This is a genomic window from Paenarthrobacter sp. Z7-10 (genome assembly GCF_026932795.1).
Taxonomy (GTDB): domain Bacteria; phylum Actinomycetota; class Actinomycetes; order Actinomycetales; family Micrococcaceae; genus Arthrobacter_M.
Genome location: NZ_JADPVH010000011.1, coordinates 1 through 55438, shown reverse-complemented (window position 1 = coordinate 55438; position 55438 = coordinate 1). Strand labels below are relative to the sequence as shown.

63 protein-coding genes and 1 riboswitch (1 of these 64 cut by a window edge) are annotated in these 55438 nt (G+C 64.0%); of the genes, 34 read left to right on the top strand and 29 right to left on the bottom strand.

All coding sequences use genetic code 11. From position 1 onward, the window contains the following. From IV498_RS05335 to IV498_RS05305, 7 genes are all read right to left on the bottom strand, one after another. On the bottom strand, positions 1 to 185 hold the 5' end (the start) of the coding sequence (locus tag IV498_RS05335) for a molybdopterin molybdotransferase MoeA (RefSeq protein WP_269045548.1). The gene continues 1021 nt to the left of window position 1, outside the view; the window shows 185 of its 1206 coding nt (coding positions 1-185); the start codon lies at positions 183 to 185; its stop codon lies beyond the left edge, outside the window. Between the two features lie 287 nt (positions 186 to 472). Next, on the bottom strand, positions 473 to 805 hold the full coding sequence (locus tag IV498_RS05330) for a DUF6457 domain-containing protein (RefSeq protein ID WP_269045526.1): 333 nt from the start codon (positions 803 to 805) through the stop codon (positions 473 to 475). Then, a complete protein-coding gene (gene mobA / locus IV498_RS05325) occupies positions 802 to 1506 on the bottom strand; it encodes a molybdenum cofactor guanylyltransferase (protein WP_269045525.1) in 705 nt (234 codons plus the stop codon). Before mobA ends, IV498_RS05330 begins: the two co-directional genes overlap by 4 nt. Before the next feature lie 33 nt (positions 1507 to 1539). Beyond that, on the bottom strand, positions 1540 to 2040 hold the full coding sequence (locus tag IV498_RS05320; protein WP_269045524.1) for an HNH endonuclease: 501 nt from the start codon (positions 2038 to 2040) through the stop codon (positions 1540 to 1542). A gap of 317 nt (positions 2041 to 2357) precedes the next feature. After that, complete coding sequence (locus tag IV498_RS05315) at positions 2358 to 3362, bottom strand: NlpC/P60 family protein (RefSeq protein ID WP_269045523.1); 1005 nt, start codon at positions 3360 to 3362, stop codon at positions 2358 to 2360. A gap of 101 nt (positions 3363 to 3463) precedes the next feature. Then, the gene (locus IV498_RS05310) at positions 3464 to 4207 is read right to left on the bottom strand and encodes a C40 family peptidase (RefSeq protein ID WP_269045522.1); all 744 of its coding nucleotides are present in this window, start codon (positions 4205 to 4207) and stop codon (positions 3464 to 3466) included. 103 nt (positions 4208 to 4310) lie between these two features. Then, positions 4311 to 4496, bottom strand: a riboswitch (cyclic di-AMP (ydaO/yuaA leader). 300 nt (positions 4497 to 4796) lie between these two features. Then, entirely contained in the window at positions 4797 to 5492 is a 696-nt protein-coding gene (locus IV498_RS05305) for a metal-dependent transcriptional regulator (protein ID WP_269045521.1), read from the bottom strand. Positions 5493 to 5772: 280 nt separating this feature from the next. Here IV498_RS05305 and serC point away from each other — a divergent pair, with 280 nt between their 5' ends. Beyond that, positions 5773 to 6900, top strand: a complete 1128-nt coding sequence (gene serC, locus IV498_RS05300) for a phosphoserine transaminase (RefSeq protein ID WP_269045520.1) — start codon at positions 5773 to 5775, stop codon at positions 6898 to 6900. A 57-nt stretch (positions 6901 to 6957) separates the two neighbouring features. Here serC and IV498_RS05295 read toward each other — a convergent pair whose 3' ends face one another. Next, positions 6958 to 7491, bottom strand: coding sequence for a DUF3027 domain-containing protein (locus IV498_RS05295; RefSeq protein ID WP_442951293.1), 534 nt, complete (start codon positions 7489 to 7491; stop codon positions 6958 to 6960). Further along, positions 7488 to 7868 carry a cold-shock protein gene (locus IV498_RS05290; RefSeq protein ID WP_269045519.1) on the bottom strand — a complete coding sequence of 127 codons (381 nt, stop codon included), beginning with the start codon at positions 7866 to 7868 and terminating at the stop codon, positions 7488 to 7490. The genes IV498_RS05295 and IV498_RS05290 overlap by 4 nt, the downstream gene beginning before the upstream one ends. Positions 7869 to 8042: 174 nt before the next feature. On the opposite strand from IV498_RS05290, the gene IV498_RS05285 reads away from it, so the two are divergent. The 8 genes from IV498_RS05285 to IV498_RS05250 all read left to right on the top strand — a co-directional run bounded on the left by IV498_RS05285 (position 8043) and on the right by IV498_RS05250 (position 16520). After that, positions 8043 to 8291: a hypothetical protein gene (locus tag IV498_RS05285; protein WP_269045518.1), complete on the top strand. Its 249-nt coding sequence runs from the start codon at positions 8043 to 8045 to the stop codon at positions 8289 to 8291. Positions 8292 to 8450: 159 nt separating this feature from the next. Then, on the top strand, positions 8451 to 10913 hold the full coding sequence (locus tag IV498_RS05280; protein ID WP_269045517.1) for a helicase-associated domain-containing protein: 2463 nt from the start codon (positions 8451 to 8453) through the stop codon (positions 10911 to 10913). A gap of 90 nt (positions 10914 to 11003) precedes the next feature. Continuing rightward, complete coding sequence (locus IV498_RS05275; RefSeq protein ID WP_269045516.1) at positions 11004 to 12662, top strand: DNA repair helicase XPB; 1659 nt, start codon at positions 11004 to 11006, stop codon at positions 12660 to 12662. A 23-nt stretch (positions 12663 to 12685) separates the two neighbouring features. Further along, complete coding sequence (locus IV498_RS05270) at positions 12686 to 13570, top strand: methyltransferase domain-containing protein (RefSeq protein ID WP_269045515.1); 885 nt, start codon at positions 12686 to 12688, stop codon at positions 13568 to 13570. Positions 13571 to 13631: 61 nt separating this feature from the next. After that, positions 13632 to 14342 (top strand): response regulator transcription factor, encoded by a 711-nt coding sequence (locus IV498_RS05265; RefSeq protein ID WP_269045514.1) that lies wholly within the window; start codon positions 13632 to 13634, stop codon positions 14340 to 14342. A 12-nt stretch (positions 14343 to 14354) separates the two neighbouring features. After that, a complete protein-coding gene (locus tag IV498_RS05260) occupies positions 14355 to 15854 on the top strand; it encodes a sensor histidine kinase (RefSeq protein WP_442951292.1) in 1500 nt (499 codons plus the stop codon). Between the two features lie 100 nt (positions 15855 to 15954). After that, positions 15955 to 16245, top strand: a complete 291-nt coding sequence (locus IV498_RS05255; protein ID WP_269045512.1) for a WXG100 family type VII secretion target — start codon at positions 15955 to 15957, stop codon at positions 16243 to 16245. 101 nt (positions 16246 to 16346) lie between these two features. Continuing rightward, on the top strand, positions 16347 to 16520 hold the full coding sequence (locus IV498_RS05250; protein WP_269045511.1) for a VOC family protein: 174 nt from the start codon (positions 16347 to 16349) through the stop codon (positions 16518 to 16520). 42 nt (positions 16521 to 16562) lie between these two features. Here IV498_RS05250 and IV498_RS05245 read toward each other — a convergent pair whose 3' ends face one another. Together IV498_RS05245 and groL are read right to left on the bottom strand one after the other, a co-directional pair. After that, positions 16563 to 17558 carry a ribonuclease HI family protein gene (locus IV498_RS05245; protein ID WP_269045510.1) on the bottom strand — a complete coding sequence of 332 codons (996 nt, stop codon included), beginning with the start codon at positions 17556 to 17558 and terminating at the stop codon, positions 16563 to 16565. A 240-nt stretch (positions 17559 to 17798) separates the two neighbouring features. Continuing rightward, a complete protein-coding gene (groL, locus tag IV498_RS05240; protein WP_269045509.1) occupies positions 17799 to 19436 on the bottom strand; it encodes a chaperonin GroEL in 1638 nt (545 codons plus the stop codon). Between the two features lie 383 nt (positions 19437 to 19819). On the opposite strand from groL, the gene IV498_RS05235 reads away from it, so the two are divergent. Next, positions 19820 to 20350: a TM2 domain-containing protein gene (locus IV498_RS05235; RefSeq protein ID WP_269045508.1), complete on the top strand. Its 531-nt coding sequence runs from the start codon at positions 19820 to 19822 to the stop codon at positions 20348 to 20350. 34 nt (positions 20351 to 20384) lie between these two features. Here IV498_RS05235 and IV498_RS05230 read toward each other — a convergent pair whose 3' ends face one another. Beyond that, complete coding sequence (locus IV498_RS05230) at positions 20385 to 20816, bottom strand: LapA family protein (RefSeq protein ID WP_269045507.1); 432 nt, start codon at positions 20814 to 20816, stop codon at positions 20385 to 20387. 195 nt (positions 20817 to 21011) lie between these two features. On the opposite strand from IV498_RS05230, the gene IV498_RS05225 reads away from it, so the two are divergent. The 3 genes from IV498_RS05225 to IV498_RS05215 are packed head-to-tail and all read left to right on the top strand — an operon-like array spanning position 21012 to position 23240. After that, on the top strand, positions 21012 to 22046 hold the full coding sequence (locus IV498_RS05225) for an NAD-dependent epimerase/dehydratase family protein (RefSeq protein WP_269045506.1): 1035 nt from the start codon (positions 21012 to 21014) through the stop codon (positions 22044 to 22046). A 7-nt stretch (positions 22047 to 22053) separates the two neighbouring features. Beyond that, on the top strand, positions 22054 to 22494 hold the full coding sequence (locus IV498_RS05220) for a pilus assembly protein CpaE (protein WP_269045505.1): 441 nt from the start codon (positions 22054 to 22056) through the stop codon (positions 22492 to 22494). Between the two features lie 53 nt (positions 22495 to 22547). After that, positions 22548 to 23240: an HAD family hydrolase gene (locus IV498_RS05215; protein ID WP_269045504.1), complete on the top strand. Its 693-nt coding sequence runs from the start codon at positions 22548 to 22550 to the stop codon at positions 23238 to 23240. 31 nt (positions 23241 to 23271) lie between these two features. Here IV498_RS05215 and IV498_RS05210 read toward each other — a convergent pair whose 3' ends face one another. Together IV498_RS05210 and IV498_RS05205 are read right to left on the bottom strand one after the other, a co-directional pair. Next, on the bottom strand, positions 23272 to 23931 hold the full coding sequence (locus IV498_RS05210; RefSeq protein ID WP_269045503.1) for a LytR C-terminal domain-containing protein: 660 nt from the start codon (positions 23929 to 23931) through the stop codon (positions 23272 to 23274). 79 nt (positions 23932 to 24010) lie between these two features. Further along, entirely contained in the window at positions 24011 to 24361 is a 351-nt protein-coding gene (locus tag IV498_RS05205; protein WP_269045546.1) for a DUF3263 domain-containing protein, read from the bottom strand. A 199-nt stretch (positions 24362 to 24560) separates the two neighbouring features. On the opposite strand from IV498_RS05205, the gene IV498_RS05200 reads away from it, so the two are divergent. The 3 genes from IV498_RS05200 to IV498_RS05190 all read left to right on the top strand — a co-directional run bounded on the left by IV498_RS05200 (position 24561) and on the right by IV498_RS05190 (position 27318). Further along, positions 24561 to 25331 (top strand): uracil-DNA glycosylase, encoded by a 771-nt coding sequence (locus IV498_RS05200; RefSeq protein ID WP_442951291.1) that lies wholly within the window; start codon positions 24561 to 24563, stop codon positions 25329 to 25331. Between the two features lie 120 nt (positions 25332 to 25451). Continuing rightward, entirely contained in the window at positions 25452 to 26279 is an 828-nt protein-coding gene (locus tag IV498_RS05195) for a siderophore-interacting protein (RefSeq protein WP_269045502.1), read from the top strand. Positions 26280 to 26391: 112 nt separating this feature from the next. Continuing rightward, the gene (locus tag IV498_RS05190; RefSeq protein WP_269045501.1) at positions 26392 to 27318 is read left to right on the top strand and encodes an Fpg/Nei family DNA glycosylase; all 927 of its coding nucleotides are present in this window, start codon (positions 26392 to 26394) and stop codon (positions 27316 to 27318) included. 61 nt (positions 27319 to 27379) lie between these two features. Here the strand turns inward: IV498_RS05190 and IV498_RS05185 are convergent, their stop codons facing one another. The 3 genes from IV498_RS05185 to IV498_RS05175 form a co-directional block, all read right to left on the bottom strand. After that, on the bottom strand, positions 27380 to 28855 hold the full coding sequence (locus IV498_RS05185) for a threonine/serine ThrE exporter family protein (RefSeq protein ID WP_442951290.1): 1476 nt from the start codon (positions 28853 to 28855) through the stop codon (positions 27380 to 27382). 91 nt (positions 28856 to 28946) lie between these two features. Further along, positions 28947 to 30020: a lipid II:glycine glycyltransferase FemX gene (locus tag IV498_RS05180; protein WP_269045500.1), complete on the bottom strand. Its 1074-nt coding sequence runs from the start codon at positions 30018 to 30020 to the stop codon at positions 28947 to 28949. A 159-nt stretch (positions 30021 to 30179) separates the two neighbouring features. Then, a complete protein-coding gene (locus IV498_RS05175; RefSeq protein ID WP_269045499.1) occupies positions 30180 to 30422 on the bottom strand; it encodes a DUF2630 family protein in 243 nt (80 codons plus the stop codon). Between the two features lie 335 nt (positions 30423 to 30757). Here IV498_RS05175 and IV498_RS05170 point away from each other — a divergent pair, with 335 nt between their 5' ends. From IV498_RS05170 to IV498_RS05130, 9 genes are all read left to right on the top strand, one after another. Continuing rightward, complete coding sequence (locus tag IV498_RS05170; protein WP_269045498.1) at positions 30758 to 30976, top strand: Flp family type IVb pilin; 219 nt, start codon at positions 30758 to 30760, stop codon at positions 30974 to 30976. Between the two features lie 94 nt (positions 30977 to 31070). Further along, complete coding sequence (locus IV498_RS05165) at positions 31071 to 31466, top strand: TadE/TadG family type IV pilus assembly protein (protein WP_269045497.1); 396 nt, start codon at positions 31071 to 31073, stop codon at positions 31464 to 31466. After that, the gene (locus IV498_RS05160) at positions 31454 to 32392 is read left to right on the top strand and encodes a pilus assembly protein TadG-related protein (RefSeq protein ID WP_269045496.1); all 939 of its coding nucleotides are present in this window, start codon (positions 31454 to 31456) and stop codon (positions 32390 to 32392) included. The genes IV498_RS05165 and IV498_RS05160 overlap by 13 nt, the downstream gene beginning before the upstream one ends. Before the next feature lie 12 nt (positions 32393 to 32404). Next, positions 32405 to 33184 (top strand): Flp pilus assembly protein CpaB, encoded by a 780-nt coding sequence (gene cpaB, locus IV498_RS05155; RefSeq protein ID WP_269045495.1) that lies wholly within the window; start codon positions 32405 to 32407, stop codon positions 33182 to 33184. Further along, positions 33181 to 34395 (top strand): AAA family ATPase, encoded by a 1215-nt coding sequence (locus tag IV498_RS05150; protein WP_269045494.1) that lies wholly within the window; start codon positions 33181 to 33183, stop codon positions 34393 to 34395. Before cpaB ends, IV498_RS05150 begins: the two co-directional genes overlap by 4 nt. Next, positions 34392 to 35963 carry a CpaF family protein gene (locus IV498_RS05145; protein WP_442951289.1) on the top strand — a complete coding sequence of 524 codons (1572 nt, stop codon included), beginning with the start codon at positions 34392 to 34394 and terminating at the stop codon, positions 35961 to 35963. The genes IV498_RS05150 and IV498_RS05145 overlap by 4 nt, the downstream gene beginning before the upstream one ends. Positions 35964 to 36054: 91 nt before the next feature. Continuing rightward, a complete protein-coding gene (locus IV498_RS05140; RefSeq protein ID WP_269045493.1) occupies positions 36055 to 36981 on the top strand; it encodes a type II secretion system F family protein in 927 nt (308 codons plus the stop codon). A gap of 15 nt (positions 36982 to 36996) precedes the next feature. Next, the gene (locus IV498_RS05135) at positions 36997 to 37878 is read left to right on the top strand and encodes a type II secretion system F family protein (protein WP_269045492.1); all 882 of its coding nucleotides are present in this window, start codon (positions 36997 to 36999) and stop codon (positions 37876 to 37878) included. A gap of 46 nt (positions 37879 to 37924) precedes the next feature. Then, on the top strand, positions 37925 to 38605 hold the full coding sequence (locus tag IV498_RS05130) for a prepilin peptidase (protein ID WP_269045491.1): 681 nt from the start codon (positions 37925 to 37927) through the stop codon (positions 38603 to 38605). A 515-nt stretch (positions 38606 to 39120) separates the two neighbouring features. Here IV498_RS05130 and IV498_RS05125 read toward each other — a convergent pair. From IV498_RS05125 to IV498_RS05095, 7 genes are all read right to left on the bottom strand, one after another. Next, the gene (locus tag IV498_RS05125; RefSeq protein ID WP_269045490.1) at positions 39121 to 39864 is read right to left on the bottom strand and encodes a hypothetical protein; all 744 of its coding nucleotides are present in this window, start codon (positions 39862 to 39864) and stop codon (positions 39121 to 39123) included. Beyond that, positions 39861 to 41141, bottom strand: coding sequence for a serine/threonine-protein kinase (locus IV498_RS05120; RefSeq protein WP_269045489.1), 1281 nt, complete (start codon positions 41139 to 41141; stop codon positions 39861 to 39863). The genes IV498_RS05125 and IV498_RS05120 overlap by 4 nt, the downstream gene beginning before the upstream one ends. Positions 41142 to 41341: 200 nt before the next feature. Further along, positions 41342 to 42034, bottom strand: coding sequence for a maleylpyruvate isomerase N-terminal domain-containing protein (locus IV498_RS05115; protein WP_269045488.1), 693 nt, complete (start codon positions 42032 to 42034; stop codon positions 41342 to 41344). A 41-nt stretch (positions 42035 to 42075) separates the two neighbouring features. Next, positions 42076 to 43122, bottom strand: a complete 1047-nt coding sequence (locus tag IV498_RS05110) for a kelch repeat-containing protein (RefSeq protein WP_269045487.1) — start codon at positions 43120 to 43122, stop codon at positions 42076 to 42078. A 10-nt stretch (positions 43123 to 43132) separates the two neighbouring features. Next, positions 43133 to 44440, bottom strand: coding sequence for a YncE family protein (locus tag IV498_RS05105; protein WP_269045486.1), 1308 nt, complete (start codon positions 44438 to 44440; stop codon positions 43133 to 43135). 110 nt (positions 44441 to 44550) lie between these two features. Next, positions 44551 to 45843 carry a CAP domain-containing protein gene (locus IV498_RS05100; RefSeq protein WP_269045485.1) on the bottom strand — a complete coding sequence of 431 codons (1293 nt, stop codon included), beginning with the start codon at positions 45841 to 45843 and terminating at the stop codon, positions 44551 to 44553. Positions 45844 to 46099: 256 nt separating this feature from the next. Further along, positions 46100 to 47014 (bottom strand): 5'-3' exonuclease, encoded by a 915-nt coding sequence (locus IV498_RS05095; protein ID WP_442951295.1) that lies wholly within the window; start codon positions 47012 to 47014, stop codon positions 46100 to 46102. Between the two features lie 126 nt (positions 47015 to 47140). Here IV498_RS05095 and IV498_RS05090 point away from each other — a divergent pair, with 126 nt between their 5' ends. Genes IV498_RS05090 through IV498_RS05070 form a run of 5 tightly spaced genes read left to right on the top strand, consistent with a single transcriptional unit; the run spans position 47141 to position 48975 of the window. After that, the gene (locus IV498_RS05090; RefSeq protein WP_269045483.1) at positions 47141 to 47458 is read left to right on the top strand and encodes an ArsR/SmtB family transcription factor; all 318 of its coding nucleotides are present in this window, start codon (positions 47141 to 47143) and stop codon (positions 47456 to 47458) included. Beyond that, entirely contained in the window at positions 47458 to 47661 is a 204-nt protein-coding gene (locus tag IV498_RS05085) for a hypothetical protein (RefSeq protein ID WP_269045482.1), read from the top strand. The genes IV498_RS05090 and IV498_RS05085 overlap by 1 nt, the downstream gene beginning before the upstream one ends. Continuing rightward, on the top strand, positions 47633 to 48139 hold the full coding sequence (locus IV498_RS05080; protein ID WP_269045481.1) for a TIGR03086 family metal-binding protein: 507 nt from the start codon (positions 47633 to 47635) through the stop codon (positions 48137 to 48139). The genes IV498_RS05085 and IV498_RS05080 overlap by 29 nt, the downstream gene beginning before the upstream one ends. 19 nt (positions 48140 to 48158) lie before the next feature. After that, positions 48159 to 48629: an SRPBCC family protein gene (locus tag IV498_RS05075; protein WP_269045480.1), complete on the top strand. Its 471-nt coding sequence runs from the start codon at positions 48159 to 48161 to the stop codon at positions 48627 to 48629. A gap of 16 nt (positions 48630 to 48645) precedes the next feature. After that, complete coding sequence (locus IV498_RS05070; RefSeq protein ID WP_269045479.1) at positions 48646 to 48975, top strand: YciI family protein; 330 nt, start codon at positions 48646 to 48648, stop codon at positions 48973 to 48975. 151 nt (positions 48976 to 49126) lie between these two features. Here IV498_RS05070 and IV498_RS05065 read toward each other — a convergent pair whose 3' ends face one another. After that, on the bottom strand, positions 49127 to 49813 hold the full coding sequence (locus IV498_RS05065) for a haloacid dehalogenase type II (RefSeq protein ID WP_269045478.1): 687 nt from the start codon (positions 49811 to 49813) through the stop codon (positions 49127 to 49129). A gap of 155 nt (positions 49814 to 49968) precedes the next feature. Here IV498_RS05065 and IV498_RS05060 point away from each other — a divergent pair, with 155 nt between their 5' ends. Further along, the gene (locus tag IV498_RS05060) at positions 49969 to 50550 is read left to right on the top strand and encodes a GNAT family N-acetyltransferase (protein WP_269045477.1); all 582 of its coding nucleotides are present in this window, start codon (positions 49969 to 49971) and stop codon (positions 50548 to 50550) included. A 135-nt stretch (positions 50551 to 50685) separates the two neighbouring features. Here the strand turns inward: IV498_RS05060 and IV498_RS05055 are convergent, their stop codons facing one another. After that, the gene (locus IV498_RS05055) at positions 50686 to 51372 is read right to left on the bottom strand and encodes a DNA alkylation repair protein (protein WP_269045476.1); all 687 of its coding nucleotides are present in this window, start codon (positions 51370 to 51372) and stop codon (positions 50686 to 50688) included. 346 nt (positions 51373 to 51718) lie between these two features. Between IV498_RS05055 and IV498_RS05050 the strand changes: the two genes are divergently transcribed. From IV498_RS05050 to IV498_RS05040, 3 genes are all read left to right on the top strand, one after another. After that, positions 51719 to 52792 carry a DNA polymerase IV gene (locus tag IV498_RS05050; protein ID WP_442951288.1) on the top strand — a complete coding sequence of 358 codons (1074 nt, stop codon included), beginning with the start codon at positions 51719 to 51721 and terminating at the stop codon, positions 52790 to 52792. Between the two features lie 376 nt (positions 52793 to 53168). Continuing rightward, positions 53169 to 53402, top strand: a complete 234-nt coding sequence (locus IV498_RS05045) for a hypothetical protein (protein WP_269045475.1) — start codon at positions 53169 to 53171, stop codon at positions 53400 to 53402. A gap of 333 nt (positions 53403 to 53735) precedes the next feature. After that, positions 53736 to 53936 (top strand): hypothetical protein, encoded by a 201-nt coding sequence (locus IV498_RS05040; RefSeq protein WP_269045474.1) that lies wholly within the window; start codon positions 53736 to 53738, stop codon positions 53934 to 53936. 145 nt (positions 53937 to 54081) lie between these two features. Here IV498_RS05040 and IV498_RS05035 read toward each other — a convergent pair whose 3' ends face one another. The 3 genes from IV498_RS05035 to IV498_RS05025 form a co-directional block, all read right to left on the bottom strand. After that, the gene (locus IV498_RS05035) at positions 54082 to 54336 is read right to left on the bottom strand and encodes a Txe/YoeB family addiction module toxin (RefSeq protein WP_269045473.1); all 255 of its coding nucleotides are present in this window, start codon (positions 54334 to 54336) and stop codon (positions 54082 to 54084) included. After that, positions 54333 to 54578: a type II toxin-antitoxin system Phd/YefM family antitoxin gene (locus IV498_RS05030; protein WP_269045472.1), complete on the bottom strand. Its 246-nt coding sequence runs from the start codon at positions 54576 to 54578 to the stop codon at positions 54333 to 54335. Before IV498_RS05030 ends, IV498_RS05035 begins: the two co-directional genes overlap by 4 nt. Positions 54579 to 54690: 112 nt before the next feature. Further along, entirely contained in the window at positions 54691 to 54903 is a 213-nt protein-coding gene (locus IV498_RS05025; RefSeq protein ID WP_269045471.1) for a hypothetical protein, read from the bottom strand. Positions 54904 to 55438 lie beyond the last annotated feature (535 nt).

Genomic DNA, 55438 nt, shown 5'->3' with positions numbered 1-55438 from the left:
GCGGATGAGGCATAGTGCGGCATGTCCTGCAGCGCGACTATGTCCTGCGCCAAGATCCGTCCGATGGCGCGCTCCAACGGCACCGGATGGGCAGGCAGCGCAGCCGCTGCCTCATAGGCACGTTCCCGGGCCTCGTCCCAGCTGTGCGGCAAGTGGACCAACGGGAACGCCAGTTGTGGCCGCACCGCCGGCTCCGTTCCGTCCTCGGTTTTGCCATCCGATCCGCCCGGCTCCGACGGTGACAGCGACCGTGTCCAGGGCTGGGGCAGCACTGGTTTGGGCTCGGTCGGCTCCTGTTGCGCGCCGGCTGCCTGCCGCGGCGCCGGCCAGTCCGGCCGCGGCTCGTGGCCCTGCGGGGCCGGGTTCGCCGGATCTTGGCGCGGGGCGAGCCAGTCCGGCAGCGGCTCGTGGCCCTGCGGGGCCGGGTTTGCCGGATCCTGGCGCGGGGCCAGCTGTTGCCCGGAACGGTCCACTAGCCCTGACCGCCGGCTTCGATTCCGGCTTTAGCTTCGGCTTCGGCGCCAGCTTCCTTATCTGAGGCACCCTCCGCCTTGGACAGCCGGCCGGCGAGTTCGAGTGCGGACGCCATTGCGGTCGCGTCGGCGGCCTGTCCGGAGCCGGCCGCGAGCCCTGCCGCGTAGCCGGCAATAAATGTGGTCAGCGGAGCCGCAGGGCGCACCACCGCGTGGGCCGCCAGGCCAGCAACTTTCAATACCGCATGAGAGTCGATGTCCACATCCGGGATTTCATAGGCCTCCAGCAACGCGTGGACCCAATCCTCGAGCACTTCTTCCTGGCTTTTCATGACTGCCTCTCTGCTTGACCGGACCCGGTGACGCCCAGCGCCTGCGCATCAGCCCAGGTGTCGACGTCAGCCGTACAGCCCGGCGGCACATTCAACCGGGTGATGTCCAGACTAGCAATCAGACGGAACACCGAGCCGTTATCGAGCACGCCCTGCCCGCGCGCCTTCTCCACCGCCCGCAGCAGCCGGCTCCTTCGATACAACGCCACCAGCGGCTGTTCGCGGCCATTATCCACCGCGAGGCATCCATCGCCGTCCCGCCGGGTTTCCGCAGCCCAGCCAAGCAGCGCCGTCACGGCAGTACGAACCAAAGGCATATCGCAGGCCAGTACCAGTATCAGGCCGCCACCGGCACTGCTGTCCGGGGCGCCCTCGGCTCTTTGCCCGGACGGGACCGCAGCCCCAGCGGGTATGGCATCCAAGCCGGCGGCAAGACCAGAGGCAGGGCCCGAAAAAGGGGGATCCTCGCCGACAATGACCACTTGCGGCACACCTCGCAGCATCCCGCTGAGCTCGAGGGGCGGACCGACGACGACGACGCTGCCGCCACCGACTGCCGCGCGGGCAGCGGCGACCGTGCTGCCCAGCAGCGTGTCGCCGTCGGCGATTAAAGCGGCCTTCGGAACCCCGCCCAGTCGGGATGAACGTCCGCCTGCCAGAATAACCGCGGCCTCGACGTGCCCGCCGGGGGCTGGCTGCATCACAATTCCCTTCCGGTCGAACGGAGCCCCAGCTTACGCCGCCGAGGCGGGCACCAGGAAAACGTCCCACTCGGGGGTGGGACTGTCCAACTCCTTGATCTGCCAGTGACCGCTGCGCGGTGGATGCAGCGGCACGCGGAGCTTCCATCCCATTTCCGCGGGGGTCCGGTCCCCTTTGATGTTGTTGCAGCGCAGGCAGCAGGCAACCATGTTTTCCCAGCTGTCACCGCCACCTCGCGACTTGGGCTGGACATGATCCACCGTGGCCGCGGTCTTGCCGCAATACCCGCACCGGTGATCGTCCCGGCGGAGCACCCCCCTGCGGCTGGCCGGCAGCGGTTCGTTGTAGGGCAACCGAATGTACCGGTTGAGCAGGATCACGGAGGGCCGCGCGAGGATCTCGGTCGGGCCAACCACCGGATCGTCGCCCTCAGCGATGACGCTGGCCTTCCCCGTGAGCACAAGCACCAGCGCCCGGCGGAAGGTGACCACCGCCAGCGGCTCGTATCCGGCATTCAGAACGAGAGTGCGCATGCGCAGACCTCTTCCGGCACAGGACCCGGTGCAGATGCCAGAGAGCCGGCTGCCCTCCGCGTGACCGGGCCGTGAATTCTCAGCACTAGCCTAAACATTCAGGGCCGTTTCAGCCAATCGACCACGCCCAGCATTTTTCTGAAGGCGTTTCGATGCTGCGTCGTCTGCCGCCGAACGCACAAGAACCCGCACCTAATGGTGCGGGTCCTTGTGCGCAGTGTACCCCGGTACGTGGCGTTTCGCGCCCCAGAGTGTTCGGTGCTGCCGATTGTTGTTGCAGCCCGCAGTTGTCACTGCCGGCAGTTAGTACTGACTCGCTAGTGCCCGATGGCGATGAAGACCGGGCCGGAGCCAAGGTAGGCCGTGAAGAGCTGGGTGTTTCCACCGTTAAAGCCGCCGTGGATGGCCATGCCGTTGCCAACGTAAACGGCGATGTGCGGCAGGCCGGCGCCGGCGTTGTCATAGTAGATCAGGTCGCCTGGCTGAGCCTGGGCGGCGGAAACCGTGCGGCCCAAGGACATGTAGCCGGCTGGCCAGCCGTGGTAGTGGATACCTGCGGCAGCCAGGGAATTGCTCACCAAGGCGGTGCAGTCCTGGTGCACACCAATCTGGGCGTATGCGGCCGCCGCAATCGTGGCGCCGACACCGCTGCGCACCGGCGGGGCGGGAGCGGGGGCAGGCTTCGGAGCGGGGGCAGGCTTCGGAGCGGGGGCAGGTGCCGGAGCGGGGGCAGGTGCCGGGGCAGGCGCCGGAGCAGGCGCCGGAGCAGGGGCAGGCGCCGGAGCAGGGGCAGGCGCCGGAGCAGGGGCAGGCGCCGGAGCAGGGGCAGGGGCAGGGGCAGGGGCAGGGACCGGCACCGGAGCTGCGACGTGCGCAGGCACCGGTGCTCCGACAGGCGCGGGCGTCGGCGCCTGCTCGACGACCGGGCCCGGAGTCTGGGTAACCGGCGCGACAGCAATCTTGCTGGCCTGTGCCCGCACCACCGGCTTGGGAGCTGCCACGGGTGCAGGAGTCGAGGTGACTTCCGACTTGGAGAAGGCCATCTTCACACTGGCAGCCGCGGTGACTCTGTGCGACGTTGCAGCTTTGATGTTCAGTGTCGTGGACGCATCCGAAACACGTGTCGTCACCGGCTCCGAGGCGTTGGCGGCGATTCCGGTGCTAAGAACCAGTCCGGAGGCGGCCGCAATAACCGCTGCCTGCCGACCGACGCCGCCGGCGTTGGAGCTTACGGCCTTGGCGATGACGGCAATCGAGTTGGTCTTCGGGGCATCGGCACGGTGCCGGGCAATCGTTGCACGAGTAGTCATGGTCTTGCTCACTTTCAATGTCCTGAGACTGATGGATTGCTCAGCATGTATGCGGGGATCGGCAGATTTTTTTGGGCGGGCCACCGGACCGCCTGGGATGAAAACTTCGTGGCCTAGCGCATGGTGTAGAAAACCGAAGTGCCGGTAGCCGTGGCAGGCAACAACAACGTGCCCACGCTCGGGTTCAAGGCGCTGATGACCATGCCGTTACCGACGTAGATGCCGACGTGAACGCCGCCGTTCTGGACCACCAGGTCACCCGGCTGTGGGTTACCGGTCTGAACCATGACACTCCACTGATTCGTCCGCGGAATGCTGATGCCGGCCTGGGCATAGGCCCACTGGACGAAGCCTGAGCAGTCCCAACCAGCAGGACTGGTACCGCCCCATACGTAGGGGTGGCCAATGCCGGCGTAGGCCGCAGCCGCCACACCGGCGTGGCCACTGCTGCTGATGGGGGCCGGAGCTGCCGGTGCCGGAGTCACTTTCGCTGCAGGTGCCGGGGCTGCCTTCGCTGCAGGTGCCGGAGCTGCGGGTGCAGGATCGGCGGCAGGCACGGCTACTGCAGCGGCGGGATCAACAGCAACTGCGGGCGCCGGCTCGGCTACCGGAACGGTGCGTGTGGCCGCTGGCGCAACGTGCCTGGTCCGAACGGGAGCCGGCGCGGGGGTGGAACTGACCGCGGGACGGGCGAAGCTCAAGGATGCGGTGGCCGGGACCGAGATGGGATGCGAAGCAACCGAGATCGGGGTGACCGAATCCGCCGTGATGCGGTTCGCCGGAGCCGCCTGGGCAGGCAGACCAATACTCAGAACCAAACCGGATGCCGCTGCGATCGCGGCAGCCTGGCGGCCCACCGTTCCGGCATTGGAAGTAACCGCCTTGGAGACAGCGGATAGCGGACTAACGCTAGCCGTGACCGCACGGTGGCGGGCACAAGTGTTGCTTGAAGACACGACGGAAGCCTCTCCCAATGCCTGCGAGGTAAGCTGTCGGATTCGGATGGGAGTCACCCGGCCGCAAAATATCCACCGGAGTTATTTCCGGTGGATCTGGTGCGACTTCACCCCTAGGGCTTCGTTCTGAAGCCCGATATTGGTTCCCCCGCCCCTGCCAGACGATTGTTGCGAACGGACCGTGAGCGGTGGCAGAGCTAGGCAATCCACTCAAGGGCGCCTACTTCTGTCAAAGTCGGCGCGTATGAAACGGTACATGAGAATCGGCCCAATGTCACATTCCGGTTACGGAAAGCCGCCACCAGGACACTCCTTCAGGTGACAAGGGTCACAGCAGCGCTAACCTGCACCATTTTCAGGCTGGGACTAATAACGCTTCAATACCACCAGCCCCGCCGCACTGTAGCCGTCTGACAGCGGCTTTAATCAGGCTGTAATGCCCGCTGTGCTTGTCCTCCAAAGGCCTTCCGGAACTGGACTGCCGCGGAAGCTAGCTGAGCGAGACGAAAACGTGTGCTGCAACCTCAGGGGGAAGCTCCAAGGCGCCTTCGATGTCCGGCACCCGAACGGAAATGTATTCTCCCACCTGTGTCAGTGAGATTCGGGCTCCGGGCCGCAGACCGCCTTCATCCAGCTGCGTCAACAGCTCCGGTTCCACCTGTATCCGCTCGGAGAGCCGGCGGATGACCACTTGCACGGACGAGGTGTAGAGGGGCATGGCCTGCAGCAGATTGACCACGCCGTCCGTAAACTCCTCCGCTGGTGCACCGCCAAGGGCGGCAAGGCCGGGAATCGGATTTCCGTAAGGCGATTCAACCGGATGGCCCAGCAGCTCATACAGCCGTTTTTCAACCCGCTCGCTCATGACGTGTTCCCAGCGGCACGCCTCGTCATGAACGTAGGCCCAGTCCAGGCCGATGACATCGGAAAGCAGGCGCTCGGCCAACCGGTGCTTGCGCATCACTCCGGTGGCCTTTGCGCGGCCCAGGTCGGTCAACTCCAGATGCCGGTCCCCGGAGAGCAGCACCAGTCCGTCCCGCTCCATCCGTCCGATAGTTTGTGACACCGTAGGTCCCGAATGATGCAGGCGCTCCGCGATGCGCGCCCGCAGGGCCACAATGTTTTCCTCTTCCAGCTCCAGAATGGTCCGCAGATACATTTCGGTGGTGTCGATCAGATCCGTCACACCCACATTCCTTTCCGCGGTCAACTTCAGCCAGCACCCGAGCGTTGACATTCGCGCACTGGGGTGTGCACACGCCATCGGCCTACGTGCTCTAGGTTAGCCTGCCTTCCGAAGAGCGAATAACGCGTCCTCCGCTAATGGCTCGGAGCGCCGCCGCCCCTGCGGCAAGCGTTTCGTTACGCCATCTCTGCGCCTGGGTTCGTTCCGAATGCCCGGTCTGCGGCAGAATAAAGCCAAGCCAATGACGCCTCCGCCGCCCGCACTAAACCTGGAGCCATCCATGAGCGAATCCGCTGCCCTGACCATTCCGGAAAATCTGCTGCCCAAGGACGGACGCTTCGGCGCGGGCCCTTCCAAGGTGCGGCCCGAGCAGCTTCAGGCCCTGGGCCAGGCCAACGGGAACCTGCTGGGCACCTCACACCGACAGGCACCCGTCAGGACCCTTGTCGGAGATATTCGCTCCGGGCTCGCCGAGTTCTTCCGGGCACCCGCCGGTTATGAAGTGATCCTTGGCGTAGGCGGCTCCACTGCTTTCTGGGATGTCGCCACGTTCGGTCTCGTGGAGCACAAGGCCCAGCATTTGAGCTTCGGTGAGTTTGGATCTAAATTTGCGGCCGCCACCAACAATGCACCCTTTTTGGAGCCCTCCTCCATTCTCGAATCCAGCCCCGGTACCCGTCCCACCGCTCGTGCGGAAGCCGGCGTCGACCTCTACGCCTGGCCACAGAATGAAACCTCCACCGGCGTGGCCGCGCCGGTGCAGCGGGTCCCCGGTGCCGATGCCGGCTCGCTGGTCACCATCGACGCGACGTCAGCTGCCGGTGGTCTGCATGTGGACCTTGAGCAGGCGGACGTCTACTACTTTGCGCCGCAGAAGAACTTCGCCTCCGACGGCGGCCTGTGGCTTGGTCTCTTTTCCCCGCCGGCCCTGGAGCGCGCGGCCAGGATCCAGGCAAGCGGGCGCTGGATTCCGGACTTCCTGAATCTGCAGACGGCCATCGACAACTCGCGGCTGAACCAGACTTACAACACACCGTCGCTGTCGACGCTTGTCACGCTTGAGGCTCAGATTGCATGGCTTAACGCCAGTGGCGGGCTGGACTTTGCAGCGGCCCGGACGGCCGACTCCGCAGCCCGCCTGTACTCCTGGGCAGAGCATTCGGCCGTTGCCGTCCCGTTCGTATCGGATCCGGCCGACCGGTCCAACGTGATCGTCACCATCGACTTTGATCCCTCGGTCGATGCAGCTGCGCTGGCCAAGACGCTGCGGGCCAATGGGATAGTCGACGTCGAACCGTACCGGAAGCTGGGCCGCAATCAGTTGCGGATTGCCACCTTTGTCTCCATTGAGCCGGACGACGTCAGCGCGCTGACGCAATGCATTGACTACGTCCTCGAGCACGGCTGACGGTTTTCGTAAAAACCGGTGGAGCCCGCGTCGGCGGGCTTCGCCGGTCCCGCAGGCCTAATCCTGCCCGGCGTCCCGGTCCCGGTTGTGGTCCTCGTCCCGGTCGTCGTCGTCGATCTCCTGTTGGCCGTCGGTCAGCAGGCCCTCGACCGTGGTGTCTGATGAGGCGCCCCGCACCGAGCTAAGGCCGGCCAGTTCGGCCGCAGCCTCGGCGTCCTCCGGCCGGACCCGGGCGGCCCACGGTACCCACTCGGGCGCCAGCACCGACCTTTCGGTGGGCAGCAGGCCTACCTCATTCACCGACGCCGTTTTGGAGCGGGAGACGCGCGCGAGCACGGCGAACCACTGCCAGCCCTCGTAGCCCGGCATCGTGCATTCGAAGAGGTGGGTGGCAACGCGCTCCCCCTCACTGCGTACTGCCAGGTGCGCGCCGATCTGGTCTTCCGAAGCGATGCTGCGGATGCCTTCACGCGCAACGCCGACGGCGGCAGCCAGCACCGTGTCCGGCTTGCCGGTGCGCCACACAGGCACTCCGACGGATTTCCCCGCAGGTTTGGCGGGCGGACGATCGCCTTCGGTGTCGGTCATCATGCGTCGAAGTTTTCGGCAACCTTGCGCAGGACGGCCGCGATCCTGGCGGCATCCCCATCGGGATATTTGCCGTTGTTCAAAGTTCCGACGGACCTTTCGAGCAGACTCACGAGGTCCTGGACAATCGGGGCCAGATCCTTGGCCGGCATCCGCTTGGCCTTCGCCACGGACGGCGCCGCATCGAGGATCCGCGCTGCCATCGCCTGGGCGCCCTTGCGGCCATCGGCGACTCCGAACTCCATCCGGGTGCCGACCTTTACCTCCGTCACGCCTTCGGGGAGGGCATTGGCGTGCAGGAAGACTTCCTTGCCGTCATCGGTGGTCAGAAAGCCGAAGCCTTTGTCATTGTCGTACCACTTCACTTTGCCGGTTGGCACTGGAGCTACCTCGTTCGTCTGGCTTGGTCGCGACGCGGCGCGCTTCCCCGGACGGGGCACGCCAACATCGGGGCGTGTTGGTCTACTGCCTCTAGATTAGCGTGTCGGCCTCGCGGCCGCGGCTTTGCCCGGTTGCCGTCCGCTGTTAGCGTTATTGCATGACTGGCCTACCGCATGACTGAGCGCAGCGCCTCGTTGAGCGAGCCGGCAGCGGCTGATCCACATCGGCCAGGACTGCCCCTCATTACGGCCGTACTGGCGCTGATCTGCGTCGGATCGCTGGCCGCCGTACTGCTGATCAAGCTCACGGGTGGTCAGCCGTGGGTTGGGCTGGACTGGATCGCGATGCTCGGCCTCCCGCTGGCATTCGTCCTGATGTGCATCGGCGTGCTGCAGGCAATAGCCCGCCGCCGCCGGGCCTAACCCGGCTACCACCGGCACCGCCGGGTCTACCCCGGCTATCGCCGAGCACCGCCGGAAGTGACCCGGGATAACTAGAAATCGCCCAACCCGCCAGGTATCGCCGGGGCAGCCACTCCGACGCGCTGCGCCAATTAGGAGCACCGCGGTAGCGTTAGAGGGATGTCCTCCATCCGGGCTTTAGCGGCAGAACTGGCGGCGCGCAGCGACAAGTCCCTGCGCTCGCTCTTCGACGCCCGCCCGGACTTAATCACTCCACCGGTGCCCGATTTTGCGGCGCTTGCGGCCAGGGCTTGTGCCCGGGTCAGTGTCTCCAGGGCCTTGGACAAGTTGACCCAGCCGCAGACTCAGGTGCTGGAAGTGCTGCACTTGAGCACGAACGAAGATCTCGGCCACGGCGCCACTGCGGGCAGTCTCAAACCCCAGATCTTCGGCAGCACCATTGGGGTGTTGGAGAGCCTTCTTAAGGACCTGCATGCCATGGCCTTGGTATACCGCGTTCCCGGGAGCACCGGGGGCAAGACGTACCTTCCCGTCAGCAGCCTCAAGGAAGTCATTGGTCTGCATCCGGCCGGATTGGGCCGCAGTTACCTGGACCTCGTTCGCACCCAGCCCGCCATCGGTGCGCGGCTGCTGCAATGTGTGCGGGCGCTGCACCGCTCCGGCGCTGGCATCCGCGATGCCGACAACGAGGTTGACGCGGCGCAGGCCATGCACAGCTGGGTGGCTGCGCCGGGAGCCTTGCAGGAGCTCCTGCGGACCGCCCCGGAAAATACCGAGGTGCTGCTGGCCAGGTTCAGTGGTGGAGCGATGGGCGCGGTTCCGAACGCGCAGCGCAGTTGCCCGCTGGAGCATGGCGGGACGAATCCCGTTGACTGGCTCCTTGCCCGCGGACTGCTGATCCCCCTCGACGACGCACATGTGGAGCTGCCCTCGGATGTTGCTTTGGTGCTGCGCGGCGGCGTTCTTATCCCCAACTTTTCCCCGCAGCCCCCGACAGCTCTGCTCAGCTCGACCAGTGCAGCCCTGCGCTCCAACGCGGCGCTCGGCTCCGTGGCGGAAGTCCTTCGGCTGGAAACGGAGCTGCTGTCCCAGGTCCGGGCGCAGCCGCTGGTGACCCTGCGCACCGGCGGGGTGGGTGTCCGGGAGGTCAGGCGGCTGGCCGAAGCCCTGCGCATCGACCAGGACAGAACCACCTTGCTGCTGGAGTTGGCCGCCGCGGCCTCGCTGCTGCAGTTGGACGTTGACACCAGCCGCTGGTTGCCGGCCGACGACGACTGGTTGCGGTTACCCCGCGAGGAACAGTGGTTGCGGATCGCCACCTCTTGGCTGCATGCGGAGCGCGTCCTGTCGCTGGCCGGCCAGCCATTGCCCCGCGGGGCGGGAGTCATCAATGCCCTCGCCGCGGAAGCCCACCGGCCGGACGCCCCGCTGCTGCGCGGGCAGACCTTGGCCATTCTGGCGGAGCTCAGCGAGGAAGCCGGCTGCGTCACAGATGCCGGCCAGAGAGCAACAGCGTCCCAGACCGCTGGCCGGGTCGACGCTCCGCACCTGCGCCCCGACAACTCCACTGTGCCAGTGCTCGACGCCGGGGCGGTGCTGCAGCGTTTTTCCTGGCGCCGGCCCCGGCTGGCCCGGCGATTGCGGCGCGTTCTGCCTGGTTTCCTGGCCGAGGCCGAGCTGCTGGGGCTGACGGGTTCGGGCGCCCTGACGCCGGAGGGCCTTGCGCTGGCCCACGGCCAGCCCGAGGACGCACTGGTGCTGCTGAGAACCTCACTGCCCCGCCCGCTGGCTCACGTGCTGCTGCAGGCAGACCTGACAGCCATCGCCCCCGGCTATCTCACCCCCGAACTGAGCGCCGAGCTGGCGCTGCTGGCCCAAGCCGAAGGACAGGGGCCGGCCACCATCTACCGCTTCAGCGCCGCTTCGCTCCGGCGGGCGCTGGACGCCGGTCGGAATGGTGCACAGATCCTGGAGTTCCTTGCCAACCACTCAGCCACCGGGATCCCGCAGCCGCTTAGCTACCTGGTGGAGGACACCGCCGCGCGTCACGGCCGGTTGCGGGTTGGAAGCGCGGCCAGTTATCTGCAGAGCGACGACGACGCCATGCTCGCTGAGCTGCTGCAGGCTCCCATGCTGGCGCACCTGGGCTTGTCTCTGCTGGCACCGACTGTGCTGGTCGCCAAGGCTGAAAGCCGTGAAGTGGCGGTGGCGCTGCGGGAGATGGGCCTGGCACCGGCCATGGCGGATGCGGCGGAAGCAATCGTGCGCATCAGTGCCCCGGCGCCGTCGTCGGCCCTTCCGCTGGTTCCGCGGCAGGCCTTGGCCGAGGCGGACGTGGAGGCTCAGCTGGCCGCCTTGCGCAGCAAACCATCGCAGGCTCCGGCAAGCACGGAAGCGGCTCCACAATTGGGCATGGAAGTTCTGCGCAAGGCCATCCGACTCAAGAAACTGGTCAGTATCTCCATTGTGGACGGCAGCGGGAATCAGGAGCACCAGGTCCTTGTTCCCCTCTCCGTCAGCGGCGGACGGGTTCGGGTGTACGACCCACACCGGGAAATGGAGCGCGTGGTGTCGATCCACCGCGTGATGGACGTGGAAATGGTGGATGCCGGTGCCGACTGAGCGTCAGCATGCCAGCCGCGGCACCATGGGTTGGACCAGCCGCCGCGGGACGCAGGCGAACCGATTTAACCGGGCGAAAGGGCGAAGTGCATGACTGATGGACCGCTGATCGTGCAGAGCGATAAGACCATCCTGCTGGAAGTGGATCACCCGCTGGCCACCGAGGCGCGGCATGCCATCGCGGCCTTCGCGGAACTGGAGCGGGCACCCGAACACATGCACAGTTACCGGCTCACGCCGTTGGGATTGTGGAATGCCCGTGCCGCCGGGCTCGATGCCGAACAGGTGCTGGACACACTGCTGAAATATTCGCGGTTCCCGGTCCCCCACGCGCTGCTGATCGACGTCGAAGAAACGATGTCCCGCTATGGCCGGCTGCGGCTGGAAAAGGATCCACAGCACGGGCTGGTGCTGCGCACCGATGATTTCCTAGTGCTCGAGGAGGTGGTCCACGCCCGCAAAGTCGAGCCGCTGCTGGGCCCGCGGATCGACCCGCTGACCGTCGTCGTGCATTCCTCCCAGCGGGGAGCGCTCAAGCAGCAGCTGCTGAAAATCGGCTGGCCGGCCGAGGACCTGGCAGGCTATGTCGACGGCCGTCCACATCCGATTGCCCTCAACGAGGACGGCTGGAAACTGCGGCCCTACCAGCAGCTGGCGGTGGAAAACTTTTGGGCCGGTGGCTCCGGCGTCGTCGTGCTTCCCTGCGGGGCGGGCAAAACACTGGTGGGTGCCGGCGCGATGGCCACCAGCGGGACCACGACTTTGATCCTGGTCACGAACACCGTCTCCGCGCGGCAATGGAAGGATGAGCTGCTCAAGCGCACGTCACTGACCGAGGCGGAGATCGGCGAGTACTCCGGCGCGGTGAAGGAAGTCCGCCCCGTCACCATTGCCACCTACCAGATCCTGACCATGAAGCGTGGTGGCCTCTATCCGCACTTGGAGCTGCTCGACGCCAACGACTGGGGGCTGATCGTTTATGACGAGGTGCATCTGCTGCCGGCACCTATTTTCCGGATGACGGCGGATCTGCAGGCCCGGCGGAGACTGGGTCTGACCGCAACTTTGGTCCGCGAAGACGGCCGGGAGGGCGAGGTCTTTTCGCTGATCGGCCCCAAACGCTACGACGCGCCTTGGAAGGACATCGAGGCGCAGGGGTACATTGCGCCGGCGGACTGCGTCGAGGTGCGGGTGGACCTGCCACGCGACGAACGGATGGCCTACGCCATGGCCGAGGATGCGGACAAGTACCGGCTCTGTGCCACCAGCGAAACCAAGACCGCCGTCGTCGAAGCGCTGGTGCGGGCGCATCAGGGCGAGCAACTGCTGGTGATCGGTCAGTACATCGACCAGCTGGACGAAATCGCGCAGCGGCTGGATGTGCCCGTGATCAAGGGGCAGACTTCCATCAAGGAGCGGCAGCGGCTTTTCAATGAGTTCCGCGCCGGAACGCTGCACACACTGGTGATGTCCAAGGTAGCCAATTTCTCCATCGATCTGCCCGAGGCTGCGGTGGCCATCCAGGTGTCCGGCTCGTTCGGCTCCCGCCAGGAAGAGGCGCAACGCCTCGGCAGGCTGCTGCGGCCGAAGGCGGACGGCCGGTCCGCCCGGTTTTACACACTAGTGGCCCGGGAGACACTGGACCAGGACTTCGCCGCCAAGCGCCAACGCTTTCTGGCCGAGCAGGGCTACGCCTACCGAATCCTCGACGCCAAGGACATTGAGGGCGTTCCGGGCCCTCCCGCCTGAGGCTCTGTCCGGCGGGAGTGCGGTTGGCGTATGATCTGCCCATCAGCTATCCGTGGGAGGTTGGCATGAACGCCGACGACGACGTAACCCAGCACTACACCCGGGGGAACCTTGAAGAGCAGATTCTCTCTGCGCTGCGCGCTACCGGCGTGGACCCGGAACATTTCTCCACAACGGATCTGCGCGGCGCGGACGAGCTGCACATTGGCGGCGTCGAGGCTGCCGAGGACCTAGCCCGGGGAGCAGGAATCACCGGCGGGATGCGGGTACTGGACGTGGGCTGTGGTCTTGGCGGTCCGGCCCGGCTTTTCGCGGAACGGTTCTCCGCAACGGTTGTCGGGGTGGACCTGACCCCGGAATTCATCGAGGTGGCCCGTTCCCTGACCGAGCGCACTTCTTTGATGGACCGCGTGACTTTCCTCTGCGGCAGGGCCCTCGAGCTTCCTTTCGAAGCCGCGGAGTTCGACGTTGCCACCATGCTGCACGTGGGCATGAACATTGCAGACAAGGCCGCCGTTTTCGCCCAGGTCGCCCGGGTGCTGAAGCCGGGTGGTGTTTTCGCCATCTATGACGTGATGCAGCTTGGGACGGGGGATCCTGATTTCCCACTTCCTTGGACCACCGATCCCCGATCATCCTTTGTGGTCTCCCCGTTGGCCTACTCGGATGCGTTGGAGGCCGCAGGCTTCGAGGTGGAATCGGAACGCAACCGCCGCACGTTTGGTGTTGAGTTCCTGGAAAGGGCCGCGGTGCGTGCCGCAGGGGCCGGTCCCGCGGCGCTGGGACTGCCTCTGGTGCTCGGATCGAACGCGGGCCCGCGGATGGCAAATCTGCTGGCTGCCTTCCGCGCCGGCCTGCTGGCGCCGGTGGAAATCTTTGCCCGCCGCAGCGCAACCGCCCCGGCCTGACCCATGCAACGCACAAACAACATTCAGCTAATTCCCAGACACTGGGAGGACGATATGAAGTGTGAAAAAGACCGGACCCGAAGCCAAGCTACTTGTTGTCGATGACGAGCCAAATATCCGCGAGCTGCTCTCCACCTCGCTGCGATTTGCCGGCTTCGAGGTGGTGGCCGCCGGAAACGGCCGCGAAGCCTTGGCCGCGGCGGAGGAGCATAATCCGGATCTCGCAGTACTGGACGTGATGCTGCCGGACATGGATGGCTTCACCGTCACCCGCCGGCTGCGCGCCGCCGGCCGGCACTTCCCCGTGTTGTTCCTAACGGCACGCGACGACACCGAGGACAAGGTCACTGGCCTGACCGTCGGCGGTGACGATTACGTCACCAAACCGTTCAGCCTCGACGAGGTGGTGGCTCGAATCCGGGCCGTGCTGCGGCGCACGCAGCCGATGGACGACGACGACGCCGTCATTCGGGTGGATGATCTGGAGCTCGACGACGACGCGCACGAGGTCCGCCGCGGCGGCCGGTCCATTGAGCTGTCCCCGACCGAATTCAAGCTGCTGCGCTACCTGATGCTCAACCCCAACCGGGTACTCTCCAAGGCACAGATCCTCGACCACGTGTGGGAATACGATTTCAACGGCGACGCCTCGATCGTGGAATCCTACATCTCCTACCTCCGGCGCAAAGTGGACACGGATCCGGACGCCACCGCGCTGATCCAGACCAAACGCGGAGTGGGCTATGTTCTCCGGACGGCCGAAAAACGCTAGCGGCGGCAGGTTTTGATTTCCACCTGGAAGAATGCCCCGCTCAGGACGCAGCTGGTGGCCATCATCAGCGCCTTGCTCACGGCGTCCCTGCTGGCTTTGGGCGGGACCACCTATCTGCTGCTGCATGCCTTCCTGCTGCAGCAAATGGACAGCCAGCTCAACACTTATAAGCAGTCCATCATCCATGCCGGCGTCACCACGGCAGATACCGCAGGAACACGGGCCGTCCCGTTCCAGTACTACGTCCGTTTTTGCGACAGCGATGGAAACGTGTCCGCCGAAAACAGGGACGGACAGGATCGCCCCGTCCTGAGCAATTACACCCTCAAGCAGGCCACCGCACTGGCCAACCGCCCGTTCACCGTGCCCAGCAGCGACGGACAGGACTCCTGGCGGGTCTACATCGTCTCCCCGGTTCCGATTCAAACCAACACCCCGGGCGGATTTCCCGTCAACAACTTCACCGGCTACGTCGTCGTCGGCCTTCCGTATGAATCCCTCAACGCCGCCATGGAACGGCTGGGCGCTGTCGTTGCAGGCGTTGGGCTGCTCACCGTGGCACTGGGCACCATGATCGCTTACCTGACCGTCTCGCGCTCCTTCCGGCCGCTGGCCCGGGTGGAAAAGACGGCGGCGGCCATCGCAGCCGGGGACTTGTCCCGCCGGCTGGCCATCGATAATGCGGGCACCGAAGTGGGCCGGCTGTCCGGCTCGCTCAACGCCATGCTCGCGCACATTGAGACGGCGTTTGCTGCCCGAACCGCCTCCGAGCAACAGATGCGCCGGTTCGTCGCGGACGCGTCGCACGAGCTGCGCACGCCGCTGGTCACCATTCGTGGGTTTTCCGAACTTTACCGGCATGGCGCGCTGCCCACCGCGCAGGACGTCACGACGGCGATGGGCCGGATCGAGAGCGAGGCCAAAAGGATGGGCACGCTGGTGGAAGACCTGCTGATGCTGGCCCGCATCGACGAGCAGCGCCCGCTGCAGCGCAAGCCGGTGGATCTGCTGCTGCTCGGACATGATGCCGCCCTAGACGCGCGGGCCGCGGCACCACAGCGGAAGATTACGGTGGTGGGGCTCGACGGCGGTCCCGGCAGGAATGCGCCGATCAGCGGCGACGAAGCCAAGCTTCGCCAGGTGGTGGCCAATCTGTTGGGAAATTGCCTGCGCTACACCCCGGAAGGATCCCCGATCGAGATAGCCGTGGGAACCACCAGGGCAGGGGAAGCACACGAGTCGGTGCTGGAAGTCCGCGACCATGGACCCGGTATTTCCGAAGATGAGGGACCGCGCATCTTCGAGCGGTTCTACCGCGCGGATTCGTCCCGAAACCGCGATACTGGAGGCAGTGGGCTGGGTCTGGCCATCGTCTCGGCCATTGTGGCCTCACATGAAGGCATTGTCCGGCTGAGCGAGACCGCGGGCGGCGGGGCAACACTGACTATTCGGCTGCCATTCGATCAAGGAAGCCCCGGGGCCGAGGCGTCCCGTCCTGCACACGAGTCTTAAAGCATGTCCCCCTCCACATTCCGCTATTTCGGACTAGTCAGCTCCCACTCGTGGACATAGCCTCATGGGATCGATCCATTTCCCAGCGGAGGCACATCCCATGCCGCAGTTCAATGTCAATAGTGACGAGTTGGCCAGCAAGAGCCAAGCCGTCAGAGGTTCCATCGACCAGCTCCGGGCGGAGGTGGACAGAATGCAGCGAAACCTGCTCGATCTGCAGAGCAGCTGGACCGGCAGTGCTGCCAACAACTTCCAGTCCCTGATCAGCGACTGGCGCAGCACCCAGGTGCGGGTCGAGGTATCGCTGGAAAGCATCAATACGGCCTTGGCGACCGCGGCCACCCAATACGCCCAGGCCGAGGAGGCGAACACGCGGATGTTCATGGCCTGACGGCAAACCGCTGCGGAGGAATCAGTAGTGGACAGCAGAGAGTCTTGGTGTGGGAAGGCACATCGATTGACAGGAGACACGCGCAGACCTAACGTCGCAGCATGGTTGAGGTCAATGCTGGTAACTTGCGGCTCGCTGGTTTGTCCCTCGACTGTGCCGAACCGGTGGTCCTGGCGACCTTCTACGCACAGCTGCTCGGCGGCGAGCTGCGATGGCACAATGACGACAGCGCCGGTGTACAGGTCGACGGGCTGCTTCTCGTCGCAGGCGAATAATACAGCCGCCGCCGTGCCGACGGGGTGCTGATTTTCGCACTGTCAGGATTCCGGGGTGCCCTGGTGGAAACGCAGCTTCCACTGGCTCCCGGAAAGCCGCCACAGCGACGTACGCAGAGCGCTCCCCCTGCGGCCGGCACTTCGATAGGTCAGCAGCGCGGTGGAGCCGTCCAAGACATCCACGTTGAGCACCTCCATCGTGGCCTCGGCTGCGGATTCGTCCTCAAGTGCCGCCAGCATGGCGTCCCGGGTCCACATCCTCCCGGATTGACCAATCTCCTCGAAATCCGGATGCAGCAGCACCGCGAGCCGACTGGCGTCCGCCCGCGTTGAGGGAGCCAGCAATTCCCGTTCCAGCGCAACCACGGCCTCCCGGGGGGAGATCTCCAACGGCGCAATATCCTCATCCGCCAGGCTGGAGAACAGATCCGGTTCAGCGTCAGCTGCGGCCCCGGAATAGGATCCTGAAGGGAACTGCTGCCCCGATTTCAAACCTTCCGAATTCGGCGCTTCATCGGATCCCGGGGACTCAACCCCCGGGCCGTTGTCCACGTCCGTCTCCGTGTCCAGTGCGCCCGGAAACCCGGGGCCCCGGGGCACCGGAGATTGGCTCTGGTACGCCGTTGCGACGGCGCGGGCGCGTACGTCAGCAGCCTCATTGAGATCATGGCCGGCATGCCCCTTCACCCATTCAAAGCTGTAGTTCCGGCCCGAAATGGCGGCATCGATGTCTTTCAGCAGGTCCACGTTGAGCACCGGCTTACCGTCCGCCTTGCGCCAGCCCTTCCGCTTCCAGCCAGGCGTCCATTTTGAGACACAGTTGATCACGTACTGGCTGTCGCACAGGATCCTCAGATGTTCCTGCGGCAGATGGGCTGTCGAGCGCAGCAAGTCAAGCACTGCCATCAGCTCGCCCTGATTGTTGGTCCCATGCGGCCAGCCCCCAGCGCGCCAGCAGGAATCGTTCACATACCAGGCCCAGCCGGCCGGACCAGGATTCCCCAGCGCGGACCCGTCAGCAGCAGCAACAATCGTCATAAATTCATACTTTCATGGCCCGGCCAACAGCCCGCACTCGGGTTAAACGCCAAAGGCGCCCCTGCCGAAAGCGAGGATGGATTCCGCGCTCTTTTTGCGGAATCTTACTGCTCGCGTGGCAGGAGCACCCTTGGCGCTCGCCCTACTTAGAGCGAGGAGGGATTCCGCGCTCTTTTTGCGGAGTCCATCCTCGCTTGGCAGAAGCGCGCCTTAGCGCTATCTCAGGCAGGGGTGGGTGGCTTAGAAGCCGCCCATGCCGCCCATTCCACCCATGTCGTCGCCGCCACCGCCGGCCGGAGCTGCCTTCTGCGGCTTGTCAGCCACAACAGCTTCGGTGGTCAGGAACAGACCGGCAATGGAAGCCGCGTTCTGCAGTGCAGAACGGGTTACCTTTACCGGATCGTTGACGCCGGCTGCAAGCAGGTCCTCGTATACGCCAGTTGCGGCGTTGAGGCCGTGGCCCACGGGCAGGCCGCGGACCTTGTCGACAACGACGCCGGGCTCCATGCCTGCGTTGAAGGCGATCTGCTTCAGCGGAGCGTCAATGGCAACGCGGACAATGTTTGCGCCCGTTGCTTCGTCGCCGGTCAGGTTCAGGTTAGCGAACGCTTTCACGCCAGCCTGGATCAGAGCGACGCCACCGCCGGGGACGATGCCTTCTTCCACAGCAGCCTTGGCGTTGCGGACGGCGTCCTCAATGCGGTGCTTGCGCTCCTTGAGCTCAACTTCGGTTGCGGCTCCGGCCTTGATGACTGCAACGCCGCCGGCCAGCTTGGCCAGGCGTTCCTGCAGCTTCTCGCGGTCGTAGTCCGAATCGGAGTTTTCGATCTCCGCGCGGATCTGGGAGACCCGACCGGCGATCTGGTCGGGATCGCCCGCACCCTCAACAATGGTGGTCTCGTCCTTGGTGACAACAACCTTGCGTGCCTTACCCAGCAGCTCAAGGGTGGTGTTTTCCAGCTTGAGGCCGACTTCCTCGGCGATGACCTGGCCACCGGTGAGGATGGCGATGTCTGCAAGCTGGGCCTTGCGGCGGTCGCCGAAGCCCGGAGCCTTGACGGCGACAGACTTGAACGTGCCGCGGATCTTGTTCACGATCAGCGTGGCCAGAGCCTCGCCCTCGATGTCCTCGGCGATGATCAGCAGCGGCTTGCCGGACTGCATGATCTTCTCCAGAACGGCGACAAGGTCCTTGACGTTGGAGATCTTGGAGTTGACGATCAGGATGTACGGGTCTTCGAGAACCGTTTCCTGGCGCTCCGCGTCCGTCACAAAGTAAGCGGAAATGTAGCCCTTATCGAAGCGCATACCTTCGGTGAGCTCCAGCTCCAGCCCAAAGGTGTTCGACTCCTCGACGGTGATGACGCCTTCCTTGCCGACCTTATCCAAGGCCTCAGCAATGAGTGCACCAATTTCCGGATCCCCGGCGGAGATGGAAGCCGTGGCAGCAATCTCTTCCTTGGTCTCGATTTCCTTGGCGGATTCCAGCAGCTGAGCGATAACCGCTTCGACCGCCTTCTCGATGCCGCGCTTGAGGCTCAGGGGGTCAGCTCCGGCTGCAACGTTGCGCAGGCCTTCCTTCACCAGGGCCTGGGCCAGCACTGTGGCCGTCGTGGTACCGTCGCCGGCAACGTCGTCCGTCTTCTTGGCAACTTCCTTGACCAGCTCGGCGCCGATCTTTTCGAAAGGATCGTCCAGCTCGATCTCCTTGGCGATGGAAACACCATCGTTGGTGATCGTGGGGGCGCCCCACTTCTTCTCAAGGACAACATTGCGGCCGCGCGGGCCCAATGTGACCTTGACTGCGTCAGCGAGGATGTTCAACCCACGCTCGAGGCCGCGGCGGGCCTCTTCATCGAATGCAATGATCTTGGCCATGTAGGCTTCAGTCCTTTCGGGACAGTCATTTCGGATCCTGGGCCAGGCTGTGGTGCCCGCGACGGACGAGCTGTGGGCACGGCGATCTCTTTACACCGGCCTTCTGGCTCTCACCACACTGGCTGTTCACTTCCTCCGCCGATGGCTCTTTGTTAGCAGTCAACGGTGGAGAGTGCTAACTCAATAATTAGCACTCACCCGATGAGAGTGCAAGCGCTCACCACCCTTATGCCGAAGGCGAAGCGGTGGGTTAAGAGTTGGGTGCCAACGAACCGAGCCGAAGCGGCACCGCTATAGCTTCCTGAACAGCTATGAAATAGCGTTAAGCTCAGGCAAGCTCCGTCGCCGCGCCTTTCACGGCAGGCACCATATGAGGAGAGAAAATGAGCGAACATCCCACCGCAGGAGATCCCGACGATTCGCCCGATCGGGCCGCGTCCGGCGGGCAGCCGCCGTCGCTGGATAAGCCGGACCCACGGGACCTGCCCCAGCCAAATCAGCAGCAATACGGGCAGCCCGATCCCAACGCCCCCGCCTACGGCCAGCAGCAATACGGCCAAACCGGGCAATATGGCCAACCGGGCCCCGCAGTCCCTCAGTATGGCCAACAGCAATATGGCCAAACCGGACAATATGGTCAGCCCTATGGACAGCCGCAGTACACTCCACAGGGGTACCAAATGGTCAGCGAGCAAAAGTCCAAACTGGTGGGCGGATTGCTCGGCATCTTCCTCGGCAGTCTGGGCATCCACCGTTTCTACTTGGGTTACACCACCATAGGAGTCGTTCAGATCCTGGTGACGATCTTCACCTTTGGCATCGGCGGCATCTGGGGCTTCATCGAAGGGATCATGATCCTGGTGGGAGCAGATCCCTTCAAGCGTGACGCCAACGGCATTCCGCTCAAGGATTAGTGCGTTCAACCCCGCAGATCTGGTGCGGAGCAGCTTAGCGCCGGCTGCGTTTCCGGTTACGCCTTTCTTGGATCCGCAACTGGACAATCCTGGCTCCGCCAGCAAAGGCAACCAGGATACCTCCTCCCACGGCGGCAATAAATAGAGCTATGCCCAAGGCCAAGGAGCCTTCAAAACCGAGGAAGTACACCTTCACCTGATCCTGGTTCTGGATGAAGAAAATGATCAGCAGGACCAGAATCACCAGCGCCACGGCTACGGCTACCCAGACAACCGCTGCCCGGGTGACAGGTGCCTTGGCTGGTACGGCGGCTCTGGACGCGTCGTCGGCTTTGGTCCGTCCCGTCGGCGCCCCTGTTGGCGTCTCGGTTGGCGTCCCTGCTGGCGTCCCCGATGCTGCCGAGGGTCGCTGCGACCCCTGCGGAACATCCGACGACGACGGCTGCTTGGTAGGTTCGGTGGTCATGGTGCGTCTCCTGTCCGTCGTTTAGCAGACGCGGCCACAGCTTCAGGCCACGCTGCACAAACACTCATCCTAGGTCCAGTCGCGGCGCTGACGGGCAACTGCGGCCTTGTTCAGGACGTTACTCGATAATAAGCTGGCTTATCTTCAATGGAAATCATTTCACCGGCGCGTTGAGGAAGACCAGAAGGAGGTTCCATGCGGATTGCAGTCATCGGAGCAACAGGAAATGTGGGCACGGCCCTCCTGCGCCGCCTTCAGCGGGCTCGGGGAGTGGAGTCACTGCTGGGCATTGCCCGCCGTATTCCGGACACTAACCGGCAACCCTACGCGGGAGTGCAGTGGCATCAGCTGGACATCGGCGCCGCAGGGGCCGGACCGCTCCTGAGCGAGGCCCTCTCCGGGGTCGATGTGGTGGTCAACCTCGCTTGGGCCATCCAGCCCAATCACGACGAGAGAGCCATGTTCCGCACCAATGTCACAGGTCTGGAAAACATCCTGTTGGCCTGTGTCAAGGCCAAGGTCAAGCACGTGGTGTATGCCTCGTCCATCGGCGCCTACAGCCCCGGGCCCAAGGAGCGGATGGTGGACGAAACCTGGCCCACCGGAGGAATACACACCTCGCATTACAGCCGGCACAAGGCGGCCAATGAACGGCTGCTGGATGCCTTTGAAGCCGCACACCCCCAGATTCCGGTCAGCCGGCTGCGGCCGGGACTGATCTTCCAGCGTGGTGCAGGCAGCGAGGTCGGCCGGCTGTTCCTGGGACCGCTGGTGCCCAAATTCCTGCTGTACAAGCTGACAACGCCGCTGCTGCCGCTGCCCCGGGAGCTAACTTTCCAGACCGTGCACGCGGACGACGTTGCCGACGCTTATTGGCGCGTGATCGAGAAACGGGCGGCCGGGGCCTTCAATGTGGCCGGAGACCCGGTGATCACGCCGCCGATTCTGGGCTGGATTCTGGGCTCGCGGCGCATTATCCGGCTGCCGTTGTCCGTGCTGCGTTCCCTCGCCGCAATCAGCTGGCATCTGCGCCTGCAGCGCAGCGATCCGGGCTGGGTGGACATGGCATCCCAAACACCGATCATCAGCTCGGACAAGATCCGGCGCGAGCTTGGCTGGGCTCCCAAGACCAGTTCCGTGGCCGCCATGGTGGAAGCCATCCAGGGCATGGGCTACGGCTCCGGAGTGCCCGGCTCTCCCAAGCTCAAGCCGCGCGGGGCGGGAGGATAATACAGAAATGATCTCCACTGAGCTGGCACGGGCCCTGAGACGGTCCGGGCTGATATGGTCCCCCGCCTCTGGGGATAATTTCTGCATCGAGCGGCTGGTCAACAGTGCCGACCCCCTGGATGCCAACGAGGTGTTTGTGGTCAGCGATATGACCATCGAGGCGCATTCATATCCCACCGGGACCGTGTTGGGCATGAATGGCACCACCGAGTGGGCCTTGGATTCGGTGGATCTTGAGGACTCCTTGTGGCTCCCGCGGGAAGACCAGCTGAGGGACCTGCTGGCCGGCACATTCAGATCCCTGCGCCGGGAAAGTGCCCCAGATGGATCAACGCAGTTCCTGGTGGAATTGGAAATTGCCGGGAGAACCATGGTGTACGAGGATCCGGACGCGGCGGAAGCCTACGGGAATGCCCTTTTCGCCCTTCTGTCCGCCAGCGCCAGCTAGCGCAAGTTCCACAAACGTAAATACGGCTCGACAATGATTTATCGAGAGGCAGCATGACTCTGCACGGCAGCAAGGAACTCGGCGTCCTCTTCGATGTGGACGGCACCCTGATCGACTCCAACTATCTCCACACGATCTCATGGTGGCAGGCCTTCCGCAGGGTCGGGCAGGACGTTCCAATGGCATCGATCCATCGCGCCATTGGCATGGGCGGAGACAAGCTGATTACTCACTTGCTCGGCGAGGAGCGGAACAAGAACGACGACGACGTTCTCCAGGCGTCGCACGACGCCGTCTTTTCGACTCACTGGCCAGCGCTGCGCCCCTTTGCGGGGGCCAAAGACCTGCTGGTGCAGTGCGGGGAGGTGGGACTCGCCGTCGTGCTTGCTTCCTCAGCCCGACAGGACGAACTGACGGTCCTGAGAACGGCGTTGGACGCCGATTCCTGCATCGATGCCGCCACCAGCTCCAGTGATGCCGCCGAAAGCAAGCCCGCACCGGATATCGTCGCCGCCGCGCTGGAGTCCTGCCGCCTGCAAGCGGGCCACACCGTCTTCGTGGGCGACTCCGTGTGGGACGTCTATGCCGCTTCCAAGTTGAACATACCGACCATCGGCCTGACCTGCGGGGGGACCAGCGACGCGGAGCTGCGGGAAGCCGGCGCCGTCGAGGTTTTTGCCCATCCGCAGGCTCTTCTTCAGGATCTGGCCAACAGCGCCATCGGCCGGCTGCTGGTGCGGAAATAGCAGAGCTCCGACTGCCTTGCCGGTCCGGCGGCTACTGAGCGTCCGGACCCAGGACCACGGCGAGGGGCACCAGCAGTTCGTTGGAGTCGACCAGTTGCGCAATGCCGAGCAGCGCTCCGAGCGCTTCGGCGTTGCCCCGCTGGCCCGGACCGCTGTAGAAGATGACGGAACTGGACTGCGGAGCACCGCCCCACTCGGCCATCTCACCGACGGTCCACCCATCGGCGGTAATCGCACCGGCATACTTGGCCACCATGCCGCCGGGGGCAAAGGAGCTAAGTACACTCACCGGAGTGCTCTTGTCCGTTGCGGGCGCGGAAGTGGTTTCCGGTGCCGGAGTGGCGGGGATGGAGTTCGTCTCCGCCGCTGCGGAGGTCGACGAGGCAGCACTCCCGGTCGTCTCTTCCCCGGCCGCGGCGCTGGCCGCGTTGGCGGTGCCGGACGACGGAGACTGGCTGGCTGATGGGCTTGCGGAGGAAGCACCGGCCACCGGTGCAGACGAATCCGCGCCGCTGCCGCCCAGCTTAGGGATCAGGAAAAAGGCCGCCAGACCGATAATCAGAGCGGCAACCGCGAACAGTACCAGCGGCGTTAGGCCACGCACTGGAGTTTCGAGGGAACTGCGGTGGACGCCCAGGCGGGACGAATTTTCCGGGACCGTATCGAATTCGTCCGAAGGATAGTTGCTCATATGACTGCGGCGTCCTTGTGGTTTGTTGCCGGCGACTGGACGTCAGACTCCCCAATCAGTTCCCCAATCAGTTCCCCAATCAGTTCCCCAAGCGGCGGGCCGTCCTGGCCCTCTGACGTGACGTTCGTAGTCTACGCAGTCTCTTCACCAGCATCGGGTCATGCGCCAGCGCGTCCTGAGTATCGATCAGCGCATTGAGGATCTGGTAATAATGCGTAGCGGACAAATCAAAAATTTCCCGGATAGCCTGCTCCTTGGCTCCGGCATATTTCCACCACTGCCGCTCCAGCGCAAGCACTTGCCGATCCCGCTCGCTCAGCGCCGACGGGCTTGGATTCTGCGGGCCGGACTCCGGCTGGGAAGATGCCTGTTCGCCAGGAGCAGTCACGAGTTCGGCCTCAGCGCCGGCAGGGTCCAGTGCTTCGCCCATATCCGTTGTGGCCTGCGCACTGGTTGGCGTGCGCAATCGGCTGTTTTCGTTGAGCTGGGCTGCTTCGGCCACGACACACTCCATTCCAGGTTCCCCAAAAGGCCAATTCCACCATGGTATAGGCGAATCACACACATGTCATTCGCCGCGAACGGCCACGGCAACGGCAACGGCAACGGCAACGATGCAGAATGGAACAGTGGAAAACTCTGATGCATTGTTTCCGTTGGCGCCGGCAGGAACCCCGGTGGACACCGGCCAGGAAGAGGAGGCGGCCGCGCTGCAGCGGCTGGCGGACGCACCGCTGAGCCGGATGGCCCCGGACTGGGCGGAGGCACTGCAGCCCGTCGAACAGGACTTACGGCGCCTCGGTGCCTTCCTGCGGACGGAGCATGTCAGCGGCAGAGGCTTCCTACCGGCTGCGGCCCGGGTGTTGCGCGCCTTCGAGCAGCCGTTGGCCGGGGTTAAGGTACTCATTGCCGGACAGGATCCATATCCGACTCCCGGCCACTCCGTGGGACTTGCCTTCTGCACCGATAAAAAGACCAGGCCGCTGCCGCGCAGCTTGGCCAACATCTATAAGGAACTCTCCACCGACCTGGGCATCCCCCCGGTTCCGCATGGAGACCTGAGTCCGTGGACCGAGCGCGGCGTGCTGCTGCTGAACCGCGTGATGACCGTGACACCGGGCGTCACAGGCTCGCACCGGGGCAAAGGCTGGGAAACCGTCACAGATGCGGCCATCACCGCCCTCACAGCTCGGGGAACGCCGCTGGTGGCCATCCTGTGGGGCAAGGACGCCCTCCGGCTCCGTCCGCTGCTGGGGCCCACCGATATCATTTTCTCGGCCCATCCCAGTCCACTGTCCGCGTCCCGCGGATTCTTCGGCTCACGGCCCTTCAGCAGGGCAAATCAGCTTCTGCACCAGCAGGGCGCGGACCCGGTCGACTGGGCGTTACCGCCGCTATAGGCTGATAAGGCTGCCCTCACCTACCCGTCGGCCCGCCCTTGCATGTGGCAGCCGCCGGCCGCTGCACCGGGAAAGGCCAGCCGCCGCTGCACCGTTCACCGCGATCCCCCAGGAGCTCCCATGACCACGGCACCCGCTGTCAAACCGCGTCCGCAGGCCACTCTGACCGTCCTGCGCACCGAACGCCTGTCCAAGAACATGGTGCGCGTGATTGCCGGCGGCCCGGGATTTGCGGCCTTTGCGCCAAATACCTTCACCGACATGTACGTGAAGATCCACTTCCTGCGTCCGGATGTGTCCTACCGCGAACCGGTGGACGTGTTTGCGCTGCGGAACTACATGCACCGCGAGGATTGGCCCGCCACCCGCACCTACACCATCCGCTGGGTCAACCCCGCGAAGGGCGAGCTGGCCATAGATTTTGTCGTGCACGGGGACGAAGGGCTCGCCGGGCCCTGGGCCGCCGCCGCCCGGCCCGGCGACCGGCTGATTATCTCCGGTCCGGGTGGCGCTTACCGGCCCAATCCTGACGCTGACTGGTACCTGATGGCCGGCGACGAATCCGCGCTTCCGGCGATAGCTGCGGCCGTGGAGTCGCTGCCCACTTCCGCCGTGGGCCACGTTTTTCTGGAGGTCGACGGCGATGCTGATGTGCAGAGCATCGCCGCACCGGAAGCGGTGGAGATTTCCTGGCTGCTGCGCTCAGGTGCGCCCGCGGGAACGGGCACCCTGATCGTCGACGCGCTCGAGCAAACCATCTGGCGCCCCGGGCTGGTTGACGTTTTTGCGCACGGCGAGCGCGGTTACATGAAAGCGCTGCGGGACGTCCTCTTCGTGCGGCATGGCCTTGAGAGGTCTCAGGTCTCCCTCTCCGGCTATTGGGCCAGTGGCCGGAATGAAGACGGCTTCCAGGCCGAGAAAAAGCAGCCGGTGGGCCAGATCCTCTAGGCCGTTTCCGGTTGGGGAACCCAGCCGTCAATACGACACCCCGAACGGGGGCCGGGTTCGCATAAACCGCTGTTCGTTGCCCGCAGCGCAGTTTCCAGAGCACAATATAGGCATGCCAGAACTTCCGGAGGTTGCCGGCCTGGGCAGCTTCCTTGCGGAAGAGCTGCAAGGGGCCGTGCTGGAGAAGATCCAGATCACCTCATTTTCGGTGCTCAAGACCGCCGATCCTCCGTACGCTGCCTTGGAGGGCCGGACCTTGTCCGCCGCTCGCCGGCATGGCAAGTTTCTTGACCTGGAGTTGACCGCCGAGGCTGGTGGGGTCCCAGTTCAAAACGGCGCGGCCGGGGGCACCGGTCCCCCACCGCTGCACCTGATTTTCCACCTGGCCAAGGCGGGATGGGTGCGCTACTCCACATCGCCGTCGACCGCTGTCCTCAAAGCCGGCAGCGGATTGATAGCAGCGAGGCTGCGTTTCACCCAGCAGGGCCAGGCGCGGGGGCTGGACCTGACCGAAGCGGGCACCCGGAAAAGCCTCGCCCTTTATGTGGTGCGCCAGCCCTCGGACGTGCCTGGCATCGCGTCGCTCGGACCGGATCCGTTGGCGGCCGATTTCGGATATCCGGAGCTGGCGCGGTTGTTGGCCACGGGCTCAGGGCAGATCAAGGGGCTGCTGCGCAATCAGAGCGTGTTGGCCGGAATTGGCAATGCCTACAGCGACGAGATCCTGCACGCCGCCCGGATCTCACCCTTCGCGATCGCCAAGTCGCTCGATGTCCGGCACGTCCAGGACCTTTACCAAGCCATCGAATCGGTTCTCGGCGAAGCGGTCAGCTCGGCGGTGGGTAAAGCGGCCAGCGAGCTCAAGGATGCCAAGCGGTCGAGCATGCGGGTCCACGGCCGCGCGGGTCAGGCGTGTCCGGTCTGCGGCGACACCGTGCGCGAGGTGTCCTTCGCGGACCGCGCGCTGCAGTACTGCCCGCACTGCCAGACCGAAGGGAAGATCCTGGCGGACCGCCGGACCTCAAAATTCCTCAAATAATGCCCGGGCGGCATCCAAACCTGGCAATCCCGACTCAGCCATCCGAGCCGGCGATCCAGACTTAGCGCCGGCGGTTCCGGCGCTTTTCGTTGCTGCCCTGGCCGCGTGTGAGCGGGCGGGCAAGGTTGTCCCCCAGGACCACGCCGGCCGCCACGGCCATGATGATGATCAGTGCATTGAACAGCCCCACGGCACCCTCCACCGAGGCGCTCGGGGTGATGGTCATCACGAACATAGCCCGGAAAATGGACAACCCCACTAGCAGGAACAGAATGGACGGTACCGCGACCACCAGCTGCGGTGCTCCCATCCGCAGCGCCACCATTCGTGCTGCCATGCCGACGACGACGGCGGCGAGCGCGGGGGCGAATCTGTCTCCCAGGTTGGCGGCGGTGCCCAGCAGGAGGACGCAGTAGCCAATCAGTCCGACCACCCCGGTGGGCAGCAGCAACTTCATTCGGGTCTGCTCGGCGATGCTGATGGCGATGGTGGCCAGGACCACCAGCGGGAGCGTGGCCCACAGCGGCAGCGCGCCGGAGAGCGGATCCGTCACGTCGAAGCGCTGCGAGCCAAACAGCGCACCGAAGACCAGCGCGACCGCGATGCCCGAGACGATGGCGCCGAAGATCAGGAACGCGGAAAGGAATCGGCCGGCCGCCGTGACGGGGAAGCCGTTGATGGCATCCTGCACGGCGGAGACGAGACGGCCGGAGGGCAGCAGCAGCAGGATGCCACCTGTCACCACGACCGCCGGTGAGAGCGGAACATTAACCAGCACACACCCCAGCGCTATCGCCGTCACCACGAACGAGCTGGTGGCAGTGACGAAGAAGTCCGGCACCCGCCAACGCCCGAGGACGCGCGCCAGCAAACCCACCAAGAGGTTACTGAGCAGCGCCACCAGCGAACCGAATCCTGTGCCGCCGATCACGGAAACCACGATGGCCGCAAAAAGTGCTTCGGCCACGGTAACCATCCAGCGCGGAAAGGGCTTGGGGTTGCGGATGATGACGTCCAGCCGGCGCCCGCATTCATCCCGTCCCACGCCGCCGGAGACGATGTCTGTCACCAGCTCATGGATATTGGCCAGACCGGCATAGTTGTTCGTCCAGGATCGGACCACCCGCAGCAAGGTGATGGGTGTCGCGTCTTTTTTGGCGTAGTTGATGATGACGGACTGGTTGGTGATGTCCACCTCGATATTGCGCAGTCCCAGCGCGGCGGTGACGGCAATGATGCTCGTTTCCACCTCCAGCGCACCCGCGCCGTATCGGAACATGGTCTCGGCCAGGTGCAGGGCAAAATCGATGGTCTTGCGGGCGGAGGCATCCACGCCGCCTACTTGGATCGTCGGGTTGGCGTAGGGGCTGCCCGCCAGTCGGTCCACAATGCTCAGCGGAGCCGTGGGCGGAGCCTCGCCCTGCACCAGCTTGCGCAGCACCCGCCGGGCGGCATAGCTCTGCCTGGCCGCAGGCACCACCGGAATCATGCCCGGATGCGGCACCGGATGGTTCTTTTCCGGGGACTGCTCGCTCATCTGTCCTTTCCTCCGGCGGCCGCCAGCCGTCGTCGTCGTCGTACTTGTAGTGGCGCCGCCAAGCGCCCGTCGCTGCCGGCTGCGCCCGTTGCTAGTAGAACTGCTGGCCCGTCCGGCGGGTGTAGAGCTGGCGGAAGATCCGCTCCCCCACCGTCGTCCACAGCTTGTACCGCAGCCGGCCCAGGACCAAGTCATAGCAGCCCACGAAATCCGTCACGGTTTTCGAGAAGCTGGTCTTGAACAATCCCAGACCGTGATGCGGGTGCGTGGGATCCTTGAGCCGGTCCGATGGCGGGGTCCCACAGAAGTCGTATTCGGTCGCCCCCAGTGCCTTGACCGCATTGATGGCGGTCCACTGGACCAGATGCGAGTCGCCATACTGGGAGCGCTTCTGCAGCGAGCCACCGTCCTTGTAGGTACCCTTGCGGCCATAGTTGATCACGAACGCGCCAACGCTGGCCTGACCGTCCTCGTATACGAAGTACAGCCGGCCCTGGCCGCGGGCCGTGAAGCCAGCCCAAAACTTGCTGTAGTAGCCGTAGTCGCGGATCTGCGTGGTGCCCTTTTCCGCAATCGTTCCGGACATCAGAGCGTACATGGTGCGAAAATTTGCCTCGGTGGGCTCGGCGGCCACCACCTGCACACCCTCGCGCAGGGCACGGCGGACAGCATTGCGGCCCCGCGAGTGCAGATTGCGCAGCAGCTGGTTTTCCTCCGGGGAGATGTCCAGGATGGCGGTGCTGTCATTAGGCTGCAGATTGAAGGTTTTGACAAGGCCAGCGCCGCCGAGGATGGCACGGGCCTGCTCGCTGTCGACGATGTCCGGCTCGATTTTGACCGCAAAAACGTTCAGCCGCGCACTCCGGACAAAGTCCGTGACGGCGTCCAGCATGGCCGGAACGTCTTCGACACCTGCCGCGTCCGGACCCTTGATCAGGTACCAGAGCTTGCCCAGCAGTGGAAAGGACTTCTCCAGCACCAGGTTGTAGCTGGAGTAGGTGGCCGATTCGCAGACCAGATACAGCGGCTTCCAGCCGTAGTTTTTCTTGACGGCCGCAAACGCCTCGGACTGAAGCAGATTGCCGCCGTGCGGGTTGGCGGTGACATGTTCGTCCCAGCTGGCAATCTCGGCTGCGGAGGCGAATCGGGCACTGAAATCTGGCAAGAGACCTCGATTATTGGAGCGTTAAACGGCTCCAATCAGTCTAACGGGCGCGCCGGACAAGCCGCGGCCAGGTGCGATCCAGTCCCCAGCCCGCGGCAGGGGCCGGATCAGAACCCGCGCGCAGCCCGGACATTCCTGCCGGGGTCTGTGCCGACGCCGCTACTGGCGGTAGCCCTCGACCTCTTCGGCGGGACGAACCTTGGCATCGTTGGGATTCCCGCCGGCATCCAGTTTCGCCCGGCGCTGGCGCAGCAGGTCCCAGCACTGATCCAGCTGGACCTCAATGTTCCGCAACCGTTCACTGCGGGAGGCCGCTTCGCCCTCCGACGGCGGGGAATCCCGCAAGCCCTGCTCCTGCTCCACGAGTTCTTGGATTCTTGAATGTATCTCTGCACCATCCATGGCGTGCCCCCTCGATTCAGCTTTGTTAATATTTCGCTTCCGCACCTCACGCTACGCAGAACGCGCCCTCCGCGCCATACCCGCTAAAGATACCTCTCGGTGCAGAGAAAAGTGGCAAGATCCGGACTTCGAGTCCTCCGGTTCTTAGCAAACAAACCGGCAGATGCGAAACCCCAAAATCCCCGTTTTGACTTTGGGCTTTACTCTGATATCTTTCTCTTACACACCGACGGGCGCTCACCCGCCGATGATTTAAACCCAGTAATAGCTGGGAAATTAATGTCGCGGAATCACTCAGGATTGCCGGGCATCATCACAGTAAAGGTCTCTCAGCCATGGTCTCTCTTTTTGCATCCCTTCATTGTCTCGGTCTCAACCTGCAGGCACGCCTGCGCCGCGAACAAACCGGTGCTACCGCCGTTGAATACGCGCTCCTCGTTGGCCTCATCGCCGTCGTCCTTATTGCTGGAGTCGGCCTTTTCGGCAAAGACCTCACCGCCTTCTTCTCGGGTCTGGCCTCTAAGACCTTCAACGCTACTCCGACTGCAGGCTAACCACCGCGGCGCCGACAGCTGTGGTCCACTCGATGTCGCCTTCCTTGCGCAGGGCAAACCGGGGAACCTATCCCGATCCAACGCCACGGCCGTTGTGAAACGCTTTGGCTCGGAACGCGGGGCAGCGGCAGTGGAATTTGCCCTCATTGTGCCGATTCTGCTGCTGCTGCTGTTCGGGATCATCGAATTTGGACGGGTATATAACGCCCAAATCGAATTAAGCGGTGCGGCCCGCGAGGGTGTGCGGGCCATGGCCATCCACAACGATCCGGCCGACTCCCGGCTGGCCACGCGGCTGGCCGCACCGTCCCTCAGCCCCGCGTTGACGGATGCGCAGATTGCCATTTCATCCACCGGGGCCAATCCCGCATCATGTGCTCCCAATGCCCTGGTTACTGTGACCGCCACCTACCCGATGGCGTTCCTGACCGGGATGTTCGGCACCAGCATCACCATCACCGGAAAGAGCGTCATGAAATGCGGCGGCTAGGACTCCTGCTGCGGCGGCGGCTCCAACAGGAGCACGGAGCGGTAGCCATCATTATGGCTCTGTCCATGGTGATGCTGCTCGGCTTCACAGCCATTGTGATCGACGTTGGGGCCATCTACTTTGAACGCACCCAATTGCAGTCCGGGGCGGACGCCGCCGCATTGGCGATCGCCCAGGACTGCGCCAAGGGCAGCTGCGGGGACATTTCGACCACCGCTGCGTCCCTGGCGGGCAAGAACGCCCATGACAATCTTTCCGCTGCCACGGCTACGGTGGACGCCACTGCGAATTTGGTCACCGTGGACACTGGAACGCTGACCAGCACCGGTCAACACGCACTGGCCAACGCGTTCGCCCCGATCCTGGGCATTCCAACCAGCACCGTCAGTGCCCAATCCAAGGCGACTTGGGGAAGCCCGGCCGCCGCCACAGTTTTTCCTTTCACCACACCGCGCTGCCTCTACAACCAAACACCGCCCGGACAGGTGCTCTGGATCAAAACCAGCACCTCCTGCACCGATGCTCACGGCAATGTGGTCCCGGGCGGGTTCGGCTGGCTCGATGAAACGAGCCCGTGCGCGGCGGTGGTGGATGTCAGCGCACAGGTCGGAAGCCAGCCGGGCAAAAGCGGACCGCCATGCACCATGTCCAGCATCATCAACACCACCATCCTGCTTCCCGTTTACTCGGTGGCTTCCGGCCAGGGGCAAAACGCAACCTATGCCATTTCCGGCTTCGCGGCTTTTCACCTCACGGACTGGAGCTGGCCCGGCGCTTCGGGCAAATCGCCCACTGCGGACTGCGGCTGCACCGGCATCAAGGGTTATTTCACCCAGCTCGTGTCCCTCGATGATGCCAAGAACTGGTCGGTCACCCGGCTGGGTGGACCTGCCCTGAATGCCTTCTTTATTTCCCTGAGCCAGTAGGAGCCACCTTTCTTGAAAGCCCGAATCCTGGCTGCCGTTGCCGCTGTGGTGCTCGCCGTCCTTGGAACCATGGTCCTGGCCAATTACGTCAGCGCTGCGGACCAGCGGGCACTGCGTGGGGCAGAAGCGGAACAGGTCTACGTGGTCGCCGCTCCGATTGCCTCCGGAACCGCCGCGGACAAGCTGCTGCCACTGATTACACTGCAAAGCCTGCCGGCCAAAGCCGTGGCCAACGGCGCCGTGACGAACCTGACCCAATTGGCCGGCAAGGTTTCCACCGTGGATTTGGTTCCCGGCGAGCAGCTGATTGAAGGCCGTTTCGCTGACCCGGCAACGCTCAAAGCCAAGGACGCCGAAACCGGATCCGTTCCGCTGCCGCCAGGGATGCAGGAAGTGACGATCCAGTTGGACCCGCAGCGTGTGGTTGGTGGCCAGCTGGTTGCCGGGGACACCGTTGGTGTCCTTTTCTCCTTCGGCGGCGGTTCGACCGGCACCTCGACGGGTGCTGCCGCGGAAGCTGTGACCCATCTGAGCATGCAAAAGGTCCTGGTCACCGCCGTTCAGGGCGTTGCGGCGAAGCCAAAGCCTGCCACTGGCAGCACCGATCAGTCCGGCTCAGTTCCAGCTGCCATCCCCGCCGGCGCAGTCCTGATTACTTTGGCAAGGACAGCGCCGGACGTGGAAAAGCTTGTCTTTGCATCCGAAAACGGAAAGATCTGGCTGTCCAAGGAGCCGTCGTCGGCCTCCGAAACAGGCACCCGCGAACTGACCAGGGATGGGATCTTCAAATGAGCCGCTATGTTTTGGTCAGTCCGGACCAGACCTACGTCCATCGGCTTGCGGCAGCGGCCACCGGTCAACTGGCTGGCGAGATCCGCGAATGGAATGCTGCTGTGTTGCCCCGGGGCGCCGCGGAGCTGTTCGCCCGGCACCCTGCTGACCAGCTTCCGGAGGTCGTTGTCGTGGGTCCCGGTGTTCCGGCGGACCATGCTTTGGCGCTGGCCTCGGACATTGACCGGTGGCACCCCGATGTGAGCGTTCTGCTGGTTCACTCCGGGCCGGCGGACGTTGCCGTCGCTGCGATGCGCGCGGGCATCCGCGATGTCCTGGACCCGGAAGCCGACCAGGTGGATATTAACGCCCTGCTGCATCGGGCCGTTCAGTCGTCTGCAAACCGCCGCCAGGCTTTCACGCCGTTGCCGCCCGCGTCGGATGCCTCTCCCAAGGGGCGGGTCATTGCCGTTATTTCCCCCAAAGGCGGCGCCGGTAAGACCACCATCGCCACCAACTTAGCCGTAGGCCTTGCCGCCTCTGCTCCGCACGAAACGGTGCTGGTGGATTTGGATCTGCAGTTTGGCGACGTTGCAAATGCGCTCCAAATTGCGCCCGAGCAGTCGCTGGCCGAGGCGGTCCGGGGCGCGGCCCCGCAGGACACCATGGTGCTGAAATCGTATTTAAGTCCGCACCCCAGCGGGCTGTACGCCCTCTGCGCTCCGGACTCGCCCGCCGACGAAGCCCACATCTCGGCGGCGGACATTACGCACCTGCTGGAGCAATTGGCTGGTCAATACCGCTACGTCGTGATTGACACCGGCGCCGGGCTGTCCGATCACACCCTCGCGGCGCTCGACAGCGCCACGGATTTTATCTTCGTCGCCGGCATGGATGTACCAAGTATCCGTGGGCTGCGCAAGGAATTAGACGTACTCAAGGCTCTCGGCATGGTTCCCGCAGCGACGCATGTTGTGCTCAACGGCGCCGATCCCCGGGATGGACTGTCCCTGCACAATGTGGAAACCACTCTGGGCAGGAAAACCGACGTGGTCATCCCCTTCAGCAGGGCCGTCCGGCTGTCCACCAATCAGGGCACCCCCCTGCTGCAGGGCAGCAAAAAGGACAAAGCCAGCAAAGAACTCCGGCGCTTGGTCAATCGCTTCACGCCTGGTCCCGTCCCAGCACCCAAACGGCAAAGCAAGGCACGACACCGCAGGGGAACACTGTGAATCTCGCCGAACGCCTGGCCGCAGTCAATGGCGGTCCCGCGGCCGGCGGGCCGCTGACCGCGCCGCCGCTGCCGGCAGTCTCGGCGGCAGCACCGTCGTCGTCGTCCGGCGTGATTCCGTCGCCGCCATTGGATCCAGCGGCGACGCCCCGGCCCTCCGCCCAGGTGCCCTTCCGTGCCTCCGTCCCATCGCCCTCCCTCACGGCCGCCACCGCCGCAAAGCCAACGGCGGCCGGCACCAAGCCAAAGAAGACAGCGCCAGCCGCCCCCGAGGCGCCGCATGACGCACTGGCCAAGCTGAAGCAACGGGCCGGGCAGGACCTTTTTGAACGCATGGGCACGCGGCTGCTGGACTCCTCCCTGACCGAGGAATCGCTGCACGAGCTGGTCCAGGAGGAACTGGTTCGGGTGGTGGAGGCGGAGGCGATCCTGCTCACCCGCGACGAACGGCAGCGGCTGATCAAGGAAGTGACCGACGATGTGATCGGCTACGGTCCGCTGCAGCCGCTGCTCGACGACGACGACGTCACCGAGATCATGGTTAACGGTCACCAGAGAATCTACGCCGAGCACCGCGGAAAGCTCACGCTCACGGGCGTGCAGTTCGCCTCGGAGGACCACCTCAGGCGGGTCATCGAGCGCATTGTCTCCAAGGTGGGCCGGCGGATTGATGAATCCTCGCCGCTGGTGGACGCCCGGCTCTCGGACGGATCCCGGGTGAATGCGGTGATTCCGCCGCTTGCGGTCTACGGTTCCTCGCTGACCATCCGCAAGTTTTCCGCGGATCCGTTCCAAGTGCACGACCTGATCGGGTTTGGCACCCTGTCTCCGGAAATGGCTGAACTGCTCGATGCCTGCGTGAAGGGACGGCTGAACATCATCGTCTCCGGCGGCACCGGAACGGGAAAGACCACACTGCTCAATGTCCTGTCCTCCTTCATTCCCGCCGACGAACGCATCGTCACGATTGAGGACGCGGTGGAATTGCAGCTCCAGCAGGATCACGTGGTCACGCTGGAGAGCCGGCCGTCCAACATAGAAGGCAAGGGCGAGATCACCATCCGGGATCTGGTGCGCAATTCACTGCGGATGCGGCCGGATCGGATTGTGGTCGGTGAGTGCCGAGGTGGCGAGAGCCTGGACATGCTGCAGGCCATGAACACCGGCCATGACGGATCGCTCTCCACGGTGCACGCCAACTCCCCGCGCGACGCCATTTCGCGGCTGGAAACGCTGGTGCTGATGGCCGGTATGGACCTTCCGCTGCGTGCCGTGCGCGAGCAGATAGCCTCAGCGGTGGACGTTATTGTCCAGTTAACCCGGCTGCGCGATGGCACCCGGCGTGTCACCCATGTCACGGAGGTTCAGGGCATGGAGGGGGAAATCGTGACCCTGCAGGATGCCTTCGTTTTCGACTACAGCGCCGGGTTGGATCCCAACGGCCGTTTCCTGGGCAAACCGGTGCCCACCGGCGTCCGTCCCCGCTTCACGGACCGCTTCAAGGAGCTGGGGATCGAGCTGTCTCCCCAGGTCTTCGGCGGTGCGCCGGCCGACGCGGGCCGGCGATGACAGCTATGACGGGGACGACGACGAGGGCGCTGACTGGGACAATGGCGTCTCCAGGAAACATGCGTGCGGCAACCTGCCAGGGAGTTAAGCTATGGCATTGCTAGCCGGCCTGCTGCTGTGCTGCGCGGCCTTGGCTGCCGCGGTCCTGGCCATTTTCCCGCCACATCCAAAGGTTTCCCTTAACCGCACCGGACCGGCTGTGGATCAGAGGTCCAGGCTCGCCGGTATTACTGCCACAACGACGAAGCTCATCGAGGCAATACTGCTCCAGCTCCGCGGAGCGCCGGCGTTGGGTGCGGCCCTGGAGGCGGCCGGGCTGAGGGTCCGTCCCGCTGAATTCATTATCATCGTGGCTGCACCCACCGTGGTGCTGTCAGGTTTCGCCCTGGCCATCGCCGGCCCGTTCGCGGCCATCGTCCTGGCCTTGGTCGCTGCCTTTGCCGCCAAGTTCGTCCTTGGTTTCCTGGCCGGACGCCGCCGGGCCGCTTTCAGCGATCAGCTGGACGATTCGCTCCAGCTGATGGCCAGCGGACTGCGCGCCGGACACAGCCTGCTGCGGGCCATTGACGCCCTCTCCACCGAGGCCGAGGCTCCTACCTCAGAGGAATTTGCGCGCATCATCAATGAAACGCGACTGGGCCGCGACGTGGGCGAGTCCTTGGACGCCGCCGCGGCGCGGATGCAAAGCGAGGACTTTCTCTGGGTGGCCCAGGCCATCGCCATTCACCGCGAAGTGGGCGGCAATCTGGCCGAGGTGCTGGATCAGGTGGGCCAAACCATCCGCGAGCGCAATCAGATCCGCCGGCAGATCAAAGCGCTCAGTGCGGAGGGCCGCATCTCGGCCCTGGTCCTGATGGTCCTGCCGATCGGCCTCGGCGGCTTTCTTGCCCTGATCAGCCCCGGCTATATTACTCAGCTCTTCCAGAGTCCCATCGGGTACGCCATGCTGGTGGCCGCGGCGCTTCTTTTCCTGGCTGGCGGCCTGTGGCTGCGCAAAGTCATCAGTTTCAAGTTCTAGGAGATAAGGATTCCTGTGCCGCTTGCCGTTCTGCTGGCCACCATCGCCGTCGCCCTAGTCGTACCCCTGATTGGCTGGGCCGCCCTGACACCCCGCCTTTATCAGAACAAGGTGGCCGAGCAGAACCTGTCCCGGGGGCTGATTCCTCCTGCGGCTGCGGATGCGGAGAGAGGCCAGCGGCTGTCCGCGCTGGCCCGACGATTCACACCGGGCCGGTTCGTTGCGCGGCTGGACCGGCTGTTGGTCCGCGCCGGCCGCCCGCCAGCCTGGCCGATGAAACGGCTGCTGTCCGCAAAGGTGCTCCTCGCCGGTACCGGGCTGGTGCTGGGATTTCTTTTTGTCTCCGGTGATCCCGGTGCCGTGCGCCTGCTGCTGGCATCCCTATTGGTGATTGTGGCCTATTTTGTTCCCGATCTGCTCCTCTACAGCAAGGGAACGGAGCGGCAGACCGCCATCGCGCTGGCGCTGCCCGACACACTGGATCAAATGACCATCGCGGTGGAGGCGGGGCTGGGATTCGAAGCGGCCATGGCACGCGCGGCCTACAACGGCAAGGGCGCCCTGGCGCAGGAACTGGTGCGCACCCTGCAGGACATGCAGGTGGGCCGCTCCCGGCGCGAAGCGTATATGGACCTCGCCGACCGGACCACGGTGGTGGACCTGCGCAGGTTCGTCCGCTCCATCATCCAGGCAGACCTCTACGGCATTTCCATCTCGGGAGTATTGCGCACGCAGGCGGCCGAGATGCGGCTCAAGCGCCGGCAACGAGCCGAAGAAAAGGCGATGGAGATTCCCGTCAAGGTGCTGTTCCCGCTGATGTTCTGCATTCTTCCGGTGCTGTTCATAGTGCTGCTTGGCCCGGCCGCCATCGGCATTATCGATACCCTGAACAAATGATCGCCGCAACGTCACAACAAACGGGCTTCGGGACGGCAGGAAAGACGTGACCCTGCAAGCTGCACCCTGGCCGGCTCCATCAGTACTGCTGCTCGTGAGCGCGGCGGTCATCGGGCTGATGGCCGGATGGTGGGTACGCCGGGCGGTGGGCTGCTACCGGCCTCCAGCAACGGACAGCGCAGGCGCTGCGGTAACGGTCAGGGTACCGCCGTTGGTGCTGGAGTTCGTCACGGCTGCGCTCTTTCTAGTCCTGGCCTGGCGCTTCGGGCTCAGCTGGCACCTGCCGGCGTACCTGTTTTTTGCAGCCATCGGAGTCGAATTGTCGGCCATCGATCTGCGCCACCGCCTGTTGCCCAATCCGATCTTGCTGCGTGCAGTTGTCCTTGGCAGCGTTCTGCTCATTGCCGCCGCCGCCGCCGAAGGCCAGTTCGCTTCACTGCTCCGGGCCGTGCTGGGAGCCGTGCTCCTCTTCGTGCTGTACCTGGTGCTGGCGATCATCAATCCCCGGGGCCTGGGGATGGGGGACGTGAAGCTGGCGGCCCCGCTGGGACTGTTTCTCGCATTCCACGGTTGGCGGGCCCTGGCCGAAGGTGCCTTCCTCGGCTTCCTTATCGGTGCCGCTGCCGGCCTGGTGCTGCTCGCAAGCCGCCGCGGAAGCCGCAAGAGCGCCATCCCCTTCGGACCCTCGATGTTCGTCGGGGCCATCGTCGCCCTGCTGTGGACATGATTCCCCCAGCAGCCGAAGGCCCTCACACTCCGCTCACAGTCCGGCTGCCCACCCGATCCGCCATCACAGAACTGGGGAGGCGAGGCGGGCCGCTCGACCATTGACCGCGTCGTGCGGGAGCCAGTTCCCGTCGTCGGCGTCATCGTCGTGGTCAACCAAAAATTCTGTGCTGGAAAAGCAGAAGGCGTCCCCGGGTGTCTCAGGCCGGGGGACGCCTTCACCGGACAAACCGGGATGCTGCTTGTCGAAAACTCCCAGTCTCAGGCCGGGGATCTTCACCGGGCAAGCCCGGGTTCTGCGCCACGAAACCACTACATCGATGATCGTGTCCGTGAGGGTCAGCGGTGTCTCTCGGACCGCTGACGTTATCTATTCTGCACAAGGAACCTCAAGATTGCCCTCTTAGAAGCTCAAGGTTTCCTCAAGAGTTGACGGAAAGGTTCATTCGAACTACTGAACATCCAGCGCAGCCAGGCGGCCGGACGTTACGAGTCACCGGCCAGCCTCTTGGTGCCTCATTTACCCTTGTCGTTGCCTTGGCCGCCGCCATTGCCGCTACCCTTGCTGTTGCCACTGCCCTTGCTGTTGCCAGTGCCCCCGCTGTTGCCGCTACCCTTGCTGTTGCCAGTGTCTTTGCTGTTCCCCGGGGCCGCACCCTTACCGGCGTCCTTGCTTTTGCTTTTGGCGGTGACCTGACTGTTGCTGGTCCCGGGAGCGTTGGAGACTTGGTTGCCTACGTTGGTCGACGGCGTTGGTAACGGGATTGGAACGGAGTACGGGACAGGAACGGGCACTTGGCTGGGTACGTTCAAAGCAGGGGCTGAGCGCGGAACTTGCGCAATCGTTGCCGGCGCAGGAAACCGGACGACGACGGTCGGGCTGGGGGCAGTGGTTGGTGCGGACAGGCCCGGTGCACCAGTGGGCGCGGCAGTGCTTGGTACCGCAATTGGGGTGCGCTCAGCTCCCAAATCTGTTCGGACCAGCTCGATGGCCCTTTTGATGCTCCGATAACGGGCAAGGGTGACGCCGCCGCCGGCCGCCGCCGCCTCAAGTTCTGCGTCAAGCTGGTCCAACAAAGCCGCAGCCGCCGGCAAGTCGTGTTTGACGGCTGCCTCGCTGACCGCCAGCACCTGGGTCTGCAGCTGCCGAGCCGTTTCTGGGTTGAAGTCAGCGGGTGCCGCCGTGCAGCCTGCCAAAAGGACGATGGCGGCTGCTCCGGCTCCGAGTTGAGGCCACCAGCGGATGGGTGCGCGGATCATGGGGCAACACTGCTTTCCAGCTCGCTAAGGTGGGTCCCCAAATTTCCCGGCACCGTGGGGTAGGACGGCGGCGGCGGGAACTGGGGCACCGAATGTTGCAGGAATCCTGCAGTTAATACTGCGAGCATCAGCACAACGATGGCCAGGGCGGACAGCCACACCGCCCGGCGTTGCATAAACGATCGGAACGGACCTGGCCCTGGCTCGCGTCCTGACTCGGCCCGTCCATCTTCTCCGCGCCCAGCTTGGGCCCGTCCACACTCGCCCCGTCCGCGCTGGGCCGATACGGGTTCGCCCCCTCCATGCCCGGACTCCGCGAGCAAGAACTTCCGGGTTGACGCATCGGCTGTGCCTGGCCGTGGCGCGCGCCCCAGGGGTGCAGGCAGTACCTCAGTCGTATCAGCCGCATTACTGGTCGACGTTTGCAGGTGAGCCGTGAAAGCCTCCCGCAAGCCAGCGCTGACGTCCGCAGCAGGCGGCCGATCCTGGGGTTCCATAGCTGTCATCGCCGAAAGCAGGCTGACCCATTCCGGTCCCAGATCTGGTGGGACCCGGGGCGAACGATGCAGCCGGGCTACGGCCGCCTCGACAGCGCTGCCCGGGTATTCGGTCTGGCCCGTCAGGCATTCCAGCAGCACCAGCCCCAGCGAATAGATGTCGCTGGCGGGCCCCACCGCGGAGCCAGTAGCCTGTTCAGGGCTCAGATAGCCGGCGGTGCCCACCGTGGCGCCGGTGACAGTGAGCCTGGTACCCTCGATGATTCTCGCAATACCGAAGTCCGCCAACTTTGGCCGGACGAATACACCGGAGTGATCTGCCGCCAGCAAAATGTTGGCCGGCTTAACATCCCGGTGGATCACGCCGCGGGAATGGACATAGTGCAGCGCAGCGGCCAGGTCAGCGCCGACCCCGGCCGTGTCAACAGCTGGCAGAGGCCCCTGCCGCAGACGGCGGCCCAAGTCCTGTCCATCGATCAGTTCCATAGTCAGGAAGGTCCGCGGTTCACCGTCGGATGGGCTATCCATTCCGGCATCGTAGAGCGTCACAAGGCTCGGGTGGTTGAACTGTGCCAGGACCTGAATTTCGCCTTCGTAACGGCGAAGTTCCTCGGTGTCAGGCACTCCGGGTGGAAAAAGCTTCAGAGCCACCTCCCTGCCAAGGCTCTCGTCGGTGGCCCTATAGACAGCAGCGGAGCCACCACGTCCAATGACCTGTCCGAGCCGGTAGCGGCCAGCAAGAAGCGTCACACTGGTATCAGCCGCGGGGTGCCCATTCATAAGCCCGCTTCCTTTTGTCGTCACCCCGCAAGAATATACGACGGGAAGCATCTCCAGCTGGCAGCCTGCCCCAAGTAGGTAGCAGCTGATGCACTCATTCGGCCTTTTGAGTGCATCAACTGTTACTTAGATGCCGTGGGCACGGGACCAAGGTCCGGGCAGGAACCAAGACAGTCGCACACGGGCAGGAACGAAGACAGTCACACGACTGTGAAGCCCTCCGGAAGACCCGTCCTGCCGGTCAACGCAGTGAGAACCTCCAGTCCGCAGCCCAGTTCAACGGCGATCCGGCCCGCGAGCGCCGTTGCCTCCAACAGGACATCAGCGGGTAACGCGGCCGCCACTCCCGCCGCAGCTGCGATGTCGAGGCTGTGAACTGCGAGCTCAAAGGTCCGAGTCGGAAGATAATTGCGCAGATACATACCACCGGCCGCGGTTTCAATCAGGACATCGGGCGAAGTATCCACGGACTCCAGCGCGTGGTCGACGAGGACGCGAACCGCAGTGGCGGGCTCGGCACCTAATTGCCGACCCGCTTGCCGACCCCGCTCGGCCACGGCAACCGCGTAGGCGTCCGGCATGGCCATCCCGCCGGCGCCTGGATTGGCTGCCCCGTCGGCTACCGCATTGACTTCCGGACTCGCTGCCGAGGCGGTCTGTTTAGCCCTGGCGAAATACTGCTCAGGGCTCGAAGCTGCCTCGTTCGCTGCCGGCCGCTGCAGATAGTTGATCACAGTGCTGAGTGCCCGGCTGGTGTGCCCCACGAGCGCGCGCAGGTCCCACTCGCCCAGGCCTGGTTCCTCCCAATCGTCGGCCGGAATCCGAGCGACAAGATCGGCGAAGACGAGAGCTGCCGACCGGTAAGTTGCTTTCGCCGCGGCCAGGTCAATCATGGGTCCATTCTGCACCCGCCGGCCCGGCAGGAGCAGCGGGATCAGTTGGTGGGTCGAATCTCGATCACCGTTGCCAGCGCTGCAGGGTTCTCGCCGCCCAACAAGTACGCCACACCGTCAACCACGACGGCGGCCGGCATCGCCACGGCCTCCGGAAGAGTTCCTGCCCGGATGACATGCCCGGTCGCGGGGTCCAGGCGCCAGATGGCCGAACTGGGCTGCCCATCAACCACGCCGCCCAGCACCAGGATCGTGCCGCCCACAACGACGGCGGCGGCTTCGTTCAGCGCAACGGGAAGGTGCCCGACGACGGCCGCGGCCCCGGTGCGTGTGTCCACCCGTTGGATGACATCGGTCGGCGTGGCGCCAACCGTGCCGCCGAACACCCAGAGTTGCTGTCCCAGGGCAGCGGCAGCCGCGTACCGGACGGGCTGCGCCAGCCGTGCGAGGGTTGTGAATGTTGTCCCGTCAGTGGTGCGCAGCACCGCCGGGCTAGGGTGGGTGCCGTCGAACCCGCCAACGAGATATGCGGGTCCCCCTTGACCACTGGCGGCCACGGACAAGTCAGCACGCAGCTGCGGGAGCCGACTCACCACCGCTGCCCGGGTCTCGCCCGGCAGAAAGCTCTGCACCGCGTCCAGAACGGAAGCGCCACCTCCCCCAAAGATAAAATAGCGGCCTCCGAGATGGGCTCCCCCGGCATCGTGAACACCACGCGCGAGGATGCCCAGCGGCCGATTCTGCCCGGTCGCGGGATTGATGTCCGTAATGGCTGCCGAGGAGATGCCGGAGTCGAAGAGTCCGCCGATGAGCAGCAGATTGGCCCCGCTGGACAGGCCAACGGCTCGAGTGACCGGGGTGGGCAGTCGCCACTGCGCCAAGGTGGCGGAAAAAGTCGTCGACGCGGGACGTGGAGTTTCTGTCGGAATCGGTGGCGTGGAGAACTCCGGTGGCGGCGACGCAGCCGGGCTGCCGGCCGCCTGACTTTTGGCAGCGGATGCGGGAGTCCCGGGTGCGCCGGTGCAGGCACTAAGCACCAAGGCAGCGGTGATTCCCGTCACGGCCAGGCGCCCCAAGCGAATCAGCACGGTGGAGACCCTAGCGGGTAATGCCAGTGTGGCCGAGGCTGTACCGGCCGGGCTGGGGCCACACGCACAGGCCGTGTGGCTGGGCGCCCACCGGGATCGTGTGAGTCACCGAACCGTCGCGCGTCGAAATGACGTAGACGACGCCGTCGTACCGGCCGGATAACCAGAGGTGCGCGCCGTCGGCGGTGACGTTGCCCATGTCCGGACTGCCGCCACCGGGAATTTTCCACTTGGTCACTTTGGCGCCGGTGTAAGCATCGAGGACGCTGATGCTTCCCTCCAGCCGGTTGGAGACGTACAGCTTTTTGGCGTCGCGGGAGAGGTACAGGCCGTGCGCACCTTTACCCGTCGGGATGAACCGCACCACCTTGGTGGCGGCGTGATCGAGGACCCACAGCCCACCTTCGTCCGAGTCCGCGATGAAATAAGCCGAGCCATCCGGGGCGAGCTTGATGTCCTGCGGCCCCATATGGGTATTGCGGTGCGGCATGTCAATGGTGCGCAGGAGCTTGTGCGAGGCAACGTCGACGACGGCGACGCGGCCGGCAAACTCGGCGGTGAAGACGGCGGTGCGGCCGTCGGCGGAGAAATCCGCGTGGTCAATCCCGGCGCAGCCGGGAAGGGATGTCACGTCCTGCTGCTTCCAGGTGTGCGGGTCGTACCAGAAGAGTTGACGCAGTGCCTCGGCCACCACGATGGCGGATCGGCCGTTGGGTGTGAAATACAGGTTGTACGGCGCCATGGCCGGGATCGGCTTCCCCGGCTTGCCGGTACGTGGATCGAAGGGCAGCAGTTGGTCGCCAAGGTCATCCGTGGCATACAGGGTGCGCATGTCCCAGGAGGGAACCACATGCTGGATTTCCAGGCCTGCGTGGTAAGTCGCGATCACGGTGAAAGTATGCGGATCGATCACCGACACGTCTCCGGAAATATTGTGTGGCACATAGACCAGCGGTTTATCAGCCCGAACCGAGCTCAGGAGCATGTTGGCTCCCGCCTGCGAATACACATTGTGCGGATCCGTCACGGCAGGCATCCCGGCCAGCCCCTGCACTGCCGGAGTAGGGGACGCGGTGGCGCCCGCCGAGGGGCCCTCGGTGGTCCCGTCCGTCACCCCCGCGGACTGGCTGTCCGTCACGTGGGCGGTGGGGCCACTCGTCGTCCCCGATGCCGAGACCAGCGGGGATGACGACGCTCCGGTGGCCGCGCCCCTCGCCGTCGTCGACGTATCACAGCCTGCCAGCGCTCCCGAAACCAAGGCTCCCGCACCCAGGCCAAGGAGCCGCCGTCGGGACAGCGCCGCATCGTCGTTTTTCACGTACGTTCCTCCCACCAGTATCGCGCCGAGAACGTGATCCTGAACACAACTCGATGCTAGCGGCAATTCACGCGCACGGAGTGAAGAAGCGGGGCAGCAAAATTTGCCGGCTAATGAGCCCAGCGGTACATAAAGGCAGCCATCGCGTCCCGGTTGACGCCCTGAACGGAACGGAATGTCCTGCTGCCATGCGTCGCGGTCCAACCGGTGGAAATGCCTTTCGCAGCCAGCCAGGAAATTTCCTTGTAGAACATTTGGGCCTTCTTCACATCCGTGAAGCCGGACCTTGTCGGCGCCTTATAGGAAGGTGAGCCCGCGAGTCGGTACATGAAAGCCGCCATCGCATCACGGTTCACCACCTGCAGCGGCCGGAAGATCTTCGTCCGGTGCGGCCCGGCATACCCGGTGGAGATCTTTTTGCTGGCCAGCCAGCAGATTTCCTTGTAGAACTGCTGACCCCTTTTGACGTCGGCGAACGGCGAAGTTTTGGGCGCCGTGTAGGCGGGAGAGCCTGCCAGCCGGTAGAGGAACGCCGCCATCGCGTCACGCTTGATGCGCTCCAGCGGATGGTACGTTTTGGTGCCATTCGCCGCGACAAAGCCGGTGGAGATCTTCCGGCTGGCCATCCAGTTCATCTCTTTGAGGAACATCTGTCCAGCCACCAGATCCTTGAAGGGTGACACCGGCGGCGCAGGTTTGGCTGCAGGCGCAGGAGGCTTCGGATATCCCGCCAAATTCGCGACCACCAGATGCCAGCCCTTATACGGGCCGCTGGTGGGGACCACCACACCGACGCCGGTGTCGCTCTCCCTCGCATCCAACATGGCCGCTTTGTGCGATGGTGAGCCCATCCACCAGTTCACGATGTTCGCCTCGGAGAAGTTGAAGGCAATGATTTCCCCGTACCAGGTGGCACCGTCTGGAATTTCGGCGCCTCCGCCGTCGGTGCGGTGAATCTTCCCCCAGTCGAAGGCAGCACTTTTAGTCGCAACTCCCAGATGATTGGCCCAAGCCTGAGCAACCTCGGCAACGCCCTCGTTCCAGCGCAGCAGCGGCACACCGGCAGCCCGCCGCTGTGCGTTCATCAGGGCATAGACCTTGTGGGCGTAAGTGGTGCTGGACGCGGATTGCGTCGAATCGGATTGCGTCGAATCCGTCGGGGAAGGTATTCCGGCGGGCCCGATGGGCGGCCCCACGCCGCCGCCGGGCAGTACGAGGTCCGGGGACGGTTTGGGTGTCACAGGCAGCACTGGCGAGGCCTCCGGCTGCAGGTCAGCCGTCACCGAATTGGCGGCAGGAGGTCGTTCGACGGCGGTGGCCGCCCCGGCGGACAGCGAGACAAAGGCGAGCGCAAGGGCAATTATTCCGGGCAGGATGGAAGCCCGGGGGGCGATTTTTTTCATGAGACCAAACTGTTTATCGGGAACACCGCGGTCACAACCACGCTGATGGCCGCAGAACGACCAACGGCGTGGTTGAGCATGAATTCAAGGCTGAATTCTGATTGCCTCATTCGTGCAGGACGGCGCCACTATCCAATAACGGCACCTAACGCGCATTCGTTAGCAAACGGGGCAAACTTTCTAGCAGAGGTTTGGTAAAACGGCCGGAAAGCTGCGGACCGTGTCGCATTTATCCCGGGCTTAGTCTTATCCAGGCTCAGTACGCCTGCCCCATCGCACGCACCGCCCGCTGCATGGAACCACCAAGGCCCCACTTCGTGGACAGCGAGTCCAACGCCTCCACGCGGGGCCCGTCGAGCGGACGGATCTTCGTCTCCACGTCCGGGAGGTCAAGGTCGCGGACAACCCTGACAACACGCGGGGCCACCTTGAGATAGGCCGCAGAGGCCTTGATCTTCGACCGCACCGAAGCTGACAGCGGTATCTCCGGATCCGCGGCGGCCCGGATGATGCCATCGAGATTACCGAATTCAGCCAACAAGCCCGCGGCGGTCTTCTCCCCCACGCCGGGTACGCCGGGGATCCCATCCGACGGATCGCCGCGCAGAACCGCGAAGTCCGCATATAGGCTCGGAGCGATCTTGTACTTCGCCACGACCACGGCGTCGGTGACCAGCTCAAGCTTGCTCATTCCGCGGGCTGTGTAAACCACCCGAACGGCAGATTCGTCGTCGACGAGCTGGAACAGGTCGCGGTCCCCGGTGATGACATCGACGGGAGTCCGCGCCCGCGTCGCCAACGTGCCGATGACGTCGTCGGCCTCGTGGTCCTGCGCCCCGAGGACCGCTATGCCCAATGCCCCGAGCACCTCGCGGATAATCGGAATCTGCGCGTCAAGGAGTTCGGGCGTCTGCTCCACATCGTTGCCACCGGGGACCACCGCTGCCAGACGGTGCGCCTTATAGGCGGGCAGCAGCGCCACCCGCCAATGTGGGCGCCAATTGTCATCCCAGCACGCCACCAGCTCGGTCGGTTGAAAATCCGTAATCAACCGGGCGATCATATCCAGCAGCCCGCGTACGGCGTTGACCGGCTGGCCGTCCGGCGCCCGTATCGTGTCGGGCAGCCCGTGGAAGGCACGAAAGTACAGCGAAGCGGTGTCGAGGAGCATCAATCGTCCGGTCACACCACTGATTCTGGCACGACAATCTTCGTTCCGGCGGCTGTGAGGCCTCAACAATGGCGCTTCGATCCAGATGCTTGCCATAATCCGTTAGTGTGCACTAACGTATTACATGTGGCTGATCTCCTCGAAACGGCGGCCGAACCGAACAGGCGCCGACTGCTCCAGCTCCTCGCCAGCGGCGAACGGAGCGTCACAGACTTAACGCGTAATTTTCCCGTCAGCCGTTCGGCAATCTCGCAGCACCTGCTCCTGCTGGCCGATGTTGGTCTGGTACAGGCGCGCAAAGAAGGCCGCAACCGGTTCTACAGCCTCAACGCCTGGGGAATGTCCAGACTTCGCGGATCGCTGGAGTCCTTCTGGACGGCCGAACTGGATCTGCTCGTCGCGGACGCCACCACCCTGCACCAAACAGCCCAAGGAGAACTCTGATGCCCATTGAAAAGTCTGTCTTTCTTCCGGTCGACCCGGACGCCGCTTTTGCCCTGATCACCGAACCGGAGCGGCTGCGGCGTTGGCAGACCGTCGCGGCGTTGAGGGCGGGACCGCCGTCCGTCTCGTCCATGAGGGACTCAGCGACGAAGAGGCCATCGGGCACACCGAAGGATGGAACCATTACCTCGACCGCCTGGTGACATTCACAACAAGCAGCGACGCGGGAGCCGACGACTGGGCCGCTGCCCCCGATCCCCTCACTGCGCTGGTGAGCGCCGAGGCGACCCTGGACGTGCGCTCGGCATCACGGTTCCAGATCATCGGGAAGACGCACCCGAGGTCCGGATCGCAGACGCCGCCCAACCAACCCTCGAAACCTTCCAGGCCCGCGGCCTGGAAGGAACTTTGGACATGGGGTTCGCGGAACTGCCGGCCACCATGGTCGCCAATATCCTGAACCTTGAATTCCTGGTCCACGCCTGGGACTTCTCCGTGGCCACCGGCGCGCAACTTGAGGTCTCCCCCGTCCTCTCTGATTACGTCCTGCAACTGGCCCGCAAGACCATCAGCCCGCAGATGCGCGGGAACAGCTTCGCCGAAGAAACCCTTGTCGACGAATCGGCTGCGAGCCTGGACCGACTGGTCGCTTTCACCGGCCGCTGGGTCGCGGTACATTAACCGGATCGGAGGAAACACCATGGTGAACGTCGAAACGAACCTCCTCATCCACGCACCGCGGTCGATGGTGGCGGACTACGCCAGCGACCCCGACAATGCACCGCATTGGTATGCGAACATTCGCTCAGCTACCTGGCACACACCCCGTCCGCTCGCGGTTGGGTCCCAGGTAGCCTTCACGGCCCATTTCCTGGGCCGGGGGCTGAATTACGTCTATGAGTTCACGGAACTGGTTCGCCACGAGAAGCTCGTCATGCGTACCAGCCAGGGACCGTTCCCGATGCAGACCACTTATACCTGGACGGATGGGGGCGGATCGACGCGGATGTCCCTGCAGAACAGAGGCGAGCCTTCGGGATTCTCCGCCGTCGCCGGGGTCTTCATGTCCCCGATGATGCGCCGGGCGATGCGCAAAGACCTCGAGGCCCTCAAAAAAATCCTGGAGTCCACCAGCAACCAACGCTCTCAGCCACAGCCCAGCACCGATTAATTGAAGGGAAATCATCATGAGCAAGTTCATTTACATTTACAGGGGTCCGGCCACACCAATGGATGAATTCACCGAGGAGCAATCCGCGGAGCAGACGGCGGCGCGGGAAACCTGGATGGGCAAGGTCGGCCCCGCCCTCGCCGACGGCGGAGCTCCGTTCGGAGCCCGCACCGCCGTCGTCGACGATGGAACTACCGCCGACGCCTCGGATCTGCAGGGATACACCATCATTGAAGCCGAAAACCTGGACGCCGCCAAGGCACTTACAGAAGGCCACCCGTTCCTCTCGGACGGCCATGGCAAGTTCAGTTTGAAGATCTTCGAACTCATCGACATGAACATGTAGTTGCCTCCGCATCGGAAGGGTCTGCCGTTGCCACCGCAGCGGCAGACCCTTCCAGCGCCGGCGAGGCGCAACGGACTACTCCGCATGATGCAGGCCGAAGTCGCTCAGCGGACCGACCTCTAAAAGGTGCTCAAGTCAGCCAACGAGGTCATTAATGCCTGCTTGGGCCCGACAACGCTGCGGCAAGTTCCTCGAGTGATTCCACGGTGTAGTCCGGGGCGTTGAAGTAGGCCGGATAGGCACTCCCGTTCCGGTTGATCCATGCGGTGCCTAAGCCGGCCCGCGCGGCACCGTGGATGTCCCAGGGGTGGACCGCGACCAGCATCATCTGCTCCGGGGCCACGCCACAAGCCTCCGAGGCGTACCCGTAGGATGCCTTGGCCGGTTTCCAGGCGGGAGCATCCTCGACTGAAAGCAAGAGGTCGAACTCGTCCCGGATACCAGCCGGACCGAACAGGTTTTCAGCAACTGTGGTGGACCCGTTGGTCAGGGTGACCAACCGGTATCCGGCGCTTCTGAGCGAGCGCACGCCCGGCACCACGTCCGGGTGCAGGCCCAGGCCTCCCATACCCGCCATGATGTGTTCCACTGCCTGGTCCGGCTCCATGTCCAGCTTCAGGCCACCGAGGAGTCCACGCAGCACCTCCGCCCCAACATCGGCGAACCGGCTGTTGTCCCCGGCCGCGGTGAGAGCGAATCCATCCCGCAGCAAGGTGGCGAACCAAAGCTTAGCAAGGCTTGCAGGCACACCTGTCTCTGCAAATCTGTTCCCCATGGGCGACATATCCGAAAGAGTCTCGTTGACGTCGAAGACGACGACGTCGGGTTGCTTGTTCATGCTTCTCCTTGCGGTTAGGTGGATCCAGTGGAATCCAGCGCACGCCGGTCGTTCCGCCGGATGCTTGCGATTCTGCCATACCGCGGTCCAGTGGTGCCGCGGGCGCCAGCCCTGCACCGCGTCTGAGCACTAACCCGATCTGGAATAATTGCGGAGTGGACCTTCGACCGAACTACCCTGTCAGCACCCCGCGGCTGCAGCTGCGGCCACTGACCGCCAACGACACCACAGCCCTGCTGGCCTACCGCGGCGAGGCGGAAGTGTGCCGGTACCTGCCCTTCGAACCGATGGACGAGTCGACCATAGCTGCCCGGCTGGCCAGTGACCTGGGCCGCAGGGAAATCACCGGGGAGGGCCAGTCGCTGACCCTGGGAGTAGAGCTGGCAGATACGGCCACCCTGATAGGAGACGTCGTACTGTTCTTTCACTCGGTACGGCACGCAGGCGGTGAGATCGGCTATGTCTTCAACCCAACCGCGGCACATCGGGGGTACGCCGCGGAAGCCTGTGCCGCGGTGCTGGATCTAGCCTTCGATGATCTCGGTCTGCGCCGAGTCACCGCACGAATGGACAGCCGCAACGCCGCCTCGGCACGCCTCGTCACGCGTCTGGGCATGCGCCATGAAGCGCATCACCGCAGCAGCGAGATGTTCAAAGGTTCATGGGCCGATCTGGACATCTACGCGATTCTGGACGAGGAATGGCGCGCTCACCGCCGCCGGCACCCGCAGCCATAGGGACTCCCCTGACCGCCAAATCCGACGCCGCGGCTGCGGTCGCGCTTGGAGAGTCCGTGGCCGTTCGCTTGCAGAGTTGGCTCAGTTGAGCGTTGGAAGAGCGCCGTGACGACAACAGCACAATCGAAATCGGTCCTATTTTTCCTGTTTCCGGCGTACGATCTCGGTGATCCATATGGGCGCGAAGGGGGAGGTGCAATTCGGCGGTGTCGGGTAATCCTTGAGCACTTCCAAGCGCTCACCGATACGGATGGCACGGGCGCGTTGCTCGGGAAACTCGATGCCGATCTGGGCCAGACAATGGTTCATGGCCCACTGCAGGCGATCCGGGGCCTCCTTCATCTGCGCCTCAATGGTGTCGAGCAATTGTGAAAGGTCCAGGCCCACAGGATTCTTCACCACGCGTTCGCTGGTCAGCGCCCAACCCGCGCTGGCAACGAATGGGTCCGGATCGGCGAACCAGGCACCGCGCAGCTGCTCGGCGTGCGGGCTCTGTTTCACGACATAATTCACGAACCAGTCGTTCACCTTCGGCATTCGCGCCTCGCGCATCATTTGGTCCAGCTCGTCACGCCCAAATTCCTTCGGACGGCAGATCAGGAGCGCCACAAGCCTTGCCGCGGTATCACCCGTTGCCCAGAGCTGTCGCGCGAGTTCCTGCTGCGTCTTCAACCGCTTCGCGACCGCCCGCAGTTTGCCAAGATTCACACCGTGGGCGTCACCGTGTTTCTCATTCACCGCCCGCGCTTTCGGATCCTCCAGCGCGGCCAACTCGGCCATCACTTCAGCCACCGTTGTATTGGTCATAGTCATTCCGGCCATCTCGCCCTCCTCTCCATAATGTATGGAGAATCAGCCCAGTAAGAAAGCCCAGCCGATTAAGGGACTTGCGCCTGTAGGCACCTGCCAGGCGTCCTCCCGTACCGCGCCGGTGAAATTCAACGTTTGCAACGGTGTCCGTGCACTATTGTGCCTCCGCGAAATGTCCACGAATGCACTGGTCCGTCGCGAATGGCTGCCGCCGAGAACTCCGCGCCGCACTCGGCACAGTTGCGGTGCAGGTCGTCGACGGCGCTGGAATTCAAAGAAGGTCCGGAGGCCGCGGACTCAGCACCAAGCTCGGTGGAGAGCCGATGCTTACCAGGGATGTTTAGGGCAGACTGGTGGCGTGAGCGGAATCCTGTGGGTGCTGCACGTCGATCTCGACCAGTTCATCGCGGCGGTCGAAGTGCTCCGGCGGCCCGAGCTTGCGGGCAAGCCAATCATCGTCGGCGGTCGGGGCGACCCCACCGAACGAACCGTGGTGTCGACGGCGTCCTACGAAGCCAGGGCGTTCGGCGTGGGTTCCGGAATGCCCTTACGCGTCGCGGCCCGGAAAGTTCCGGACGCTGTGATCCTGCCCGTCGATCAGGAGGCTTACCTCGCGGCGTCCGAAACCGTGATGGCTACCCTGCGCGCGCAGCCCGGCGCCACCGTGCAGGTGCTGGGTTGGGACGAAGCCTTTATGGGCACCGAGACAGAGAATCCGGAAGCCTACGCCCGGCAGGTGCAGGCCGCTGTCCTGGAGCGAACCCGGCTGCATTGCAGCGTGGGCATCGGAGACACCCTGGTCCGCGCTAAAGTCGCTACCGGTTTCGGCAAGCCGGCAGGCGTCTTCCGTCTCACTGCCGGGAACTGGCTCGACGTCATGGGCGCTCGGCCCACGAAGGACCTGTGGGGCGTCGGAACCAAAGTGTCGGGCCGGCTGGCCAAACTCGGCATTAATACAGTCGCCGAGCTCGCCGCATCCGACCCTCAAGACCTGGTCCCGGAGTTCGGCCCCAAGATGGGTCCTTGGTACGCGGAGCTCGGACGCGGGGACGGCGCCAGCGATGTGGACGACACCCCGTGGGTTCCCCGCGGGCATAGCCGGGAGACCACCTTCCAGCGTGACCTGACGGAGCCTGCCCAGGTGGACGACGCATTGAGGGAGCTGACGGCGCGTGTCCTTGAGGATGTTGTGGCCGAAGGACGGCCCGTGGTTGGGCTGACTCTCAAGGTTAGGTACGCGCCGTTCTTCACCAAGACCCACGCGAGGAAGATTCCAGAGACATTCGACCGGAACGAAATCCTCGCGCTGGCCTTGAACCTCGCAGCCGAAATCGACGCGGGCCGTCCAATCCGGCTCCTGGGCCTGCGGGCCGAAATGACAATGCCCGACGATGCCCGGAAGGGACATACGCCAACGCGCGGTGGATGGTGACGGCGTCGCTCCCTGATACGTCGTCTCCTGCGAGGTCCGACATGCGCTGTGGGTCGTCCAAAGCGTTCGTTTCATGAAATGCCGCGTCGAATTCCATCTTGAATCGTGAAAATTCGCAGCAAGCTTTGCCAATCCCACCGGGCGCGTCCTACCCGGCATCCTCGAAGCCAAGCCAGGCGCGAGGGAGTAAATCGGCGCCACCTCAATCGGTAAGACCGCGCGGCGACGCGCTGCAGAAAAGGAACTAGCACTACGTAGCGCAAAGGCATGACGCTTTTCCCTGATTGGGGTAAAAACGCCGCAAATGCCGACTACTTTTGATCGGTGTCGGGAAGTTGACTTCCCGACACCACACATCCAGATGGAGTGACTTGTGATGGGCGATCCGCTTGATCCGGGCATCCTGCTCGAGAGCGCACGTCGTGCGATGAAGATTGCCGTGGAGCCGGATCGTTTCGGCGTTCGTTCCGTTGAGTTGCATGATGGGCAGATCGAGCTCATCTTTAACTGGAACGAGTACCCCGATCCCCTCGGTGTTCGCTTCGATCTGCCGGATAACACGGCCCATCGCTCTTGGGCGGAATGGGCCCCCGCCACCGTTGAAGAGTGAGCACAATATGCCATTCGAGTCACCTTTTTGGAGGAGATGCAGACGGGGTTTCTTTACCGCGCCAAGCGAGACTTCGATGGCAGTGTTATTTGGCTCTCCCCGCCTTCAGGCGAAGCGGAGCGGGCTTGCGTCTGCACCCCGGTCCGTGACCCTGGAGACCTCGGGCGCCTACGTGAAGCCGATCTGTCAACATCTGCGGGGATAGACGCGCTATCTTCGGGGCGCACCGTTATCTGGGGCCAGGCTGTCGTCGAGCGCACAGTACGTGCGCTGGGACAGATGCTGATTACTGGCGATCCTGGCAGCAGAACCGCCACCATCGTGGATATAGACGTGCCTGAAGTGCTACCTCGTCGTCAGAAAGTACTTTCCATTCTGATCGAGTACGGCATCGTCGCCGCAGCTGAACGCGGAATCCTCAAGCTCGTCTCAGCCGCGGCCCATCCGGAACTGCTCGCTGCGGGCTTCACCTCAGAAGGTGCAGGGTGGTCGTATCTGACGTCGGCACGCGCACGGGCGGAGAAGGGTGGCTAGCACCGTTGGACACCATCACCACTGATTACGGCCGTCTCCGCAGCGCAGTGACCGAGCCCCAGAACGCCTGCAACCTGCCCGGCGTCATGAACCCCGGGGTGCCCGTATTGCCTTCTTCCCCGACGTTCTGGAACTCCCGGCCCAGCTAATAGTGGTGGCGGGCCGCAATAATGACGAGCCGGCCCGGTTCGACGGTATAAACGAGTCGGTGCTCATCAGTGATTCGCCGTGAGCAATATCCGGAGAGCTGATGCTTGAGGGCTTCTGGCTTGCCAATGCCCGCGAAGGCGTCTCGTTGGCAGTCTTTGATCAACAGGCTAATACGTCTAACCATCGCCTTGTCGGTGCCAGTCCAATACATGTAGTCCTCCCCCGCCCTGTAGGTGAAGAGGATATTCATTCAGCCAGTTCTCGCATGACTGCTGTTCCGGCCCGGTGCTGGGCGATGCTTTCCAGCAGGTGGGCTGCGTTGGCGGGGGTCCGCAGAAGGTAGGCCGTTTCCTCAAGGGCCTCGAAATCGGCCAGCGACATCAGAACGGCGCTGCCCTTCTTGGACACAATTTCGATGGCCGTGTGATCGGCGTTGACCTGCTCGATGAGCGGGAACAGCTCGGCCCTGGCTTTTGAGGCGGTGATTGCCACGGTGACTCCTTATTTGGTACGACGTATCGTACCACTACCCGCCTTCGATCCGCCGAACCTTCCATTGGGACAGCGAGCCAGCCGTTCATAAGGGTCTCTACGGTCGGATCGCTCAGAGGGAGCCGCCATGACTCTGCCACTCCTCTATTTTGGTCTTGAGCCGGTTTTGGGCCTTTGCCTTGGTGGCCGCGAAGACGGTCAGCGTTCGCGTTTGGATGTCGTACTTCCGGACGGTGGCCCAGGCACGATGTCTACCCTCGGCATCCACAGCCTTCGAGACATCGATGCGGCCAAACCCACCTGCCGGGATGCGTGCTCTGGTCATCAGCCTGCGCTCCGGCGGCTAAGGGCCCCCCATTTCTCTACCGCAGGGGAACCTGATGTAATTCGGTCCGAGCCCCCGCCGACGACATGTTTGTCCCTCCTGAGCTACGTTTCCGCAGGCCAGAGGGAGTTTGTGGAGCCTCCTGCCGGATTCGAACCGGCGACCCCCTGTTTAGGATTTAGACGAAAATGTACTTGTCTGCTGTGCCCGAAAGGGGCCCACCCCAACGTGATCACTGAGGAATGTAGCTACATAACAAGGGACAAAATATCATCGCTTATTATTATTTGGGATGAGTAAAAGATGAGTTCGTAGAGGTAGCGTCCACTACCGTGGTGTAACCGGCCCTGATGGGCGTGTTGCGATAGCGTAGAGGCGGTCACCGCCTGATCCTTGGAAATGACAGTCCAATGTCTTTCCTGAAGGAGAACTCCGCGATGACCGCACCTTATTCTATCGATCCGACCCGTTTCCTGTCCGAGCAGCTCGAGCAGGCCTCCCCGGATCTGCTGCGCCAGATGCTCCAAACCTTCAT

Coding starts and splice junctions, on each gene's coding strand:
- IV498_RS05150 (WP_269045494.1), top strand. CDS start 33,181: ATGAGCCGCTATGTTTTGGTCAGTCCGGACCAGACCTACGTCCATCGG.
- IV498_RS05075 (WP_269045480.1), top strand. CDS start 48,159: ATGGTGAACGTCGAAACGAACCTCCTCATCCACGCACCGCGGTCGATG.
- IV498_RS05140 (WP_269045493.1), top strand. CDS start 36,055: ATGGCATTGCTAGCCGGCCTGCTGCTGTGCTGCGCGGCCTTGGCTGCC.
- serC (WP_269045520.1), top strand. CDS start 5,773: ATGAGCGAATCCGCTGCCCTGACCATTCCGGAAAATCTGCTGCCCAAG.
- IV498_RS05210 (WP_269045503.1), bottom strand. CDS start 23,931: ATGAGCAACTATCCTTCGGACGAATTCGATACGGTCCCGGAAAATTCG.
- IV498_RS05115 (WP_269045488.1), bottom strand. CDS start 42,034: ATGATTGACCTGGCCGCGGCGAAAGCAACTTACCGGTCGGCAGCTCTC.
- IV498_RS05035 (WP_269045473.1), bottom strand. CDS start 54,336: ATGAATATCCTCTTCACCTACAGGGCGGGGGAGGACTACATGTATTGG.
- IV498_RS05045 (WP_269045475.1), top strand. CDS start 53,169: ATGGGCGATCCGCTTGATCCGGGCATCCTGCTCGAGAGCGCACGTCGT.
- IV498_RS05080 (WP_269045481.1), top strand. CDS start 47,633: ATGGAACCATTACCTCGACCGCCTGGTGACATTCACAACAAGCAGCGA.
- IV498_RS05245 (WP_269045510.1), bottom strand. CDS start 17,558: ATGACGATTGTTGCTGCTGCTGACGGGTCCGCGCTGGGGAATCCTGGT.
- IV498_RS05205 (WP_269045546.1), bottom strand. CDS start 24,361: ATGGGCGAAGCACTGGACCCTGCCGGCGCTGAGGCCGAACTCGTGACT.
- IV498_RS05320 (WP_269045524.1), bottom strand. CDS start 2,040: ATGCGCACTCTCGTTCTGAATGCCGGATACGAGCCGCTGGCGGTGGTC.
- IV498_RS05170 (WP_269045498.1), top strand. CDS start 30,758: ATGGTCTCTCTTTTTGCATCCCTTCATTGTCTCGGTCTCAACCTGCAG.
- IV498_RS05220 (WP_269045505.1), top strand. CDS start 22,054: ATGATCTCCACTGAGCTGGCACGGGCCCTGAGACGGTCCGGGCTGATA.
- IV498_RS05225 (WP_269045506.1), top strand. CDS start 21,012: ATGCGGATTGCAGTCATCGGAGCAACAGGAAATGTGGGCACGGCCCTC.
- IV498_RS05070 (WP_269045479.1), top strand. CDS start 48,646: ATGAGCAAGTTCATTTACATTTACAGGGGTCCGGCCACACCAATGGAT.
- IV498_RS05255 (WP_269045512.1), top strand. CDS start 15,955: ATGCCGCAGTTCAATGTCAATAGTGACGAGTTGGCCAGCAAGAGCCAA.
- IV498_RS05095 (WP_442951295.1), bottom strand. CDS start 47,014: ATGCTCCTCGACACCGCTTCGCTGTACTTTCGTGCCTTCCACGGGCTG.
- IV498_RS05120 (WP_269045489.1), bottom strand. CDS start 41,141: ATGAATGGGCACCCCGCGGCTGATACCAGTGTGACGCTTCTTGCTGGC.
- IV498_RS05175 (WP_269045499.1), bottom strand. CDS start 30,422: ATGGATGGTGCAGAGATACATTCAAGAATCCAAGAACTCGTGGAGCAG.
- IV498_RS05125 (WP_269045490.1), bottom strand. CDS start 39,864: ATGATCCGCGCACCCATCCGCTGGTGGCCTCAACTCGGAGCCGGAGCA.
- IV498_RS05085 (WP_269045482.1), top strand. CDS start 47,458: ATGCCCATTGAAAAGTCTGTCTTTCTTCCGGTCGACCCGGACGCCGCT.
- IV498_RS05065 (WP_269045478.1), bottom strand. CDS start 49,813: ATGAACAAGCAACCCGACGTCGTCGTCTTCGACGTCAACGAGACTCTT.
- IV498_RS05275 (WP_269045516.1), top strand. CDS start 11,004: ATGACTGATGGACCGCTGATCGTGCAGAGCGATAAGACCATCCTGCTG.
- IV498_RS05025 (WP_269045471.1), bottom strand. CDS start 54,903: ATGACCAGAGCACGCATCCCGGCAGGTGGGTTTGGCCGCATCGATGTC.
- IV498_RS05235 (WP_269045508.1), top strand. CDS start 19,820: ATGAGCGAACATCCCACCGCAGGAGATCCCGACGATTCGCCCGATCGG.
- IV498_RS05285 (WP_269045518.1), top strand. CDS start 8,043: ATGACTGAGCGCAGCGCCTCGTTGAGCGAGCCGGCAGCGGCTGATCCA.
- IV498_RS05330 (WP_269045526.1), bottom strand. CDS start 805: ATGAAAAGCCAGGAAGAAGTGCTCGAGGATTGGGTCCACGCGTTGCTG.
- IV498_RS05250 (WP_269045511.1), top strand. CDS start 16,347: ATGGTTGAGGTCAATGCTGGTAACTTGCGGCTCGCTGGTTTGTCCCTC.
- IV498_RS05190 (WP_269045501.1), top strand. CDS start 26,392: ATGCCAGAACTTCCGGAGGTTGCCGGCCTGGGCAGCTTCCTTGCGGAA.
- IV498_RS05185 (WP_442951290.1), bottom strand. CDS start 28,855: ATGAGCGAGCAGTCCCCGGAAAAGAACCATCCGGTGCCGCATCCGGGC.
- IV498_RS05195 (WP_269045502.1), top strand. CDS start 25,452: ATGACCACGGCACCCGCTGTCAAACCGCGTCCGCAGGCCACTCTGACC.
- groL (WP_269045509.1), bottom strand. CDS start 19,436: ATGGCCAAGATCATTGCATTCGATGAAGAGGCCCGCCGCGGCCTCGAG.
- IV498_RS05295 (WP_442951293.1), bottom strand. CDS start 7,491: ATGATGACCGACACCGAAGGCGATCGTCCGCCCGCCAAACCTGCGGGG.
- IV498_RS05055 (WP_269045476.1), bottom strand. CDS start 51,372: ATGGCCGGAATGACTATGACCAATACAACGGTGGCTGAAGTGATGGCC.
- IV498_RS05215 (WP_269045504.1), top strand. CDS start 22,548: ATGACTCTGCACGGCAGCAAGGAACTCGGCGTCCTCTTCGATGTGGAC.
- IV498_RS05160 (WP_269045496.1), top strand. CDS start 31,454: ATGCGGCGGCTAGGACTCCTGCTGCGGCGGCGGCTCCAACAGGAGCAC.
- IV498_RS05230 (WP_269045507.1), bottom strand. CDS start 20,816: ATGACCACCGAACCTACCAAGCAGCCGTCGTCGTCGGATGTTCCGCAG.
- IV498_RS05100 (WP_269045485.1), bottom strand. CDS start 45,843: ATGAAAAAAATCGCCCCCCGGGCTTCCATCCTGCCCGGAATAATTGCC.
- IV498_RS05280 (WP_269045517.1), top strand. CDS start 8,451: ATGTCCTCCATCCGGGCTTTAGCGGCAGAACTGGCGGCGCGCAGCGAC.
- mobA (WP_269045525.1), bottom strand. CDS start 1,506: ATGCAGCCAGCCCCCGGCGGGCACGTCGAGGCCGCGGTTATTCTGGCA.